This window comes from Kordia zhangzhouensis (assembly GCF_001005305.1).
GTDB lineage: Bacteria > Bacteroidota > Bacteroidia > Flavobacteriales > Flavobacteriaceae > Kordia > Kordia zhangzhouensis.
Genome location: NZ_LBMH01000003.1, coordinates 115,344 through 173,014, shown reverse-complemented (window position 1 = coordinate 173,014; position 57,671 = coordinate 115,344). Strand labels below are relative to the sequence as shown.

Genomic DNA, 57,671 nt, shown 5'->3' with positions numbered 1-57,671 from the left:
AAAAGCATTGGAAATACTTTGCACGCCTTTACCACTAATATAAGTTCCCGATCCTGATTCGCAAGAACTTAATGTGATGAGTTCTGCAGGAAAATTCAAGTTATACAGTGATTTAGCTTTTAAAATATACTCGGAAGGAGAGTTGTCTTTATTGGCATAAAAATAAATAGCACTTTCCAAAGGAGCATTTTTATTGACAACTGAATGAGTTGCTAAATGGATGACATCATAATCTTTAGCAGTTGCTACAAATACCCGTTTTTCTGCTTGAATGTCAGTTTTTATATCAGCATCAGTGATTTGTTGAATTGTGCCAGCCTCCTCCAAACTGTTAGGTAGCCAAAGGGAATGTAGCGAATTTTTTTGGGTAAAAGGAGCATATACAGTTGTACGACTTTTGGATGTATGTGGATTATCAATAGCTTGTCGCAAACTCGTCAATCGAATAAAAGGTTGTGAGTACGTTGTAAATTCACGAAATACATCAAAAGGAATAGCATTCAAAACATCATCCAATATTAAAACTGTAGGTTTTTCCATGTCTAAATAAGGCTCAACTAATTTTTCAAAAATCAAGCGTGCATTTTCTTTATAGGTGTTGTCTTGAAAATTTTGCAAAGCCGCACTAAAATTTTGTAATTGTTTTTGAAGAGTTTCAGAAAAAACTATTTTGTCAAATTTGTATGTAGTATGATTTTGATTGAAAATGAAAATATGTTGATTGGTAACTGAAAACGAAAGTATATTGTAAGCAGAAAACTCTTGAGAAATTAGCTTTTGTAAGGAACTATCTTTATCGTATTTTAAAGCAAAGTAATTAGGGAATTCAGTTCGAATCTTATCTTTTAGCGTTTTGAATTCTTGCTCAATTTGTTTTTTTCTTGTAGTTGATATTGTGTTTTGATAAGCAAATGAATCTAACGTTTGTTGTAAGTAAGCTTCTTTATCACGTATTTCTTGAGGGATATTAGTAAATATTTTTTTAGTAGAAGATTTTTTTAATTCATTTAAAACCAATACATTTTTACTCTCATCACCGATAGAAAGTGCTTCAAAAAAAGTGTTTTTTTCATTACCATGCAACCATTTTTCATGATATAGCAAAAACAAATCATTGTAAAACTGGTCAAATTGTTCAGCAGTAATAAACGCATCTTCATCACTGCGAGCACCTAAACTTTTCATCAACTGATGTGCTTCTTTAAAAATATGTAAGGCAACTTCCAAATACAACTCATTTTGGGTTCCTTTATACATTTCAAAACAGCTTTTGGCTTTAAAAAAAACACGTGTAATAAGAAAATCTTTAAAACGAGCATTTTCTAGAGAAATCTTTTTGAAAAAATCTGTCGTTTGTTGAGATTCAGGAAGGTGCAAATTGATTGCTTTTTGTATATTTTCTTGCCATTTTTGGTAGTTTTTTAGACCGAAATATGCTTTTGCCAATTTCTGATAATCTGCGGATCGATATCCAATAGACGCTTTTTCATAATTGGCATCAATCTGTAAGTTTTCAATATAAGAAATTACTTTGTCGTGATTTTTCTGTGCTTGAAATACATCACCTTTTAACTGAGTTAAAAACCATTGTGAAAAATGCTGCGTATATCCAGAATCGTCAATAATGCGTTGTAGCTCTTCTATAGAAATCAAGGCTTTCTCAAATTGTTCTTTATTCATGAATAGCATGATTTTCGCACGATAAAAATCGAAGGCATCAAATATATTTTTTTCGTCTACTAAAGTTTCTTCTTCTATGTGTTTTAGAACAGTTTCCGCTTTTTCTAATTCATTTGCGTACACATATGTAGTTAATAGCTCCATTTCAGCCGAAAAAATATTATAATTGTTCGCGCGAGAATATGCAATCAATTTTTTATTTTCTTCTGTAGCTTTATCATAATTATAGAGTTCTTGTTCATTTAAAATTACAGATCGTAACGCTGAAAAATACGCACTGTGGAATGCTTCCGTCTGTTTGCTTTTGTCCGACATTTTTTCAAGTCGCGCTAACGATTTTTCACTGTAAAATTTAGCATCTAAATAATTACCAGAATTGAAATGAATTAGATGTAATGTATTGTAATAGTCGCATACTTCTATCATATCATTAGGTAAGGTGTCAAGAACGGGAATATATTTGTGTAAAATAGGTAAGATGCTGTCATTATCTACATATAATGCTTGTAAAGCGACTGAAGTATTTATATAGCACTTCAACTGCTTTTCATAATTGGGTTGGAGTTCATACAAACTATCAGCTTTCAAAAAAGTAGTTGCAGATTTTTTAAATTCTCTTTTATAATATAGCTGTCTCCCTGCTTCAAATAACGAATCTGCTATTTTCTTATCCATTTCAGAAGCAACAACAGTTTGCTTTGTTTTCGTTTCCTTTGAAGTGTTTTCACAAGAAAGCAACAACCAACCAATTATGACAATTGTAGCAAAATGTTTTAAGTGAATGGAATTCATAAAAAAAGAGCTCTTTTTTCAAATATATAAGATTTTGTAGTAGAATTCACGTTTTGTGTGGGAATAATATAAAAGATACTACAGTTCATAAAATTATAAATGTTTAGCTATTTTGTATATTTGTTAAACAAAATAGCGATAATGAGAAAAGCGCAACTACCTACAAAAATCTGTAAAGTATGTGAACGAACTTTTACATGGCGTAAAAAGTGGGAACGTGTATGGGACAAAGTACACTATTGTAGTGAGCGCTGTCGCAGAAATAAAAACAAAAAAAATGGTTAAAACAGGGCTAGTATGGTTTCGAAATGATTTGCGAATACACGATCAGATTTCTTTGATGAAAGCTGTCAAAAACAATGAATCTGTAATCGCTCTTTATTGTTTTGATCCACGCCACTTTCAAAATGATTGTTTTGGATTTAAAAAGACAGGGAAATATCGTGCGCAATTTTTAAGAGAAACTGTAAACAACCTTCAAGAGGAACTTCGTAAACTTCATATAACATTATTCGTTCATTTTGAAAAGCCTGAGTTAATTATTCCTAAATATACAGAGTTGTATAAAGTAACAACAATCTATTTACAAAAAGAATGGACTTCAGAAGAAATGACTGTTTTCGAAAATGTAAAACAATCAGTGGCAAGTGAAATTTGTTTTGAAGAAAGTTTTGATCAGTTCTTATATCATCCTGATGATATACCAATGTCTTTTGATGCGATTCCGCATGTATATACAGTATTTAGAAAAAAGTGTGAAAAATATGTGAGTGTTCGCAGTATGTCAACGAGTTCTCAAATGCCTAAAAAAAATTACGTTTCCAACACAACCAAAGTTCCTACACTACAAGAATTAGGATTTAACGAGTTTACACTAGATACACGAACAGCATTTCCTTTTAAAGGAGGAGAAACTCATGGTTTGGAGCGTATACAAACCTATTTCTGGGACACAAAAAAATTGTCGTATTATAAAAAAACTCGCAATGGATTGATAGGAAAAGAGTATAGTTCTAAATTATCGGCGTGGCTTGCAAATGGAAGCTTATCACCACGAAAAATTTACCATGAAGTACAAAAATACGAATCCAAAATTGCAAAAAATGAATCCACATACTGGTTGATTTTTGAATTGATTTGGCGCGACTTCTTTAAATATATATCGCTCAAACATGGAAACGATATTTTTAAGTTAGAAGGAATATTACACAAAAACTATAATTGGGAACAAAACACTAAAAAAATAAATCAATGGATTCATGGAGAAACCTCAGAACCTTTTGTAAATGCGAACATGCTCGAATTAAAACACACCGGTTGGATGAGCAATAGAGGACGTCAAAATGTAGCATCTTATTTTGCAAAAAATATGGAACTCGATTGGCGCATTGGAGCAGCCTATTTTGAATCACTTTTAATGGATTATGATGTGCACAGTAATTATGGAAATTGGATGTATATTTCAGGCGTTGGTAATGACCCTAGAAACCGAAAGTTCAATATAAAATTACAAGCTGAACGCTATGATACAAATCACAAATTTCAAAACCTTTGGTTGCAAACCAGCTTATTCTAAAAGTTATGAAAACATTACGACTTATTTTAGGAGATCAACTAAATTATAAGCACTCTTGGTATAATCAAAAAGATGTCAACGTAATTTATTTTATGGCTGAAATGCGCCAAGAAACAGATTATGTTAAGCATCATATTCAGAAAATAGTTGCTTTTTTTAAGAGTATGCGTTCGTTTTGTGATTGGTTGAAAAATGAAGGGCATACAGTTGTCTATTATACATTAGATACTGAAAACAATCAGCAGAATCTGATAAAAAATATTCAACAACTCATTGAAGAACATAATATTGAAAAATTTGAATATCAATTGCCAGATGAGTATCGTTTGGACGAGCAATTAAAAACGTTTTGCGAGAAAATTTCTATTGATACTCAAGTGTATGATACCGAACATTTTTTGACTTCAAGGGCAGATTTTGCAGAATTTTTTAAAGGAAAAAAACAAATGGTCATGGAGTATTTTTATCGTGATATGCGAAAAAAATATACAATCATGATGGTAAATGATACAGACCCTGAAGGAGGAAAATGGAATTTCGATCAAAGTAATCGTAAAAAATGGAAAGGAAGCCCTCAAATTCCTAGAGAAAAACGCGTTAAGAATTCAGTGAAGGAAATTCATAAAATGATTGTAGCTGCTGAAATAAAAACAATTGGAACAATTGATGTAGAAAACTTTCATTGGCCAACCAATCGCAGAGATTGTTTAAAAGTTTTAGATTATTTCTGTGAAAAACTACTAATCAATTTTGGAGATTATCAAGATGCGATGCATACTGATGAAAAATTTTTATTCCACAGTCGCTTATCATTTGCTATGAACTCCAAAATGTTGCACCCGAAAGAGGTCATTGAAAAAGTGATTTCGCATTGGCGTACACATAAAGATGATATTGATATTTCGCAAGTTGAAGGTTTTGTTCGACAAATTTTAGGGTGGCGTGAATATATGCGTGGAATGTATTGGAAAGAAATGCCAAATTATAGAACTTTGAACACGTTGAAAAATTCAAATTCATTGCCTACGTTCTTTTGGACTGGCAAAACAAAGATGAATTGTTTGAAGCATGCTATTACACAAAGTTTGAATGAAGCATATGCACATCATATTCAACGATTAATGATTATAGGGAATTTTGCATTGCTCACGCAAATGGATCCTGACGAAGTTGATGAATGGTACTTGGGAATTTATATTGATGCTATAGAATGGGTTGAGCTTACAAATACGCGGGGAATGAGTCAGTTTGCCGATGGTGGATTGGTAGCAACCAAACCATATGTTTCTAGCGGAAGCTATATCAACAAAATGAGTAATTACTGTAGCAATTGTGTCTACAAAATCTCTAAAAAAGAAACCGAAGATGCTTGTCCGTTCAATTCATTATATTGGAATTTCTTAGACGAGAAACGCGAACATTTTAAAGACAATCAGCGAATGAATATGATGATGAGTTTGTTAGATAAAATGGAGAAGTCAAAATTAGAAGCATTGAAAGACCGAGCACAAAAAATTATCGCTAATTTAGAGGATTATTAAAAGATAAAAATGAAGCAAGAGGAAGAAAACGAAAGACCCGATAATGTAGTATACGACGAAGAAACCAATAGTTACAATCCTGGGTTAAAACCGTATGCGACTAATGTAGGAGCACCACGAATAGAAACACCTGATACGGTGACGTGGAAAAATGTAAATATTGATAAAGTAAATAAACAAGTCAAGGCAAAATATGATGAACTTAAAGCAGAATATGATGCGTTGATGGAAAAGTTTGAATACAACAATTTAATCTACAATGCAAAGTTTAACTTTGAACCAATTGTTGGAGAAATTTATCATTTATATCGAGACAAAAACCAAGAGCCATTTTTGTCAATTATTGCACCAACACAGTGTAATTTTGATTTCGTAGAAACGTTTCGCTTAAATGCTGATAAAATGTGGGAAGTAGTAGAAGAGTAATAGTATATACTCTTTACAGTATATCAATCATCTGAGTTTGCAAATTGTTGATATGTAAAATGATACATTAAAGAAGCTCTTCTATATATTTTTTTAACTCACTTTTTTGATCTACATACAACGCAATCTTGGTAAACCTTTTATTAGTGCCAAATAAACCTCTCAGAATTTGTTCCGAATGCGTTTCAATAATCATATTATGACTTTCCAATTCACCTAACAAAGCTAGGCGAGCTATATTTTCGTCTTTTTCAATGTCTTTACTAGATAAGGTAATATTTTTGATTTCTTTAAGTGGGATTTCAGCTTCTTGCATGATTCCGTAACGTAACAACAACACATTGTTTTCTACAATAATGGGACGTTTTGCTAACGATCTAGCATAACCGAAAACTTGAAATCCGGAGTAAATACTTAAAAAAGTAAGAACCCACGCAGCAATTTCACTCCATTTTGCTAATAAAATATGAATTGGTGTAATTTCTACAGCAACCAATAATAACAAGCCGTAAAACAACGCAACAGAACCACTTTCTTTATGGTAACTAAATTCGTTTTCGGCTAATTTTCTTTTTTTCCAATCAATAAATCCATAATAAAAAACGGCTACTTCAGTCGTAAAAGGAACAACAACTGGTTTTGGAAATATTTCGGAGCACGTTTTCTGTAAAGCAGTAAAAAAATCTGTAGAGTTATGATTTTGAGATTTATGAAAAAGAACCGCTTTTCGAACTTTGTAAATTACAAAAGTAATTACAGAAAGTTCTATTATAGGCAAAAACCATGTTTTAAATAGCTGCAAATAGTATTGGTTTTCCTCAGGAAGCACATAAAACCCAACGAGAAGACCAAGCAGCATTAGTGGAACCACAGTTGTTTTTGGAATGCTAGTTTTTCGGATAAGTAAAAAATAAATAACAGGAATTGTTGTCAGTAAATCTGCAGAAATAGCAAAACTGAGCGTGTGTGTATTTTCAAGAAAATAAGGAGACTTCGTGAAAAAATAAATGATTGCTATTAATGAAATTGGGATGATAAATTTTGAAAAGCGTTGATGGAAAAGATATAGTGTTTGCATATCATTTAATTTTAAATTGGCTCTGCCAATAGGTCTATTTCTGTGAGGAAATGTTACAAGAAGTCATAAAAAAAGCACATGAATAGAAAATTCATGTGCTTTTCTTAATGTTTTTATCATCTCTAAAGGCCGAAGCCTGCTAAAACAGGATCGTCAACGTCATAATCATATGCTCTCCAGAAAAATGAACCGTTGCCACCATTGTAACGCCATACCAATTCTTTAGTAGGAGTTACTTCCCAAAAACCGAAATCTCCTTCACAGATTAAAGTATTTCCATTAGTCAAACGTTCAGCTCCAGAAATTTTACCAGAAAAGATAGCAGGGTTTTTATAAAACCATACAACATTAGGTTCATTATCAGTATCAGGCGTCAACGAAAAAGTAGTTGGCATTTCTAGTTCGTATACAGTAGAAACTCCTTCAGCAAAACCATTTACATACAAAAGAATATTTCCTTCACCTTGAACTCCATCTTCCAATAAGTTAGGGTAATGATTGCGATCACCGCGTACTTCTCCCATCATGTTATCATATGCGCGAGGGTTTCCGAATCGATACACTAAATCACCTCCTTTTCCATAATTTCCACCACTGCCAGTTGCAGCTTCAGAAGTCGTAGTGCTGTGATCAATAACCCAAACTTCACTAAAAAAGTTAATGCTTAAATAAATAACGTCTTTATTTGCATCATAATCAATACCATTTCCATGCATAATATCTCCATTGGCAATTGGGTTGTAATTAATGTTGATTTTATGTGGATGTTGACTTACGTTCCCAAAATTGGGTAGGGAAGGATTGTCGTCTTGAATAATATGGTCATAACTTCTCCATTCCCACACAATAGTATCAGTATTCGGATCGATTTCGATTAATTTTTCTGGATAAATATCTCCTGGATTTGTAGATCCTTGCGAAGAAGCAATTGCTTCCGGAATACGTTCCCATACAAGAAGCAAAACATTTCCATTAGGCAGCATTTCTACATCATGATGAATCACAAAGTCAGCGTTGCTTAAAGTGTATTCCCATTCAACGGTTCCATTAATATTCATAATTTTGACAATACCACCATACCCACCAAACTGAATTTGTGCATTAGGGTCTTTAAAAACACCTAAAATTTTTCCATTAGGTAGGATTTCTAGGTCATTTCCTAGTGGCTCATCAAAAGTAAATTCTTTTACTTTTTGCCCTGTTTTATTTAATAAAAATGCAGAGTTGTCGCCAGCATTTACAGCAAGCGTTAAATTATTATGAATTTTGTCAGCATTGTATATTTCTACTTCTGGAGCTAGATTTACTGGGTCGGGATTGGGGTTTTCGCCTTCGGGCGTAATTATATTTGAGTCGTCATTAGCACAGCTTGCAATAGCAAATAAGGCAGCTAATGCAAGATTTTTTAAGAGTAGATTATTTTTCATCATTGCAAATTTATAATGCTTAAAAATATGTAATTATTGAATAATTTTAAGTTAAAACCCATAGTTTTTTAGATTTTTCATACAAAACTGAACGAATAAATCAATTTCTTTTCTTTTTATCTAAACTAAAGTTTATAGTGAGTTGAATCGCTCCATGATTCATTGAATCAAATTCTTTAGTAGTCAAAATTACATGAGGATTGATAGTAATTTTAGCTTTTGCGTTGCCAATTCCAAAAATTGGTATGTATCGAAGCGAACTTTTCTTAAAATCTGTATACCATGCAAGTTCAGAGCCGATTACAATGAATTGATAATAAATAAAACCATTTACTTTGGGAGCTATGGTAAAGTTTTTGGTGTTGAGAGCAATATCAGTGCCCATTCCGTAGCTATATCCGCCGCCATGCCTACCTCCATAGGTGGTTTTATTAAGCCCAATGGATAGTAAATGAAAATTTTTGTTATTGAGTTTGCCAAAATTATAACTGTAACCAGTTTCTATATTTGTATTAGTATAAAAGTCATACTCATACTTTTCCTGACCGTAAAAACAAGCGGTGGCGCATAAGAAGACAAGTAAAGTAAATTTTTGATACATGCTTTGATTCATTTTTTAGAATAACGTTTTATTATTTTACTCTAGTATGACTTAGAAAAAGTTTCTTTTTTTTAGTTGATTGACATTATTTTTTATAGATAAGATTATTTATTTTAGTCAGCTCAATTGCATGAGCCTATTTATTATTTGTATTGCCATTACGCATATTTTTTGAAATTATTATTTTGCCAACTAACTTGCTAAAAGGATATTTATATAGAAAAACAAACATTTATCGTTTTGTTTTATTTCCAAATACATTTACGGAAGAGCAAAGACTTATTGTAACCAATGAGGTTTCTTTTTATCATAAGTTGTCATCTAATGAGCAACGGTTGTTCGAGCATCGGGTGTTGCGCTTTATCCAATACCATACATTTGTTGGACGCGAAGAATTAATTATCACGGAGCGAATGAAACTTTTGATAGCCTCTACAGCTATTATGATTACTTTTGGTTTAAATCGTTATTTATTATCACGATTTGAAACGATTTTGGTATATCCAAGCCATTACTTGTCTAATGTAACAAAGCAATTCCACAAAGGAGAAGCCAATCCAAAATATAAGACCTTGGTATTTTCTTGGAAAGATTTTCAAGAAGGAATAAAGATTGAAGATGACAATCTCAATTTAGGGATACATGAATTGACACATGCGTTGCATTTTAGCTTTTTGACCGAGAAAAGTTACTGTGCAAAGCAATTCTTGAAAAACTATCAAATTTTATTATTTTCATTAACAGATAAAGTGGCGCAAAAACGTTTAATACAGATGAATTATTTGCGAGAATACGCCTTTGAAAATCAATATGAGTTTTTGTCGGTCTTGATAGAACATTTTTTTGAAACACCCGAAGAATTTAGAGAAAAACTTCCTGAGATCTATGATAGAGTAAAGCGTATGCTTAACATGTATATTGCCGATTTTTAAATTTGAATAAGCGGAATTTTCAAACAACTTTGTGTACCCAAAATCAATCCTTCATGGTTTTTCATTGTTTCTACACGTAAAAGTTTTTGATCTGATGTTTCACCATTAATAATTTGTAATCGTTCGTTAATGTTTTCAAGAGAGATTCCAGAAGCTGTGTGTTGATTGCTTTTTGAGGTACTAATTCCTTCCCCGTTATCAAGTACACAAACATGTAGTGTACTTTCATCACTTGTAATAATAATTTGTAATTCTCCTTTCCCGTTTTTCTTCATGCTTTTTAATCCGTGTATAATTGCATTTTCAATCAAAGGTTGAAAAATTAATGGAGGAACTTTCGTGAAAGAGACGTCTTCTTTGAGAGTTTCATCAATAGTGATGCGATATGAAAACCCTTTTTCAAAAAGATCTTGCTGAAGCTCTACATACAATGTAGAAATTTCAAGTTCTTCTTCAAGTGTGATTAATTTTTCTTTCGTTGATTTTTGTACAAGTCTGTACAAACATGAAAGCCTATTCAGCCAATTGATTGACTGTTGAATGTTTCCTTTAGTAATGGAATTACAGATGCTTTGAATTGCATTATTGATAAAATGAGGATTCATTTGTGAATTCAAAAGATCGTATTTTAACGACATTTCAGGTGAGGACATTTACAATACTTTTTTTAATTAACATTTGTGTGAATAGGTTTTAGGGATGACTGTTAAATCGGTATACGTAAATGTAGGATTGTTACACAAAAATTGCAACGACTTGCAGTTCAATTTCAAGAAATTGCATTCTATTTTCCGTGAATGTAGAATATAAAAATCTGGTTTAAAGTGTTGATTGTAAGCTTTTTAGTGTGGTTTTAATAAAAAAACGAAAAAGGGTGGTCAATTCCGTGAATTGACATTAAAAAGGCTGTTTTTTGTCCGTAAAAAGTCTTTTCGAAATGTATATTTTTCTGAAAAAAACGTGGAAATTTTAAATTAAAGAGGATTTTTTTGACGCGATTTGCACTCGATAGGTCACAAAAAAAGCCATCTTAAAGATGACTTTTTTCGCTAAAAATATATTTGTAAATCAATCTTAAGAAATGATTGTCTTTAAATTTTGAATGGTTTGCGTTGGGTTCTCCGAACGAAATACAAAACTTCCAGCAACTAATACATCTGCACCAGCGTCTACTAAGGCTTTGGCATTTTTATCATTAACACCTCCATCAATTTCGATTTCTGTAGCAGCTCCTTTTTCAGTAATTAAAGCTTTTAATTTTTTTACTTTTTGATATGTGTTTTCAATAAACGATTGTCCGCCAAAACCAGGGTTTACACTCATTAAACAGACCAGGTCAATATCTTGAATGACATCTTCTAAAAGATTGATATTAGTGTGTGGATTTAATGCTACGCCGGCTTTCATTCCAGCAGCTTTAATGGCTTGTAATGTTCGGTGCAAGTGTGTGCAAGCTTCATAATGAACTGTTAATATATCAGAACCAAGATCTGCAAAAGTTTGAATATAACGATCAGGGTCAACAATCATTAAATGTACATCAATGGTTTTTTGTGCATGCTTGCTAATCGCTTTTAATACAGGCATTCCAAAAGAAATATTTGGGACAAAAACACCATCCATGATATCAATATGAAACCAGTCGGCTTCGCTTTGGTTAACCATTTCGATATCTCTTTGTAAGTTGGCAAAATCTGCTGCTAAGACTGAAGGAGCAATACGTTTTGTAGACATAATTTTAAATTTGTTGTGTTGTTGTTTTCGTTTGCGAATGTACTATAAAATAAACGCTCTCGCAATGCGAGAGCGTCATTCATCAATCAAAAAACGAACAGTTATGTTATAAAAACTAAACTGCTGTACGGTTTTTAGGAATTTATCCTAAATATGTTTTTAATATTTTACTACGTGACGTGTGTTTTAGGCGACGAATCGCTTTTTCTTTAATTTGTCGTACACGCTCACGAGTTAAGTCAAATGTTTCTCCTATTTCTTCCAAGGTCATAGGATGTTGATTTCCTAACCCAAAATATAAACGAATTACATCTGCTTCTCTTGGTGTCAATGTTTCTAATGCACGTTCAATCTCTGTTTTTAAAGATTCGTGCAATAATTCTTTATCTGGATTCGGTGATTCACCCGAATTCAATACGTCATATAAGTTGGAATCTTCTCCTTCTACAAGCGGCGCATCCATTGATACGTGTCTTCCAGAATTCTTCATTGATTCCTTAACATCATTCACAGTCATGTCTAATTCTTTTGCAATTTCTTCTGCAGAAGGAACACGTTCATGACTTTGCTCAAGATACGCAAATGTTTTGTTAATCTTGTTAATAGAACCAATTTTATTTAAAGGTAAACGAACAATACGTGATTGTTCCGCCAATGCTTGTAAGATTGATTGTCTAATCCACCATACAGCGTATGAAATAAATTTAAAACCACGTGTTTCATCAAAACGTTGAGCGGCTTTAATTAGACCCAAATTTCCTTCATTAATCAAATCAGGAAGTGTTAATCCTTGATTTTGATACTGCTTTGCAACCGAAACTACGAAACGAAGGTTAGCCTTTGTTAATTTTTCTAGAGCCACTTGGTCTCCAGCCTTGATTCTTTGTGCTAATTCTACTTCCTCGTCTGCTGTAATAAGGTCAACTTTACCGATTTCTTGAAGATATTTGTCTAAGGATGCGGTTTCCCTGTTGGTAACCTGCTTGGTAATTTTAAGTTGTCTCATGTAATCTACTTGGGATTTTAATCATTGTGCTTACGCATATAGTTATACGGATGAAATGAAAAAAATGTTACAAGAACATAGGAATTATTTAAAAGAAAATTGTTTTTCCTGTGAAGTATTTGTCTTTCAGTTATTTACACGCCTCTTTTGTCGCCGTATATGTGCACATGTAAGCGATCTGTATAGTTAAACTGGTGTTTTTTGCAGATTTCTATTAGCCATTGTTGCTTTTTTTGTAGCATTTCAGGATTGGTTCCTTCGGGCATTAAATACACTTTTTTATTAGAAATTTTGTAGTCTTTACAAATGGTTAATACTTCCGTTAGATCTTTTTCTGATGAGATTACAAATTTAAAAACAGCTTTCGGATTATCTGTAAAATAGCGATAGACTTCTGGCTTTTCACGCAATTTTTTTGAATTGTTGGAGTTGGCTAATTTTGGAGAAACATTGTATTGATGGATTAAAGCTTCAAATTTTTCGTTAGGCATGATTGTTCCATTGGTTTCAATTTCAAAAAAGTAATCTTCAGCTTTGGTGTTGAAAAATTCGATTAAGGAAGTTAATTCGCCCAATTGCATCATTGGTTCGCCACCAGTTAAGACAATATTTTTACAACCAGTTTTCGCAACTTCATCATAAATTTCTTCTAGCGAAAGCGAAATAATCATTTCGTCCATTTTGTATTTTGTATACGACGGCTCTGTATCTTTTACATGTGCAAATCGTGTTTTTTCCCAGTTCCATGTATAATCGGTATCACACCAAATACAATGCAAATTGCATAGCGAAGTTCTAATGAATACGCTTGGTTGTCCAATATTTTTTCCTTCTCCTTGTATAGAGTGAAAAATTTCAGGTTTTCCGTCTAAGCTTGCAATTTTGAGTTTTGTCATACATCATAAAATAGATAGCAAAATTATAGTATTAAAATAAGAGCGACAATACTTTTGTAGTTTTGTGTAGATTGAAACAAAAAAATGCCTCGAATTTCGAGGCATTTTTTTAATATAAAGAGTTTTGAAAAAATTAATCTTCTTTCTTGTCTTCTCTAGGTTTGCGTTGATCACGTCCGCGATTATCTTTACTTCTGTTATCTCTTCCTCCAGAACGTTTGTCGTCTCTTGGAGGTCTTGCAGCGAATCCTTCTGGTTTTGGTAAAATTGCTTTGCGCGATACTTTTTCTTTTCGTGTTTTTGGATCAACTCCAAAGTATTTCACGTCTAAAATATCTCCCATTTTTACAATATCACTTACATTATCAGTGCGTTCCCAAGCTAGTTCAGAAATATGCAATAATACTTCATTTCCAGGAGCTTCTGTATATTCAACAACTGCACCAAAATCAAGCATTTTTACTACTTTTACTTCGTAAATGCTTCCTTTTTCAGGCTTAAACGTAATCGCATTGATTTTTGCCAATACAGCATCAATTCCTTCTTGGTCAGTTCCTAGAATTTCAACAATTCCTTCTTCTGTTACAGGATCTTCATTGATTACGATTGTGGTTTTAGTTTCTTTTTGTAACTCTTGAATTACTTTTCCACCAGGACCAATTAGCGCACCAATATATTCTCCAGGAATTGTTGTTGTAACCATTTTTGGAGCATGTGGTTTAACGTTTTCGTTAGGCTGTGCTATGGTATCAGTTAGTTTGCTCAAAATATGTAAACGTCCATCACGTGCTTGTTTTAATGCTTTTACTAAAACTTCATATGACAATCCTTTAATTTTGATATCCATTTGGCAAGCTGTAATTCCATCAGCAGTACCTGTAACTTTAAAGTCCATGTCTCCTAAGTGATCTTCGTCTCCTAGAATATCAGACAAAACAGCATACTTACCTGTGTCAGCATCAGAAATAAGTCCCATAGCAATCCCTGAAACTGGTTTTTTCATTTGAACACCAGCATCCATTAATGCCATGGTGCCTGAGCAAACAGTAGCCATTGATGAAGATCCGTTTGATTCTAATACTTCAGAAACAACACGAACTGTATATGGGCAATCTTCAGGAATCATTCCTTTTAACGCGCGTTGAGCTAAGTTTCCGTGTCCAACTTCACGACGAGAAGTTCCACGTATAGGACGTGCTTCACCTGTTGAAAAAGGAGGGAAGTTGTAGTGTAAGTAGAAACGTTCTTCACCTTCAAAAGAAGGCATGTCAATCATATTCGCTTCTTTAGAAGTTCCTAAAGTGACAGTAGCTAATGCTTGCGTTTCTCCACGTGTAAAGATTGCTGAACCATGAGTAGAAGGTAGGTAGTCTACTTCACACCATATTGGTCTAATCTCATCTGTTTTACGACCGTCCAAGCGTAAGCCTTCATCTAACGTCAAGTTTCGAATAGCAGCTTTTTGTGCTTTGGCTACGTATTTGTGAATAAGTTTTCCTAATTCTTCTTGTTCTTCTTCAGAAAAAGAAGCAATCACTTCGTCTTTAATGTCACTCAATGCTTGACTTCGTTCATGTTTTGACGAACCAGCTTTGGCTATAGCATATGTTTTGTCATATACCATGTCGTGAATTTTTTGTGCCAATTCTTCATCTTCGATTTCTGGCTCGTATTCACGTGTTTCTTTTTTACCAAAAGCTTCCGCTAATTTAATCTGCGCTTCACATTGAACTTTAATAGCTTCGTGTGCAGCTTTGATTGCTTCTGTCATTTCCTCTTCAGAGATTTCTTTCATCTCTCCTTCAACCATCATTACAGAATCCGCAGAAGCTCCAATCATCATGTCAATGTCAGATTCTTTTAATTGCTCTAATGTTGGATTGATAACAAACTCACCATTTATACGTCCTACGCGTACTTCAGAAATAGGTGTTTCAAAAGGAATGTCAGATAACTGAATCGCTGCAGAAGCTGCTAAACCTGCCATTGCATCTGGCATTACATTTTCATCATGCGACATCAACTGAATCATTACTTGAGTTTCAGCGTGATAATCTTTTGGAAATAGCGGACGCAAAACGCGATCGACCAAACGCATTGTTAAAACTTCTCCATCGCTAGGTCTAGCTTCACGTTTGAAAAATCCACCAGGATAACGACCCGCAGCAGCAAATTTTTCACGATAGTCTACTGTAAGTGGTAAAAAATCAACATCTGCCTGATTATAATTGGAAACAACAGTACATAATAACATACATTTTCCAGATTGTACCACAACGCTACCATGCGCTTGTTTTGCTAATTTTCCAGTTTCAATAGAGATTTCTCTACCGTCACCGAGGTCAATAACCTCTTTAAAAACTTTTGGAATCATAAATTTTTTTAATTCTAATTAAACATAGGTCGTTGTGTTGTTGTGTGTTGTAGTTGTTGTGATGACCCAATGAAAAACCAGTAATTACAGCTTTTTATAATTTCTTACGGCATGTAAGAAATAGTTTTTATAATTAAAAAAAGAGGCGCGTAGCCTCTTTCTTCTTATTTTCTTAATCCTAATTCTTTTACGATTGCACGATATCTGTTGATATCTTTTTTCTTTAGATAATCAAGTAAACTTCTTCTTTTACCTACTAATTTCACAAGAGAACGCTCAGTATTATAATCTTTACGATTTTTCTTTAAGTGCTCTGTTAAGTGATTGATTCTGTGTGTGAACAATGCAATTTGTCCTTCTGATGAACCTGTGTCAGTAGTAGATTTTCCGTGCTTTGCGAAAATTTCCGCTTTAATTTCTTTAGTTAAATACATGCCAATATTATTTTAATAATTTTTATGCAATGATACATTTATCGTATCAAGCCGCAAATATACTACTATTTTTTAGATTCCAAATTATTAATTTAACCTTTTTGAGAAATGTTGTTTATTATGTTATACATGCTGAAAAATGTTAGTTGTAAAATCTTATTTACTTAAATAAGTAAGAATAGGGTAGAAGTTTGAAGCAATAAAAAAGCTTCCAATTTGGAAGCCTTTGTTGTGTATTGTTGTTTTGATAAAATTAAGCTCGGATTGGCTCATTTTGAATCAAATCAATGTATAAGTTGATTTTATTTTTTAGGTCTTTTCTATGAGAGATAAAATCTAAGAATCCATGTTCTAGTAAGAATTCTGAAGTCTGAAATCCTTCTGGTAAATCTTTTCCTGTTGTATCACGAACTACACGCGGACCTGCAAATCCAATTAAAGCACCAGGTTCTGCAATATTGATATCGCCTAGCATAGCAAAAGAAGCTGTTGTTCCTCCTGTTGTTGGATCTGTACATAATGAAATGTACGGAATTCCGGCATCTGCTAATTGTGCTAATTTTGCAGAAGTTTTTGCCAATTGCATCAGTGAAAGTGCGGCTTCCATCATTCGTGCTCCTCCAGATTTGGAAATAATCATGAAAGGAACTTTATTTTTTAAGGCATAATCAGCAGCACGGGCAATTTTTTCTCCCACAACACTTCCCATTGAACCTCCAATAAATTTGAAATCCATACAGGCAATTACTAAATCTTTTCCTTTCGATTTTCCAACAGCAGTACGAACCGCATCTTTTAAGCCTGTTTTTTCTTTGGCAGCTTTGAGTCGATCTGTATATTTTTTACTGTCCTCAAATTTTAATGGATCTTTGGAAGTTAGGTTTTTATCCAATTCTTTGAATTTGCCGTCATCAAATAAGATATCGAAGTATTCTTTACTTCCAATTTTTACGTGATAGCCATCTTCAGGACTTACGTAAAAGTTTTCGGCCAATTCTTCTGAATCAACAATTTTCCCTGTTGGAGTTTTGTACCAAAGTCCTTTGGGTGTATCTCTTTTTTCCTCCGTTGAGGTTTGAATTCCTTTTTCTTTTCTTTTAAACCAAGCCATAATACTGTCTTTAGTTACTAGTTTTCTTCGGTTTGTGCGTTAGGGATTAAGGTTTTGTTGGAGCTCCTGCAGAGATGCTAAACCAAATTTAGCAGAACCAAGCAGAGCGACTACCGAAAGCCCGACTCCCGTTAAGGGAGAAACGCAAAGATATACATATTAATATATTATAATGTATTTACATTGTTCAAATCTTCAAAAGCTTGCTTTAAACGTGCCTTAAATGTAAGCTCGCCTTCACGCAACCATTTACGAGGATCGTATGTTTTTTTGTTTGGAATATCATCTCCGTCTGGGTTTCCGATTTGTGTCATCAAATAATCTTTGTGATCTAGCATGTAGTCGCGAATTCCAGACATGAAGGCAAACTGAAGGTCGGTATCAATGTTCATTTTAATGACTCCATAACCAATAGCTTCTCTAATTTCTTCAAGTGTAGAGCCTGACCCGCCGTGGAAAACGAAATCGATATGGTTATGTCCTACATTGTACTTTTTAGAAACGTATTCTTGTGAGTTTTTTAGAATTTTTGGAGTCAATTTTACATTTCCAGGTTTGTATACTCCATGTACATTTCCAAAAGCAGCAGCCACGGTAAATTTAGGACTTACTTTCATTAATTCTTCATATGCATACGCAACTTCTTCTGGTTGTGTGTATAATTTCGAATCGTCTACATCGCTATTATCTACACCATCTTCTTCTCCTCCAGTAATACCTAATTCGATTTCAAGGGTCATGCCCATTTTGCTCATGCGTTGTAAATATTCTTTACAGATTTCAATATTTTCTTCGATTGGTTCTTCAGAAAGATCAATCATGTGTGAGCTGTATAATGGCTTTCCAGTTTCTTCAAAATGTTTTTCACTAGCATCTAACAAACCATCAATCCAAGGTAACAGATTTTTTGCGCAGTGATCTGTATGAAGAATCACAGGAACACCATACGCTTCTGCCATTTGATGTACGTGTTTAGCACCTGCAATTGCCCCTGCAATCGCAGCTTTTTGATTTTCGTTACTCAATCCTTTTCCAGCATTGAATTGTGCACCTCCGTTTGAAAATTGTATAATAACAGGAGCGTTGAGCTCTGCAGCAGTTTCTAATACTCCATTGATAGAGTTGGAACCTACTACATTGACTGCTGGTAATGCGAAGCCTTTTTCTTTGGCTAGTTTAAATATTTCTTGTACTTCGTCTCCCGTAGCAACGCCTGCTTTGATATTGTGACTCATCGTCTTTGGTTTTTAGTTTGGATTACAAAAGTAATAAAAATGTAAAGAGTTTTTACGCAGGTCTTAATTTTAGAAGTAGTAAAAAGTTTGCTTTTTGCGAATATGATAATTTAGTTGCTTTTGGTACTTGTTTTACTAAAATATTGTTTGCGTTTTTGAAGAAATATTGATTTGTTGTTGAATGTTTTTTAATAGAAATATTCAAATATTTTGTAAGTGGTTGATTGCGAAAACGTTTTAGTGGTAAAAGTTTGATGAGCATGCATGCGTGGCTGATTACTTTTTTGTTTTAAATGATAAAAAAATCAAGTAAAGTTTTAAAAAGGGTAATTAATTCCAATATTGTAAACAGCATTTCCAAAGTTATAATCGTTGAACCAGCGATTGCCTATTGGATAGGCTGGGTCATAAGTTTTAAAACCAATGTCAAAACGAAGTACAAAAAAACTGAAATCATAACGAATACCGAACCCAGTTCCAAGTGCAATGTCACGTAAAGATTTTAGTCCGTTAAATTTACGGTCTTCATCTTCAATGTCGTCAAATATATTCCAAATGTTTCCGGCATCTGCAAATAGAGCTCCTTTAAAGCTTCCAACTAAATCAAACCGATATTCTAAGTTAGTAGTAATCTTAAAGTTTGCTTCATTAAAATCTAACACGCTAGCAGAACTTCCAGGACCTAGCTGATAAGCACTCCATGCTCTGTTATCATTTGATCCACCTCCAAAGTAACTTCGAGCAAACGGAATATTGTCTGAGTTTCCATAGGGAATGGCAATTCCAATGAAGCTTCGAAAAGCCAAAACATCTTGCTTTCCAGAGAGTTCCCAGTGTTTAATGTAATCAAACTCTGTTTTAACATATTGAGAGAAAGGCACGCCAAATAATTTGTACTTACCTCGAGAGTCTTTTTCTAAATTTGCAGTACTTGCCAACGCAGATAATAGGTTTCCTGCTAGTTCTACTTCAGTGCGGAATTGAAAAAAGGTGTTATCTGAAATATTTTCTTTGCTGTTATGAAGAAAATTAATTTTTGAAGCCGCAATTAAGTTGTCTTGTGTCAATCGAAATTGTCGTTGCGCTACACTCAGAACGGTTGAAAGTTCACTTGCAGAAACTGAAAAGTTATTCGAAACAACATCGTTAATGAACTGTTCTGTTTCTCCTGATTGTATATTTAAGGATTCATCATCAGCAATATAATTAGAGCTTCTTGCAACGGCATTCAGTCGATCGTATGAGCTTGTATAAACGTTAAAATAGTTACTAGTATTAAGGTTTCTAATGAATTGTAAATTAAATAGTTCAAGATTGAATGTATTTTTTTTACTAGGTGTCCAATTATAACGAATTAATCCTGTGAAGGTTTGGCGATCTAAACCGATATTTTGCTGTAGACTTGTTCCTAACGATACTACTGTAGAAGGGAGCATGTATTTTGGGATAATTTTTTCTGTGTTAAAAGGGAAGAAAAAACGTGGGAAGTTTAAGCGTATATCGGCGCCGATTTCAGAAATATTAAAAAACTGATCTTCAGAATCGGCTACATCTTTGGAAGCTCCTAATGTTCCTCTAGCTGCAATTTCTAAAGTTTCTGCACCACGGAATACATTTCTGCTCAGTAACGACGTACTGAATGAAAAACCATAATCTTGAATATTAGAATGGGTAATGTCAATATCAAATCCGAGAGAGAATTTTTTTCGAGGTGTTAAATAAATATTCGTTACCAAATCTGTTAAACTGTCGTTTGCATACTGGTATTGAATGGTTGGGTATTTAAACGTTCGTAAGTTGCTAATATGCTTATAGGTAAGTGACCGATCATTGTCACGATAAATATCTCCTTTTTGAATAAAAATAGCGTCTGTGATTGCTTTAGGGCGAAACCTCAGTTTGTCATTTGAATAGATTGTAAAATCATCATACGTAACAGAATCTACATATTGTGACTGTGAATTGGCATACGTGTAATCTGTATAAATATTTACTTTTTTAATGCGATGTACTTTGTATTCGGTTTCAACAATTGAGTCATTCTTTCGTTCGCGTAAATTGTTGATTTTTAACAGTACTGGAAGTTTGTAATCGCTACCAGTTGAATCAATTCCTACTGTAGGTTTGATGGAGTTCAATTGGAAGTTGTAAATTCCCGAATTTCTAAATAGTACGGTCAATCGTTCACGCTCGTTATAAAAATCAGCAGTGTTGTACTGCATCCCTTGCTTTAAAAGCGATTTTTCTTTGTGTAAATTGTAAATAGAATCTAAGTCAGGTGAATTGATAACAACTTGTATACTGTCTAAAAAGTACGGATTGCCAGTTTCTACAGCATAATCAATACTAGCTCTTCGCTCTTTTTCAGATGGGATGATTTCATACGAAGCTTTTGCATTAAAATACCCTTTGTTTTGATAGTAAACCTTGAGTCGATTGGTTGTTTTTTTTGTCTTTCTAGTGTCAATAATAACAGGTGCTTCTCCTGTTTTTTTCAACCAATTATTAAAACCTACCTTATAGTTTTTCATCTCTTGCACTTGTTTTTTAGAATATACATTGTACAAGCGTTTTTTTCGATTGGGCTTTCTTTCAAGCCAAGCATTAAATGTTGAGTCTGGGTTTTCTCCAGCTAAATTATAAATGTGTAAACGAATCGGAAGATTTAAGAAACGAGTGTTGGGTTTTTGATACATTTGACTCAATGCGTCAGCATCGTTTGATTTTTCTCCGTTGACGGTCAAATTATTTTTAATTAGCAATAATTCATTCTCTTTAACTCGTTTTATTGAATTACAAGAACTGATCAATAGCCCAATTACGATAAATAATGATATTTTTGCTAAATGAGATCTCAATAAAGTGATTTTTTTCAACTTCAAAAATAAACTATTTGCATGGTTAGCAAAAGACAAATAAAAATAATAACGAGTCTACAGCAAAAAAAGTACCGAAAATCAACAGGATTGTTTGTTGCAGAAGGAAAAAAAGTAATAGATGAGTTTTTAGCTTCTTCTTTTGAGTTAGATTCCTTGTTTTCTGTAGATGAAAATTTATTTTCAGAAGAAAAGAGTGTTACTATTATTTCTGAAGTTGAGTTAAAAAAAATGAGCTTTTTAAAAAATCCTAATAAATGCCTGGCACTTTTTAAAATAGTTGAAAATACTGCAATTGACCCTATGAAATTGATTGTAGCTTTAGATGATGTGCGCGATCCAGGGAATTTAGGAACCATCATTCGTTTGTGTGATTGGTTTGGGATTAAAGATTTACTTTGTTCAGAAGAAACGGTTGATTGTTATAATCCGAAGGTTGTACAAGCGACCATGGGATCGTTGACACGTGTTAATGTAGTATATGGCAATTTAGAAAATTATCTTTCTCAAACTAATTTGCCTGTTTTTGGGGCTTTTATGGACGGGAAAAACGTATATCAAGCGTCATTGTCCAATAAAGGAATTCTTGTAATGGGGAACGAAGCAAACGGAGTTTCTGAAACTATTTCAAAGTTAATTACAGAAAAAATTGCAATTCCACGTTTTGGAAAATTACAGCAAACCGAAAGCTTGAATGTTGCTATGGCAACTGGAATTTTGTTGAATGAGTTTAAGCGCAAAGAGTTTGATTAAAAAAATATCAAACGCAATAAGTTTTAAAAGTACTATTGAAATGTAAAGTTGATAAAAATTCCACGTGATTGCATTTTTTGAATGTTGCTCGTCCACGGACTATTTGGGTCAGTATCACGAACCAATTCATCATTCAAAGCAAAAACTCCACGAATAGAAGGTGTAAATTTAAAGTAGTATAAATAAAAATCAATTCCGAATCCGAGTTCGTAGTAATAAGTGGAGCGTTTCATACGAAACTGATTATTGCTATTATCATCCGGATTTTTTTCATTACTTGATAAATTCAGTGAAGTTGAAAACCCACCAACAATAAATGGCTTAAAGTTGTTGATGCGTTTGGTGCTTATTTTTAATAATAATGGAATATGTACATAACTTGATTTGATTTCGCGCAATTGATCTACTCGATCTGTCAAGCCATAACTTTCTGGGTATTCTAGATTGCGATTGGTAAAATAAATCCCTGGTTCTAATCGCAAGTTCATAAAATTATTCAGTTTTACATCGCCCACCAAACCCACATTAAAACCTGTGGAGGGTTTTAATTGAATGGCATCAGCGTTGGTATTGTATGTGAATTTGAAATCGTAGCTGTTAAAACCCAAAAAATAACCCCAAGTGAGAATATTATTATCTATTTGACCTTTTCCACCACTAGCGTCATTTAATACTTTTTTTCTGCTAAATAATTGAGAATATGCAGGTTGTAACATAAAAATACAACAGATGATAAGCAAAATCTTCTTCATAAAATCTATTTTGTTGCGGTGTAGATACTTGCTACGCCAAACGTTTGTGGTTTATCTTTCACATCTATAAACCCAATTTTTCGTAAAATATTGTTGAAGTTTTCTCCATAAGGGAAAGCTGCTGCTGATTCAGATAAATATCCATATGCAGCATTGTCTTTTGAAAAAAGTTTTCCAATTACAGGTAAAATAGAACCTGTGTAAAATTTATAAAATTGCTTGTATGGCGTTTTTATAGGAACTGAAGTTTCTAACACTACAAAAATTCCCTTAGGTTTTAATACGCGATAAATTTCTTCTAGTCCTTGTTCCAGATTCTCAAAATTACGCACGCCAAAAGCGACTGTAATTGCGTCGAATGAATTATCATCAAAAGGTAATTTCTCGCCATCACCTAACACCATTTCAATTGTATTGTCTAACTTTTTCTTTTGGATTTTATATTTTCCTACTTCTAGCATACCTGCTGAAATATCTAAGCCTACAATACGTTTAGCGCCTGTTTCAACCAAATTAATAGCTAAGTCGGCAGTACCAGTAGCGATATCTAGTATAGAGTTTGGTTGCTGTTCTTTCACAATCTGAACCACTTTTTTTCGCCATTTGATATCAATTCCGAAAGAAATCACACGATTCAATCCGTCGTAATTCCCTGAAATTGTATCGAACATTTCCGTAACTTGCTCTTTCTTGCCTTTCGTAGACTCTTTATAAGGTGTTACATTTTTCGCCATTATGGAATTTTTTGCAAATATAACTAATCCGCAAAGGAAAGTCATCTTACAAAGCTTATAATTTGAGTAGGATGTATAATTCTGATGTTCAACTGCAAAAGTTTTAGTAATTGAAGTGTTTTTGACTTATATTTGTATACTTTTTCAATAAGAAAATTCGATGAAAATTATTATTGCAGGTGCTGGTGAGGTAGGTTATCATTTGGCAAAACTTCTTTCTTACGAATCTCAAGATATTACATTAATAGATTGCAATCGAGCAAATTTAGAGTATGCTGATACTCACTTAGATATTCGTGTGGTAAAAGGAGATGCAACATCTATTAGCATTTTAAAAGAAGCTAGAGTTGCTACAGCAGATTTGGTTATAACAGTAACCTCTTCTGAAACAACTAATATTACAATTTGTGTACTTGCAAAACAGTTAGGCTGTCGTCGAACGATTGCGCGAATTTCTAATACAGAGTTCATTCATCACCAAGAAGAATTGCAGTTTAGTGACCTTGGTATAGATGAGTTAATTTCTCCTGAGAAGTTAGCTGCTGCCGAAATCAAATTATTATTAGATCAATCTGCTTTTAATGATAGTTATGAATTTGAAGGAGGAGCATTGACTATGGTGGGAACTACATTGCAACGTACAGCTCCATTTGTGGGAAAAAGTGTGAAGGAAGCAGCAAGTATTTTTCCTGAATTGCATTTCGTGCCTATTGCTATTCAGCGATTTGGCACACAATATACCTTGATTCCTCGTGGAGATACTCTATTTAAAGAAGGTGATCAAGTATATTTTATTACTTCCAAAGAAGGTGTTGAGGAGTTGTATAAGTTGATTGGAAAGCGAAAAGAAGATATTAAGAATGTGATGATTCTTGGCGGAAGTAATATTGGAATGAAAACCGCGAGAGATTTGTGTAAGAATAGATTCAATGTTAAGTTGATTGAAAAAGATAAGGATAAAGCGTTTGATCTTGCAGATGAATTGCCGAATGCTCTTGTGATTCAGGGAGATGGACGCAATGTCGAATTGCTTGAAGAAGAAGGTGTGTATGACATGGATGCTTTTATTGCTGTAACTGGAAATTCAGAAACTAATATTATGTCTTGTCTAGTAGCCAAATCAAAAAACATTCGAAAAACAATTGCTTTGGTAGAAAATATGGATTATTTCCAATTATCTCAGTCAATAGGAATCGATACCTTAATCAATAAAAAACTACTAGCTGCCAACAATATCTTTAGACATATTCGAAAAGGAGATGTCGTTGATATGACAAGGCTCAATAATATGAATGCCGAACTGTTAGAATTTATTGTAAAGCCTACTTCTCGTGTATGTGATCAACGAATCAAAGACTTAGATTTTCCACGCTCGGCTATTATTGGTGGTGTAATTCGTGAAGGAGAAGGAATTATTGCTTTGGGTGATTTTCGTATTCAATCAGGCGATAGAGTAGTAGTGTGTAGTTTGCCTCGATCAATCAATAAAGTAGAACGTATGTTTCTCTAATTCTTTTCCATGAAAGTCAATTATAAAATTATTTTTCACTTAATGGGACTACTGTTGCTTTGCAATGGTGGATTTATGCTGCTGGCAACATTGGTAAGTTATATATATCAAGACGGTATAACTTTTAAGCTCTTTTTGGCTGGTTTGGTAACAATGATTGCAGGATCACTCTTTATGTTAACAACAAGAGATCATAAAAAAGAGATTAAAAAAAGAGAAGGATATATTGTAGTTACTTTTGGGTGGATTTTTATGTCCCTATCAGGAACATTTCCGTATGTATTTACCGAGGTTATACCCAACTTTACCAATGCCTTTTTTGAGACAATGTCTGGTTACACTACTACAGGAGCTACCATTCTTGAAAAAATAGAAGGGTTGCCTGAAGGAATTCTTTTTTGGAGAAGTCTTACACACTGGATTGGAGGAATGGGTATCATTGTATTGGCTATAGCAATACTTCCTTTACTGGGAATAGGAGGAATGCAGTTATTTGCTGCCGAAGCGCCAGGACCTAGTGCAGATAAATTACATCCTAGAATTACGGATACGGCAAAGCGGTTATGGCTTATTTATGTAGGGTATACCGTTGCTGAAACTATATTACTGCAAATTGCAGGGATGTCTTTTTTTGATGCGATTAACCATGCGCTTTGTACATTGTCAACAGGAGGTTTTTCTACCAAAGATGCTAGTATTGCTTATTGGAATGGAGATCCAATTATTCAGTACATTATTATCTTTTTTATGTTTTTGGCAGGAACTAATTTTGTGTTGAGTTATTTTGCTTTTAAAGGAAAAATTCAAAAAGTATTACGAGACGAAGAGTTTCGTTTTTATACAATCTTTATCATAACCTTTACAATAATTGCTACAGCTATTATTTATACACAAGCCAATGTGGAGCCTTCAGCATACCACCCAATGGTTTGGGGCGAACTAGAAAGTGATTTTAGGCACTCTTTGTTTCAGGTAATTGCTGTGATTACAACTACTGGTTTTGTTACTGCAGATTTTACGTCATGGACTTCATTTTTGACGATTTTCTTCTTCGGATTGATGTTTTTAGGGGGTTCTGCGGGATCAACTGCAGGTGGTGTAAAAGTAGTTCGCCATTTATTGATGATCAAAAATGGATTGTTAGAATTTAAACGAACCTTACACCCAAGAGCAATCATTCCTGTTCGTTATAATAATAAATCTGTTTCAGAGCATATTGTCTATAACATTTTAGGCTTTTTCATTTTATATATGCTGTTGTTTATTATTGGTGCGTTGGTACTTGGTTTTGTTGGGTTAGATTTCGAATCAGCTGTTGGAGGAGCAGCTTCATCTTTAGGGAATGTAGGTCCTGCGTTGGGAGATCTCAACCCTTTGGCTAATTATAACAGTTTGCCAGCTTTTGGGAAATGGTGGTGCGCATTTTTAATGTTATTAGGACGTTTAGAATTATTTACAGTATTGATTCTAATTACGCCTTTTTTCTGGAGAAATCGCTAGTTTATAGTGAATTACAAGTGCAATCTTTTTAATTTTTTTTATCGAGAATGTAACAAAATTTCTGTTGATACGTCATACTATTGTAAATCAATCAAAAAACAATATCATGAAATCAACACATCAATTACCATCCGTTTCGATTCCCATAGAATCATCTGCTTTTTTTAATAGAGGACTTTTAACTTCTCGTTACAAAGAAGAAATTCGAGAGAACTTTCAAAACATATCATCTACTTCTTTATTTGGTTTAAAGCAACGTGTTAAAATAAATCAACATCGCTTTGCTCCAGTAGTAGGAACTATTTTAAAAATCTCTGTGTTTGTACTAGCATATATTATTGCATTTGTATAATTTCTGTAAGAATTCTAGTCAATACGTTTCTTTAAAAAGGGGAAAAATCCCCCGAAAAAGGGTTTTTTAACTTCGTTTGTTCTTTGGATATTTACAACAGTAAATCAATGCAACAATACAAATGCTTAAAAAGTTCAATTTTTTAGAATTCTGTTGGCTAGCAACTATTATTTTGCTTACTAGTACGTTGGTTATAATTTTTATGAATACAGAACTTACTGCTCAGCAATCTGGAGTTCCTTCCGAGCGAACTTTTTTTGGGATAGATGTAAATTATTGCGTTGTTATTTTTTACGCTTTCAATACCTTTTTATTCTTTGGAATCAAAGAATTTTTTTGGAGGTATCAACGTAAATTTCCGAACACGATTATTATGTTCAGTGGCGCTATACTGACCGTTTCGCTTTTGATACTTAATATTATATAGTTAATCTCATGTGAGCCAAAAGATAAATTGTATATCTTTTGGCTTCATTATTAAAAGAAAAAGCTGTTTCATCTTTTTTGAAACAGCTTTTTCTTTTATGATTTTATATAACACTATTGTAATGCTTCCTTAATCTGTTTTAAAGCATTGCGTAATTCTTGTTCTGAAGCGGCGTAAGAAATACGAATACAATTTGGATTTCCAAATGCTTCGCCCGTTACAGTAGCTACTAAGGCTTCTTCTAATAAATAGGTGGAAAAATCAGTAGCATTATTTATTGTTTTTCCGCGAAGTGTTTTTCCAAAAAAGGAAGAAATATCAGGAAATACGTAAAAAGCTCCTTCAGGAACATTAACATTAAATCCGTCAATTTCATTCAATAATTCCAATACGATATCTCTGCGTTTTAAAAACTCATCAATCATATATTGAATTTTATCTTTTGGTGCTTGTAAAGCAGCTATTGTAGCGCGTTGTGCAATACAATTAGCTCCACTAGTTATTTGTCCTTGAATCTTGTTGCAGGCTCTGGCAATTTCTACTGGAGCACCAATATAACCAATTCGCCAGCCTGTCATTGCAAAAGCCTTAGAAACACCATTAACTGTTATAGTACGATCATACATAGAAGGAATTCTAGCAATGCTAAAATGTTCACTAGTGAAGTTGATATGCTCGTAAATCTCATCAGAAACTACATAAATATTCGGGTGTTTTTCTAGCACATTAGCAAGCGCTTTTAATTCTGCTTCACTGTAAACCGAACCGCTAGGATTGCATGGAGAACTGAACCAAATCATTTTAGTTTTTGGAGTAATGGCAGCTTCTAATTGTTTAGGAGTCATTTTGAAATCAGTTTCAATTGAAGTGGCTACTTGAACAGGAATACCTTCGGCCAATTTGACAATATCACTATAACTTACCCAAAACGGAGCAGGAAGAATAACTTCGTCGCCCTTGTCAAGCAATACCATAGCCACATTTGCCAACGATTGCTTTGCCCCTGTTGAAACTACAATTTGATTTGGAGTGTATGTTAATTGATTGTCACGTTTAAACTTTTCAATTATCGCTTCTTTTAAATCGGCATATCCATCTACAGGAGTATAACTGTTATAATTGTCATTAATAGCTTGGATGGCTGCTTCTTTTATAAAATCTGGAGTGTTAAAATCAGGTTCTCCAAGACTTAACCCAATAATATTTTTACCTTCATTTCGTAATTCTCTCGCTTTTGCTGCCATTGCTAAGGTAGCAGAAGTAGACATATTTAAAACTCTTTGCGATAGTTGTGACATGTGATGTGTTGATTAATAAGTTTGACAACTGAATTGTGCGAAATTAGTTATTTTTGGTTAAGGAAGAAAAATAGTTATCAATAATCACAAAAGTATTTTAGAATGGGAAATAATCGTCAAGAAGAGGTTTCAAAAGCATTTTTTTTAGAAAACTTGATTAGTAGAGTGATGAATGTAAAAAAACGATTGGATTATCTCATTTTTATACTTTTAATGATTACTTGTTTTGGTTTATATTTTATGAAGCAAGTACCTAAGGATTTTATTTTTTTCAAATTAGATTCAATCAATGCTTCGGTTTATCATGGCGTTATGGCGGGAGTACTTTTGATTATTTTTGGAATTATTGGCTCTCATTTAATTGAATATATCATAAAGAGGAAGCTTATTGATAAAGAATTACAAGAAGAGTCATTTTTTAAAGGGAAGCGTTGGCGAGAAGAGCAAAAGAAAATGGATGTGAAAGAAGGAGATGAAAAATATATGATTATCTCTTCAATGATAGCACCTAGTTCTTTTTATGAGTTTTTCTATACATTAGATTTGACAAGGAAAAACTTACGTGCAATTGCTCCAATAGTTTTAGGACTTTCCTTTTTTCTTTCTCAGGCAGTAGCATATTTTCATGTAATTCAAGTCGAAGCACCAAGAGTTATTTCTGAAGGATTTGGAATTTTATTGTTTATAGGATATTTGCTTTTATACTGTCAATTTTTAAGTTCTTTACGCGACAATAAAAAAAGGCTCTACGATTCTATCATAAAGCCTTTAGGGTGTTTTTTTATATTGTATATTCTTAGTATAATAGTAATAAGAGTAGTATTATAGCTGCTTAACTAGCTATTCGCATTTTTTCTAATTGGTAATATTCTCTAAAAGTGATCATGCGTTGTTGTTCTTCATCCCATAATTTATGAAACATCATCTTAAGTCCGTCCTTAAATGAAAGTGTAGTTACATATTTTGATAGAACGGTGTTTTCTGAAAAACATTTTTTAAGGTTATAATTAGGGATTCTACTATTTAGATGATGAATATGATGAATGCCAATATGTCCTGTAAACCATTCCATAATGCGTGGCAATTTTAAATAGGTACTTCCTTTGATGGCAGAAAGTACAAAGTCCCAATCTTTTTTCCATTTTTTATAAGAAAACTCGTGTTGATGTTGAATGTAGAAAAACCAGAACGCAATAATTCCAAAGAAAAATAGGATGATAAATTGCACTGCAAAGAATTTAGCCCAGCCTGTTAAATATCCAATAACTAAATAAGGAACAATAATTACAAGGTTGTCTTTTAAAAGAGTGAAAGTGGTTTTTTTCCAATTATTAAATTTTAAAAATGGATACTTAGTTGTGACAATCAAATAGTATACAGGTGCAATTACAAAAATAACGATAGGACTTCTAAAAACTTTGTATTTGAATCGTCCCCACCAGTTTTTTGCACGAAATTCTTCTACGGTAAGAGTTGGCATATCGCCAATTTGTCTTGTTTCTAATTGTCCATTATGACCGTGATGAAATGTGTGTGTTTCTGCCCAATATTTAAAAGGTAAAAAACTAAATACACTACAAGCATACCCTATAATGTCACTTGCTTTTTTTGATTTTATAAACGAATTGTGTCCGCAATCATGCTGAATAATAAAAATTCGAACCAAAAAGAAAGCATTTAAAATCCCTAATAAAAGAGTTAACGTAATTGAAAAGTCAAGGGTAAAATACATTAATACCCAAACGGCAATAAAAGGTAAAAAGGAAGAGGCCATTTGACCGATTGCTTTTTTAGTACTTTTCTTTTTGTATTTGGCGATGATAGACTTCCAATTTTTCAATGCTTCTTTAATCTCTTGATCAATATTTTGGTGCGTCATGGAGGAAATAAATTTAATCTTGTTGGATTGCTACTAAAAATTGGTACAATATATTGTAAAAATTGTAATTTGAAAATAATAAATTTAGATAATCGTAAATAAAGAGTAGTTTTGCGGAAGATATGGAATATATACTTAAATATTTTACGAATTTAACAGCTACTCAGATTGAACAGTTTGGTCAATTGGAAGCTTTGTATAAAGATTGGAATGCGAAAATTAACGTAATTTCTAGAAAGGATATTGACGAATTGTACGTGCGGCATGTGTTACATGCATTGGCAATTGCAAAAGTGCAACCTTTCAAGTCTGGATCAAAAATTTTAGATGTCGGAACGGGCGGAGGTTTTCCTGGAATTCCTTTAGCGATTTTATTCCCCGATGTCAAATTTACATTAGTTGATGCTATCGGTAAAAAGATTAATGTTGTTGAAAATGTGGTAAGTAGTATAGGGTTAACAAATGTTTCGGCATTTCATTTACGTGCAGAGAAGGTAAAAGGGGAATTTGATTTTGTAGTGAGTAGAGCTGTGACAAATATGCCAGATTTTGTAAAATGGATTCGGAAGAAAGTTGCCAAAAAGCAGCGACATGAATTAAAAAATGGAATCTTATATTTAAAAGGAGGTGATTTGACAGAGGAATTGAAAGATTTTCCAAAAGCAACTTTATATGCAATTCCTGATTTTTTTGAAGAAGATTTTTTTGAAACCAAAAAAGTGGTACATCTGCCCATAAAATATAAACCTTAAATAAATCAAAAAATCCCTTGAAATAATTTGCAAGGGATTTTTTTTGATGTAGTTGGTTGGTTTGGTTATAATGGGTTTTCTTTTTAAAAAGCAGTAGATAAGTTAATGGTCAATCCTGTACTTTGCGGAACAAAACGACAAACACCTCCAACACAAACAAGTCCGCCTCTTTGTCTACCATAATTTAAAGCAATTCGGGTAGCTCCTTTGGTGAAGCTTCCTCCAAAGTTATAATAGTGAATTTGCTCGTCTGTGTTATCGTTTCCGTAATTATATATATCAGTCGCATAGAAAGAAAGACGCGGTGTTACATTAAATTCTAACGTTCCACCAGCCCAATTTTTGTCATCATCTGGAGTCCATAAGTGTTGTAATTCTGCACGAATTGATTTTTTAGAATTAATTTTATAAGTAGCTTCTGCTACAGCAATATTTGAATTAACGACACCGCGTTCGTCAATGATAAAACGTTGATTGTAATATTGATTTACGTAATAAAATATACTTCTCCATTTTGGACTCCATTTTTTTCGTACCTCCATACTAAATTCAGAAAAGTATTTTTGACCAAAACCAAAGTATTCTATTTCGGCATCTCTATCTGTAAAATTGAAATCGCCTTTTAATCCAGCCCAGTATGAAGCGTTGAAAGCTACTTTAGTTCCGTATTTACCACCCAGAGAAGTTCCTTTCTCAAAGTTGTAAAAAATATCAATTTGCCCACCAATTTCACCAAACTTTAGTAAAGACGGGTCTGGAACAGAGATGGCTGGTTGGGCTTGATATACGTAAATATTGGTAAGTGCATAATCGTGTTGCTTCGTTAATCCTGGAAGATAGTTTAAGATATTCTCATTAAAAACATTTCCTGAAGCTTCTCTTTCTGAGAAAAAATTCATGTTTTCAAGTCTTCGAAAAGTGGCATCAATACCAAGACCTTTTTGTGAATAGCCAAAATTTACTAAAAGAGCATTCCCTTTTTCAACAAAGTTTTCAATGTATCGTTGTGAGTTTACAATGATATCTTTTCCTTTAGTGATGTATTCAATTCCTGAATAAAAAGTACTTCCAGAAAAATCAAGTCTAGCAGAAAAAGAGTTTGTTAACTCATCAAATCCCATATTTTGAAAATCTTCTGGGATATCTTGTTTTCGTCCAACATAGCTTATGCCAGCAGAAAGAGTAGAAGTCTCTAATTTTAAAGCATTCGTCAAATCTATTTCGGAGTTGAATCCAAAAATATCTCCTTCGGAAACTTTAAATCCGTCACGTTGTCTAGCATATAAAGCTGTAAACTCTAAAGCGTTGGAAGGTTGGTATTTTATACGACCTCCGCGAAAGGCATTATTAATTCCTAGAGGTCTATTTTCCCAACCTCGCAAAATTAAACCGCTTCCAAATTGCTCATAAAAGTAACCTGCTGTAACTTCAAGTTTGCGAGTTTTATACTTTGCATAATATAATGCAATTCCTGTGTCATCAAGTTTTGGAGAATAATTCAGTAATGGCATTGGTGCATAAGATTCAACTTGAATACCAGCAAACCAATTTCCGTAATTATAGTCTAATTTTAAATAGTTATTAGATCTAAAATGTTCTTCTTCGGCAAATTTCCCAAGTTTTGTATCATCATTATACCATTGTATATTTGATTCAAATCCACCTGTTAAAGTTCCCCAATCTTTCTTTTTATCATCGTCATCTTGGGCAAACCCTACAGAAGCAACCAATGCGAAAGATAGGTATAGTAATTTTTTCATGAAATAATAAAATGTGAGTTAGTGTAGTAGTGTTTGGTTAGTTTGGTAAGTGGTTATTCAGCATTTTTCTTAACCACTTCATATAATTGGTTTTCGGCACCAGGGAAGTATCCTGTATGACGAAATACAATTTCACCATCTTTAATAACGATTACATGTGGAATGGTGGTAATGTTTAAAGCACGTTGAAGGTCTTGATTTTCATCTAAGAGAATTTTATATTCCCAACCTTTCCCATTGATGAGTGGTTTAATTCTTTTTTTGGTTCTGGCGTCATCTGTTGCAATGGCTATAAGTTCTACATTTGTTTCATCTTGCCAATCTTCATACACTTCATTAATAGCATCTAGTTCGTTGATACATGGAACACACCAAGTGGCCCAAAAACTTAAAATTTTAACGCCTTTTTCTTTTGTGATTTGGTTCATGTTTAAAGAAGTTCCATCTAATTCTTTTACAGAAATATTCGGAATTTCTTTTTGCGCATGTGCTTGCAAAGTAAGCAATAAGCATACTGCAGCAATACTCATAATTGACTTCATAGTATTTAGTTTAATAGTGAGAATTTTGTAAATATATAAAAGCTAATGTTAAAAAAGCAAGAAAAATAAAATAAAACATTTTTACTGTTTTTTCTATATTCTCTATATAAATAATAGGCTATTTTGTTGATTTACTGTTTGTTAGTATTTTCTTTTTTTTAACAAAAAATTAATATAAATTAGTGCGCAAATTATACCATTACCAAACTTTTTAAACAAAAAAATTCTTATGAAAACAACAAACATCTTAAAGTATTTAGTAGTTGTTGCTGCATTGTTTATCTACTCTTGTAGTGACGATTCGGACGGAGATGGAGGAACGCCTACACCTGGCAGTGGCGGATCTGGCATTACTTCAATTACAGTAACTGCTAGTGAAAATTCTATCGAATTGGGAGGTTCTGTAACATTTACCGTAACCGCAAATGATGGGTCAAATGTTACATCTAGCTCAACTATTTTAGTAAATAATAGTTCTATTCAAGGAACTTCGTTTACACCAACAGCAACAGGAACGTACCAGATTAATGCTAAGTTTGAAGCATTAACAAGTAGTGCCATTAATATTGAGGTACTTCCGCCAGTTTTAACTTCTTTACGAGTAGAAAGTGCTGTATCAAGTATTAAGGTTGGAGACACTGCAGAGTTTATTGTTATTGGAACTGATGCTGGAGGTAATGATTACACCATTACTGAAGACGCTACAATTTCAGTAAACGGGAATCAAATCGTAGGGAATAGATTTATGGCTACTACAATGACAGATGTTCAGGCAACTGCAACGAAAGATAATCTTACTTCACCAGTATTCAATTTGCCGGTAACAGACGATAATGCGCCTGGTACTTTTGCAAGAAATGCTGTGATTGAAGATTTTACAGGAACATGGTGTGGATGGTGTCCAAGAGTTTCCTATGCCATTGAACAAGTTGAAGCACAAACAGATAGAGTATTTGCAATTGCGGCACATAGTGGGGATGCTATGGAAAATTCATACAGCGCTGCTTTAGATAACGTTTATGTAACTTCTGGATATCCAACAGCAGTAATTAATAGAGATGCTGAGTGGACGTATCCTGAACCAAGTAATGTGGCGCAAGCGACAAACTTAGCTACTGGGACTACAACATCTGGATTGTCAATTAATTCAATGATTGTTGGAAATCAATTGCAAGTGTATGTAAGTGCAGCTTTTGCTCAGACTACATCTGGTGCTAAATTAGTTGTATTAGTTTTAGAGGATGGGATTACTGCTTCTCAAAGAAACTATACAAGTTATTATGGTGGCGAAGATCCAATTCCTCAATTTGAGCACAATCATACACTAAGACATGCTATTACAGATGTATTTGGAGATGCAATCCCATCAGCGAATACTATGGCAAATACTAAATATACTGAAGTGTTTGATATTCCTATTCCTTCATTAGTAAATGACAGCAGTAAAATGTCTATCGTAGCTATGATTGTAGGTTCAGATAACAAAGTGATTAACGCTACTGGTGCTCATGTAGGAGTTGATAAAGACTATCAAGCAAACTAAAGAATTAATTATAATTAGCTAGAATTCTTAAATTCTTTGAAAAAGCAGCTCTAAAAGGAGCTGCTTTTTTTATGCTTACTTGATGATAATCTTTTTTACTTCTGAATTTTCTTGGTGTTGTATTTCCAATATGTAGACTCCTGTTTGTAAGGTTATTGGAATATTGAGTTCGGAAGAGATATTTGTAAAGGATTGATTGTAAACTTTTCTTCCAGAAATATCAATAAGTGCTAAATTTAATTCATTGATTGGAGTAGAAACAGCTAGTTTAAGAGTGTTTTTTACAGGATTTTCTAAAAGCTGAATCATTGAGGTGTTGGAAAAAACTTGGGATGTCAATGTGTTAGAAACAATTTCATTCCAAGCAAACTGAACGTTTGGATCTGTTAAAGTTACATGACCTTCATTGGTTGTAGGTATATACCAAGCATCAAAAGGAGTATGGTTCATATTGTTCTCTGTAATAGGATTGGGAATAGCATACCAATTATTTTGATTTTTTAAAGCCATGCTGCTAATTGTTGGGATAAAATTGAAGTAGTCTGTTTGTAATCCAGCAAAGAAAGCATCAATGGTAGGATCGCCGCCAGCAAAACTTCCTGATAAGGCGCCTAAGTCAAATAATCCACCCATGGCGGCATCAATTCCATCGGAATAACTAAAAGAACGAGAGTTGGCATTTGCGTTAATGTCGCAAAAGCATAAAAAAGGAGCGTCAATCCAAATATTACTGACCTCATTCGTTGTGTTGGCAGGATGCGTATACCATACTTTTAAATGTGCATCTGTTAATAGAGCAACTCCTTCTATGGTTACATCTAAAACTTGTCGCCCAGGCAAAACATCGTTGCCATTTTTGTCAGGATAAGGAGAGCCATTTCCGCTTCCGTTGATGATAGATACTTTGCGTAAATTTTCGGGAAACCCTGATGTGGTTAAGTTATTCATTCGATTAAAGAACAAATCTTTAAAAGGATGAGGAGTTGGTAGAACAATAGTATTGTCAAATTCAGCAATTTCACCTGATTGTAAATGTGCTTCCATGTGATCTGTTAGCATTTGTCTAGCTGCGGGCGATTTAAGCATGCCATCAACAATTGGGCGCAACGATTCTACGCTAAAGTTTCCAACCCATGTATCCAAACCATATGCTAGATAATTAAATAAATGTTGAAAACCTATGGGTACATTTGCTCCTAAGTGTGGAGAATCAAAAGAAATCCACAAACGAGTATCATGATTTAGGTTTTGATTTTCCATGTAACTAAGAGCATATCTAGAAATCAATCCACCCATACTTGGTCCAATAATTACATTTCCTTCATTGCCAGCTTTTTGACTGTTAATTGTGTTAATTAATTCTACTAAAATCATGGCATTGCGTTCTATGTAATCAGCGCCACCATCTACCAAAACACTTCCTGCTGGATAATCATTTTCATCAATAATTAAGTCGTTGTTAGTATCTGTAACATCGCTAACCAAGAGTAGAGAATTATCTGTTAAGCGAAGATATTGAGGTAAATTTAATATGATTACATCAAAGTTTTCTTCTGCTCGAATACGATCGGCTAAATTCTGTGTCATTCCTCCACCGTCAGTATACGTTAGTAATTGGTATACAGCGCTGATGTCTCTTGTGTCACTTGGATCAAAACCATCAATAACGATAATAGGTTTGTCTAACACATTATCTGCTCCGAGAAAAATTTGATATTCTCCCATGCCGGCAAAATTGGTTGCGCCACTATAGGTAGAAAGATCAGGACTAATACTAGCTGTGATAGATTGTGAGTTTTCTTGATTTTCAGTTGAATTTGTTCCATGGACAATCAGCTGAGCCGACGATATTTTTTCTTCCCCAGAAGACAAGCGAATTTTAAAATTCAATTGTTTCTTTCCTGCGTTTGCGTATTGTATGGAAATAGGAGTGTCAAAATTTACTGTTGTATATCCATTTCCATTATCAAAATCGATAGAAAATTGAGTAATATGCTTGTGTGTTTCTGTATAAAACAGATTGCTATCAATATAAAAGCTAGTTTGTAAGCCGTGTTTATGTATGCTTAAAGGTGCTGCTATAAACTCTTTTTTTTGTATTAATGCATGTGCAACAGCAGATGATTTTACTTTGTAGGTTTCGTTTTGGAGAATAATATCATTATTGGCAATAATTTCAGGATTTACAATTTCATATTCAACATACATTCCTGCAATTTTGATGGTTTCATTATACGAAGTTATTCGCATAGTATTTGCAATTATTTCAGAAGGCACCTGTTTTCCTGCATGTTTTAGTTCTTTGGCAGCTTGCACTAAGCTGTACATGCTATTGTAGTCAGAGTGTTGTTTTAAAACAGAAAATGGAGCTGTGTTGCGTACTAAAGTTTCTGTTTGCTTGGGTATTGAATTTAGCGAAATAAAAGAATCATTATTTACTTGTGCAAAAAAACACAAAGGAGCTAAAAAAAATAGTAATCTTAACTTCATTTAGGAATGTTTTAGGGTTGTAAAAATCGCAGGAAATTAAGATAATTATTGAGAAAAATAAATTTTAAAAGTTTAAATGTTGTAAATAATCCACAAAAGAGAGTTTTGTGAATAAAAAAAGCTGAGGTATAACCTCAGCTTAAATTTTAGTTTTTATAATATGCTTATCCTAAAAAAGGATATCTGTAGTTGGTAGGAGAAACAAAAGTTTCTTTAATTAATCTAGGAGAAACCCAACGCAATAAATTTTGTGCAGAACCAGCTTTGTCATTAGTTCCAGAAGCTCTTGCACCACCAAATGGTTGTTGTCCTACAACAGCACCTGTTGGTTTGTCATTGATATAGAAGTTTCCTGCGCAGTTTTCTAAAGCCTTAGTCGCTTCATCAATGGCGTAACGATCGCGAGAGAAAATTGCTCCAGTTAATGCATACTCGGAAGTTTCGTCTACAAGAGTAAGTGTGTCTGACCAATCAGCATCCTCATAAACATACACAGTTACTACCGGCCCGAATAACTCAGTTTCCATCGTTGTGTATTTTGGATTAGTTGTTAAGATTACTGTTGGTTCTATAAAATACCCTTTAGATTTGTCGTAATTTCCTCCTGCTACGACTTCTGCATCAGCATCTGCTTTTGCTTGATCAATATATGAAGCCAATTTGTCAAATGAACCTTCATGAATCACAGCGGTGATAAAATTATGCAAGTCACCAGGAGATCCCATTTTGAAAGAAGCAATATCTTCTTTTACTAGTTCAAGAACTTCATTGGCAATTGATTTTGGTAAATATACACGAGAAGCCGCACTACATTTTTGTCCTTGAAACTCAAAAGCACCACGAGTAATTCCAGTAGCTACTTGCTTTGGGTTTGCACTTGGATGTGCTACAATAAAATCTTTTCCTCCAGTTTCTCCTACAATTTTAGGATACGTTTTATAAGTATGGATATTGTTTCCAATTTTTTTCCAAAGTTCTTTGAATACATATGTAGAGCCTGTAAAGTGAACTCCTGCAAAATCTGGGCTTTCCAAAATAGTATCTGTAATCATTACTGGGTCGCCATATACAACATTAATAACACCATCTGGGACACCAGCTTCTTTAAATACATCAACAATTACTTTTGCTGAGAAAATTTGACTATCGCTAGGTTTCCATACAACGGTATTCCCCATCATGGCAGCACTAGCAGGCAAATTTGCGGCGATGGCCGTAAAGTTAAAAGGTGTAATAGCATATACAAATCCTTCTAATGGTCTGTACTCTACACGATTCCATATGCCTTCTGCAGAATCTGGTTGCTCTTCATAAATTTGCGACATGAATTCTACGTTAAAGCGTAAAAAGTCAATCAATTCACATGCGGCATCAATTTCTGCTTGGTGTACTGTTTTAGATTGGGCAATCATCGTTGCAGCATTAATCTTAGCTCTGTATGGTCCAGCAATTAATTCAGCAGCTTTTAGGAAAATAGCAGCGCGTTGCTCCCAAGTTAATTGAGCCCATTTTTTTCTAGCATCTAACGCAGCATTAATAGCTTGAGTCACATGTTTTTTTTCGGCTAAATGATAGGTTCCAACAATATTTTGATGATCATGAGGAGGCGCCATCGTATTTGTGTTTCCTGTACGAATTTCTTCGTGACCGATATACATTGGAATGTCTACATTTCCATTAAAATATGATTCATATTGTGCAGTAACAGCGGCTCTTTCTGGAGTTCCTGGTGCATACGATTTTACAGGTTCGTTTATCGCAGTTGGAACTTGAAAAAATCCTTTTCCCATAGGTTATATTTTTATAAGTGTTTGTATTAGAATTTAAAGTTGCAAAGATACAAAAAAAATGCACCTTAGTCGAACGTCATTTTGTATGTATTTTCTGTACTTTATGAAAAATTAGCAATACGGATAATTGTCAATTATGCATTTGGGAATTTTATATGCTTTCTAATGAAAATTTTGTAAGTTGTTTGCGGAACGGCAGACAAAGGGAATATGTGTACAGTTAGTTTTTTTTATAAAGGAAATAATGATTTTGTATTAACTTCTAATAGGGATGAATCTCCCAAAAGGGAAACTTTAAGTCCTGCTGAATATACAGTTTTGGAATCAAAAATGATTTTTCCTAAAGATGTGGTAGGTGGTGGTACTTGGATTGGAGTGAGCGATCAAAAACGTTTGATTTGTTTGCTAAATGGAGGTTTTGAGAAACACATACGTCTGCCTAATTACAGACACAGTAGAGGTGTTGTTGTAAAAGATCTTTTAGGATGTTCTCAAATTGAAGAAGCTGTTCATGCATATAATTTAGCTCGAATAGAACCTTTTACAATTATAATTGTTGATTGGAATGCTACTTTGGTATTATATGAGCTTGTTTGGGATGGAGTCAAAAAGTACTTTCAAAAACTGCCGCTTCATAAAGCGCATATTTGGTCATCTTCAACTTTGTATTCTGAAGAGATGAAACAATTACGTCGCAATTGGTTTGAAGATTTTCAACAAAAAGAATTACTTCAAGCAGATTCTTTATTGTATTTTCATACTACAGCAGGAATTGGAAATCCAAATATAGATGTTATTATGGATAGAAAAATAGTTCGAACAGTTAGTGTGACACAAGTTGAAAAAAAGGAAGAAATTGTGACTATGGATTATCACGACCTGTTGAGGGAAAGGAAAAGTACGATTTCGTTTAATCCAATCGAAGAACTGCATGAGTAATACGGGAATTATTTTAACATTAGCATATCCGGAAACTATTGTTAAAACCTCGCAAGAATGGTATTCGCCATACTTACGCTTTATAGGTATTGGAAAAAAAAATTACGTTCGAGCTGGACATGCAGCATTAGTGCTTATTGATAAAAAAACAGGAACTTTAGATTATTATGATTTTGGGCGCTATGTGACTCAATTGACATACGGACGTGTGCGTTCCAAACAATTTGATAGAGAGTTGGATTTTCCGCTAAAAGCAATTATAAAAAATCATGAAATCGTTAACTTGAATGAACTGTTACACTTTTTGGCTAATCACCCAGAATTGACTCATGGAGAAGGAAAAATGATAGCATCTGTTTGCAATGAAATTGATTACAAAGCTGCACGCAATTATATAAATTATTATGCAAGACAAGGATTTGTAAAATATGCTGCTTTTAAAAAGGGAGGATCAAATTGTGCTCGTTTCGTAACAGATGTGTTGATTTCTTCAACAACGAATAATCGGCTTAAGAAAAAACTTAAAAAATCCACATGGTTTACCCCAAGTACTATTGGAAATGTGACAATTTCAGGTAAAAACGGAGAAGTATATGAAGTGGTTAATAATACAATATGTCTATTTAATTCTACATCAAGAAAAATAACGTTGACCTGTTTTTTGGATCGATTGAAAAATCATCAGCCAAATCAAAAAGGTACTTTGTTGCCAAAGTATGTCTCAAATGTTTCTGAAAATGCACAATGGCTTTCGGGTATTGGTTCAGGAGCTTGGTTTGATATTGAGCAACTTCCTACGCAGGCATATTGTTATCGTATACGTAGAGTTTCTCCTAATGGTCATGTAGATGTTGACGGAATATTTAAAGTGCATAATCCGTTGTTTGACTTACAACAACCGTATCAATTTATTCATAATTCAAATTGTGCATTTGTCACAATATTGCAAAATGAGCAAGTGTTTTACTTTAGTTTTCAGGAAGATTATAACGTAGCCTTGAGTTAAAACTATACTTTGTGTAAAGTGCAATTGTTAGGAATTTTAAAAAATAGTTTTTTGTATTTTTGTGAAAATCACAAATAAATGCAAGCCCATTTTCTTTCAAAAATCAAAGAAGTTCTTCCAGAAAATATTTCATTAATTGATTCTGTTGCAGCCGTGTTGGATATTAGTTACGATGCAGCACATCGGCGCACAAGTTTAAAAAGTAAGTTGTCTTTAGAAGAAGCGATTGCGTTGGCAAGGCATTTTAACTTATCCATTGATCAGCTTTTTGAGATTGGATTGCAAGATGTAGTTGCGGTTCAAAAAACACAAGTTATTCGTTCCCAGATAGATTTGGAAGCTTATTTTGAGGCTTCATATCAAAATTTGAAACAAATTTTGTCAATGAAAGACTCTGAAATTGTATATTCTGCCAAAGACCTTCCTATTTTTTACACAGCATCCAACAATATGTTGTCGCGTTTTAAAATGTATGTTTGGTTGCAATTATTGGGAGAAGAACAAAAAGTGGTAGCTTTTGAGAACTTTGCGCCATCAGTATCATTAGTATCTGCTGCTTCTCGTTTGGGTGAGTTGTATGCAAATTTACAGGTTACTGAAATTTGGGATGTAACTACGATTAATAGCACGCTGAAGCAAATCCATTTTTATTACAAATCCATGCTTCTTTCGGGAATGGTAGCCAAACAACTTTGTGAGGATCTTAAAAAACTTATCCAAGCTATTGAAGATAAAGTAGGGCAAGATATGCAGTATAAACTTTATTACAATGAATTATTGCTCATGAATAACACAGTTTTAGTAAAGACGCCTTCAATTAAAACTTTGTTCGTTCCTTATACTATTTTGTCTTATTATAAAACGAGCGATACAGAAACTCTTGACCAAGTAGATGCGCACCTACAAAGGCAAATGCGTAATTCAAAATTATTATCGACAGCAGGAAAAAAAGAACAGCGTATCTTTTTTACTAAAATGTATAAAAAAATTGAAGCATTAGTGTATTTGATTGCAGCAGAAAACGTATTGGATTTTGAGTAAATTCAATAGAAATCTATTAGCTTAAAATATGATGCGAATACAATTTGTTAATTGAGTGCAAAAGGAGCGCTTAATTTGAATGTAGGAATAAAAACTCTAAACTTCTTTGTCGTGGTAAAATTAACCATGTTATAATGTCCGCGCATAGCTCCAATAGGAGAAGCTAGTAAGCAACCAGATTGATAGGTATGTGATTCGCCAGGTTTTAATACTGGTTTTTTGCCAATTACACCTTCGCCATCGACAATTTCAATATTATTTAGAGCGTCAAAAATCTGCCAATGTCTCGATGTAAGTTGTACGGAGTCTTTGCTTTGGTTTTCAATAGTAATTTGATAACCAAACGCAAAATGCATCTTGTAGTTTTTGAAGAAAGTACCTTCAAAACTAGTCTTTACGGAAATTTTTATGCCTCTAGTTACCTGTTGGATCATTTGCAATTTTTATATAAATAGTTGTAAATGTTTCACGTTGTTTAACTTGCATTTACATCAGCAATACAATCAAAAATACGAATTTTATATTTACTTCAGTAAAAGTGGTGAAAATTTAACGAATTTTCAAGAGAAAGTTGTCTAATTCTTTATTACAGTGGAGTTTGTGGTGCCAATTCCAATAATACTATCATAAACTTCTCCAAATTTTCTAAAATAAACAATAATTAAATAATCATTTTCTGTTTCAAAGTTAGCGCCGCTAATTTTGGAAGTATCTAACTCGTTTTTATCGTTAACTACCACATACTTATAGTTATAAAACCCTTGTTTTAACAAAATTTGGGCTTCGTATAAATCTGTGTCTGGGTTGTAAAATAACTGGTTTTCTTCTGTTAATGCATAATTATTAAAACGACCGTATACATATACTTTGCTTCCTTCTAAATCCATGTAATTTTCCAAAGAAAAATGAATCATTGCATAATCTGCTTCAATAGATGGGTTGGTGCCTTGTATTGTATTGATTAAAAAATCACCATTAATATCTGGATTAAATGTGTAAGGTTGTAAAGCGCGAGTTGGATTTGTGTGTAAATAGTTGTGATAAATGTCTTTGAGTTCAATTCGGGCAATGCTTACATTTCCACCTCTGATTTCTTTATTGTCAAAGTTGAAAAATTCATTGCCTCCTGAAAAGCTAGTTTCTGTATTGTAGCGATAAATTAATCTAGACCCAATAGTGTATTGAGGTTTAATGTTGGTAATGGCTCTTTTCCATTGGTAATTTTGCAAAATGGCAACTTTAACCTCACGCATTGGGTTTCGTAAAAGTAAATTGGGTGAGTTGATTTCAAATTGAATCAGTTGGTTTTGTTGAATAGTACTTAAATCTCTCGTTCTGTGAACAGTTGCGCCAACTCCTACAACATCTTCGTAAACAATAAATCTTCTTGAAAACATCAATTCATCATCATCATTATAAATAGAAACCATGTAGTTTCCGGAAATTAATAATGTAGTAAAATTGTTAGGAATCGTCAATTGATAATTTGAGTACAGTTGTAATGTATTGAATGAATTCTCATAATTTATAATCCGTTGGTTGTCTAGACCTCGCATATATTGGGCTTTTGCCAAATTAGAAGGAGTCCAGTCGTAGTTGCAATGTGCAATCTTATAGTAGTAGTCGGCTTCATCTCCATTAATATCATCAAAAGTAAGTTGAAAAGGTTCTCCTAATCTCAAAATAGGGAACTGATCGCCTTCATTAGGTCCAGAAAATTCGATACTCTTAATAAAACTAGGAGGATCTACTTCTAGCAAAGGTTCTACTTGTGCAAATATGAGGTGTGTGTAAAAAAGGAATATCAAGCAAAAAATACGATACATATCAGATATAATTTTTTGTAAAGATACGCAAAATGTGTGCCTGAGATATACTTAGCAAAATGTAAGTAAAAAATGAAGGTTTAAAAAGTTAATTTAGAATCAGTATAAATAAATTTTATAGTTAAGTATTGGCTTTTAGTTGAGTGTATAAATGCTTAAATTTGCACGTTTTTTAGTAAAAAATCCATAACTATGTCAAAAGACATTCGCATAAAAAAAGGCTTAGATATTAAGCTTGTTGGCGAAGCAGAAAAAACTACAATTGCGGCAAAACCGAGTAGTTATTATGCGATAAAGCCCGAAGATTTTCACGGTATCATTCCTAAAATGTTAGTGAAAGTTGGTCACAAAGTCAAAGCTGGTCAGGCATTATTTCACTCCAAACTAGACGAAGCATTATTATTTCCATCTCCTGTAAGTGGCGAGATTTCTGAAATTATCCGCGGAGCAAAGCGTAAAATTCTAGAAATTAGAATCCAAGCAGATGCAACACAGGAATACCAAGATTTTGGTAAAAAAGATGCTGCAAAAATGTCTGGAGACGAATTAAAAGCACATTTACTGACAACAGGTTGTTGGCCATTTATAAAACAACGTCCATATGACGTAATTGCAAACACTGAAAAAACTCCAAAAGCAATTTTCATTTCAGGTTATAACTCTGCGCCATTAGCAGCTGATTTTGATTATACGCTTTCTGGTAAAGAAGCTGAGTTGAGTGCTGCACTTACGGCATTGACAAAGCTTACCGAAGGAAGTGTGCATGTAGTTACCAAAAAAGGAGGAAACTCTCCTTTAGCTACTGTAACTGATGTAACTTCTCATAAGGTTTCAGGACCGCATCCAGCAGGAAATGTTGGGACACACATCAATAAAATTGACCCTGTAAACAAAGGAGAAGTTGTTTGGACAATTAATGCTCATGACTTGGTGATTATTGGTGAGTTGTTGCTTACTGGTAAATTTAACGCAAGTAGAACCCTAGCAGTTACAGGTTCTCAAATTGAGAAACCACAATATGTAACCGCACTTATTGGAGCAAATATTAAAGATATTACGGCTAATAACATCAATTTGGATAATACCCGAATCATTAGTGGAAACGTGTTGACGGGTAAAAAAGAAACTCCAGAAGGATCTTTAGGGTATTATCACAATCAAATTACAGCAATCCCTGAAGGAGATGATTATGAATTCTTTGGATGGAATAAACCTGTTTTTGATAAAGTAAGTACTTCGAGAGCGTTGACATTCTCATGGATGCAGCCAAATAAAAAATATGATCTTACCACAAATACAAATGGTGAGCATCGTGCATTTGTAGTAACAGGAAGCTATGAAGAAGTATTTCCTTTGGATATGTATCCGTTACAGATGTTAAAATCTTGTATGTATTCAGATTTAGACGAAATGGAAGCTTTAGGAATGTATGAAGTAGCGCCTGAAGATTTTGCTTTAACAGAATTCATTTGCGTGTCTAAGCAGCCACATCAAAAGATTATTAGAGAAGGTTTAGACTTAATGCTTAAAGAAATAGGATAAGACGATGAGCTTAAAAAGTAAATTACACAATTTAAAAGAAAAGTATAAAGGTACCAAGATGGCGCCTGCGTTCAATGCGTTGCATACGTTCTTATACTTACCTAACGAAACTACACACGGAGGAACGCACATCAAAGCGGCTGACGATTTGAAGCGTACCATGAACACAGTGATTATGGCATTGGTTCCATGTTTGATTTTTGGAATGTTCAATGCTGGATATCAACACTACTTAGCGTTAGGGCAAATTGAGGCTGCTAATGGATTTTTAGGAGCTTCGTTTTGGACATTAGATAACCTATTGGTAGGAGCAATGACTGTGTTGCCACTTGTAATTGTATCTTACGGAGTTGGACTAGCAGTAGAATTTTTATTTGCTGTAATTAAAGGACACGAGGTAGAAGAAGGGTATTTGGTAACAGGAATGTTAGTACCATTAATTGTTCCGGTTGATATCCCACTATGGATGTTAGCAGTGGCCGTAATTTTCGGTGTAGTTATCGGAAAAGAAGTTTTTGGTGGAACAGGGATGAACATCTTAAACCCAGCATTGACAATCAGAGCCTTTTTATTCTTTGCGTATCCAACTTGGATGTCTGGAGATAAAGTTTGGGTTCATGGAGCAAAAGAAATGGCTGGAACACCAGATGCTATTTCAGGTGAAACTATATTAGGATACTATGCAAAAGCAGGGCAAGAATTAACAATTGCAGGAACCAATGGAGGTTCTGATATTGTAACTACATATGGTGATAGAGCTGCAGAATTGTATTCTTATTCAGATATGTTTTGGGGATTAATTCCTGGTTCAGTAGGAGAAACTTCAAAATTTTTAATCATTATTGGAGCATTGTTCTTAATTTTTACAAAAATAGGAAGTTGGAGAATCATGCTAAGTACTGTTATTGGAGCACTCGTAATGGGATTAATATTTAATGGTGTAGTCGATGCAGGTTGGATTACTGAATCTAGCAAATTCTATGGATTAATGGATGTGCCATTCTGGCAACACTTAATTATAGGAAGTGTTCTATTTGGAGCTGTATACATGGCAACTGATCCTGTAACAGCTGCACAAACAAACAAAGGAAAATGGATTTATGGTTTCTTAATTGGTTTTATATCAATTATGATTCGTGTATTCAACCCAGCATATCCTGAAGGTGTATTCTTAGCAATCTTGTTGATGAACGTATTTGCACCTACCATTGATCACTATGTGGTTCAAGCCAATGTAAAGAAACGAATGAAACGTCTAAAAGTAAAAACAGCTTAACGATGGAAAAGAGAACAGATAAAAATTCATATACCGTACTATTCGCTGTGGGAATGGTATTAATAGTGGGTGCATTATTGGCGTATCTAGCATCAGCATTAAAACCATTGATTTCCGAAAATGAGCGTTTAGAAAAGCAACAAAACATTTTGTATGCAATGGGAATCAATAATAACGATGAAGGAAGTGCCACATTCGTTTCTACAGATGAAGCTCCAAAACTGTTTGCTAAGTATATTAAAAAGCAATTGGTTATCGAAAATGGAGAAGTAAAAGAAAATGCTGAAGCATACTTAATCGACGTTAAAAAAGAACAAGCAAGAGCAAAAGAAGGAAAAGCTAGAAGACTTCCTTTATTTGTAGGTGAAAAAGACGGAAAAAAATACTACATAGCTCCAATTAGAGGAAAAGGACTTTGGGATGCAATTTGGGGATATGTTGCTATGGATGAAAATATGGTTGTTCAAGGTGTATACTTTGACCATAAAGGAGAAACGCCAGGTTTGGGAGCAAACATCAAGCAGCGTTATTTTATGGACGATTTTTACGGAGAGCATTTGTTAACAGAAGCGGGTGTTTTTAAAGGAATTACAATTTCTAAAACAAACTCTGACCCAACAAACGAAGACAAAAACGATTTTGAAATCGATGCAATTGCAGGTGCAACTATTACAGGAGATGGAGTTACAGCAATGATTAAAAAAGATCTACGTCTGTATGTGCCATATTTTCAAAACTTAAAAAAACAAGGATAAATCATGGGAAAAGATAGTAAGTTAATTTTAGACCCATTAGCAGACAATAACCCAATTACTATTCAGGTATTAGGAATCTGTTCTGCGCTAGCTATTACGGCTGAGTTAGAAGCTTCAATCGTAATGTCTATCTCGGTATTATTCGTATTAGGTGTAGGAAATGTGGTAATTTCATTAATGCGTAATATCATTCCGTCAAAAATTAGAATTATTGTACAGCTAATTGTAGTTGCAACACTAGTAATTATTGTTGATTTGGTGCTGAAAGCCTTTGCGTATGAATTGAGTAAAACACTTTCGGTATTCGTTGGATTAATTATTACAAACTGTATCATCATGGGGCGTTTTGAAGCGTTTGCGTTGGGTAACGGACCATGGAGATCATTTTTGGATGGAATTGGAAATGCGCTTGGATATGCAATCATCTTAATTATTGTAGGATTCTTTAGAGAATTGCTAGGTTCAGGAACACTTTTAGGAATGAAAGTTCTAGGAGATCCAATTGAAAAAACTGGGCTATATGCTATCGGATATGAAGACAACGGATTCATGTTATTATCTCCAATGGCATTAATCGTAGTTGGAATCATTATTTGGGTACAACGTTCAAGAAATAAATCTTTAATAGAAGACTAAATGAAGTAATGAGCTATTATAGAAATGAGATGTCTCAATGCTAAATTGCTCAAAACTCAATACTAAAAAATATGGAACACGTAGAATTATTTTTCAAATCAATATTCATAGACAACATGGTATTTGCAACCTTCTTAGGGATGTGTTCGTACCTTGCAGTATCTAAAAAAGTATCTACTGCTGTTGGACTAGGAGCAGCCGTGATTTTCGTACTAACCATTACAGTGCCGTTAAACTGGTTATTAGATCAATACATATTACAACCAGGTGCTTTATCATGGTTAGGAGAAGAATACGCTTCGTATGACTTAAGTTTCTTGTCGTTTATCATGTTTATTGCAACTATTGCAACTATGGTACAATTAGTAGAAATTGTTGTCGAAAAGTTTTCACCTTCGCTATACAACTCATTAGGAATCTTTTTACCATTAATTGCGGTAAACTGTGCAATCTTAGGAGGTTCGTTATTCATGCAATCTAGAGAAATTGCTACATTAGGTTTGGCAACTACTTATGGTATCGGTTCTGGTATCGGATGGTTTTTAGCAATCTTGGCTATTGCTGCTATTCGTGAAAAAATCAGATACTCTAGTGTGCCAGCTCCATTAAGAGGGTTAGGAATTACATTTATCATCACTGGATTAATGGCAATTGGTTTTATGAGTTTTGGAGGAATGTTAACAGGAGGCGATGAGCCAACTGAAGCAAATGACAAAGCAGCTCAAATTGAAACGGTACAAGATAACAGTGCGACAAAAGAAATCGCTAACAATACAAAAGTAATCGATTAATAATATGATATTAGCAGCAAGTACAACAGGAACGATTATAGCAACAGTAAGTGCCTTTTTACTAATCACCTTAGTATTAGTCTCTTTATTGTTGTTTGTAAAACAAAAACTATCTCCATCTGGTCCTGTAAAGATCACAATTAATGGTGAAAGAGAAATCGAAGTAGCATCAGGAGGTACGCTTTTATCTACATTAGGAAATGAAAAAATATTCTTACCATCTGCTTGTGGAGGTGGAGGAACATGTATTCAATGTGAATGCCACGTACTAGAAGGTGGTGGAGAAGCATTGCCAACAGAAACTCCTCACTTTACTAGAAAAGAACTACAACATGGAGCTCGTCTAGCTTGTCAAGTAAAAGTAAAGCAAGACATGAACATCACTATTCCAGAAGAAGTATTTGGAATTAAAAAGTGGGAAGCTGTCGTGGTTCGTAACTACAATGTTGCTTCTTTTATCAAAGAATTTGTTGTGGAAATTCCTGAAGATATGGACTACAAAGCAGGTGGGTATATTCAAATTGAAATTCCACCATGTGAAGTAAAATATGAGGAGATTGACATCACGGCACACCCTGAAGAGCATGAAAGACCAGACAAGTTCCAAGCAGAATGGGATAAGTTCGGATTATGGCCTTTGGTAATGAAAAATACAGAAACAGTAGAGCGTGCCTATTCAATGGCGTCGTATCCAGCAGAAGGACGTGAGATTATGTTGAACGTTCGTATTGCAACTCCGCCTTGGGATAGAGCCAAAAATCAATGGATGAATGTAAATCCAGGAGTTGCTTCCTCGTACATCTTTGCACGCAAACCTGGTGACAAAGTAGTAATTTCTGGACCTTACGGTGAGTTCTTTATCAATGAGTCTAATGCAGAAATGCTATACGTTGGTGGAGGAGCAGGAATGGCACCTATGCGTTCGCACTTATACCACTTGTTCAAAACGATAAAAACTGGTAGAAAAGTTACTTATTGGTATGGAGGACGTTCAAAACGAGAGTTATTCTACATTGAACACTTTAGAGAATTAGAGAGAGACTTTCCAAACTTTAAATTTTACATGGCACTTTCTGAGCCATTAGAAGAGGATAACTGGAAAGTGAAAAAAGATATTCACGATGAAGAAGGTGATGGTTTTGTTGGATTTATACACAATTGTGTAATTGACAATTATCTAAATCTTCATGAGGCACCAGAAGATATTGAACTATATTTCTGTGGACCACCATTAATGAACCAAGCTGTTCAAAAAATGGGAGAAGATTTCGGTATTCCAGATGAAAACATTCGATTTGATGATTTCGGAGGATAAACCCAATCATTTCAAAAACATAAAAGACCGTCATTTATTGACGGTCTTTTTTTATGCGGTTCTAATTCGTAGTAATTATCTTCATAAAAAAGAATAATCTCCTTATATTTAAACCTTAATTTTCATCACAATCATGGGACGCAATATATTATCCTTACTCTTTATTTTTGTCTTTGGAATTCTACAAGCCCAAAAAAAGATAATAACGCATGCTGATTATGATTTGTGGAAACAATTACAAGAAACAAAAGTTTCCAAAACAGGAAAACTGATTCTTTCTACAGTAGTAACAGCAACTGATAGAGGAGATGGATATTTGCAAATATATAATACTAGGACAGGACAAAAGGCAAACTATTTTAATGGTAAGAATGGGGAAATTACAGATGATGAAAAATTTGTCATTTTTACGAAAGCACCTTCATATCAAAGCATGCGATTAGAAAAAAAGAATAAGGTTAAGAGTGAGGATCAAAAAAAAGAAGTGCTATATATTTATGATGTGGCAAATCATCAAATATATGACTCTATTGAACGGGTAAAATCATATAAAATAGGAGAAAAAAGCAACGACTACTTTGTTATAGAGAAATTCAAAAACAAAAAAAATACTTCACATAAAGATAGCTTACCAGCATGGAAATATAACTATGCAATTGTATATCACTTAGCGTCAAAAAAACAAGATACTCTATTCAATTTCAAAGAATATATTGTTCCTGAAAAGGGCACTGTTTTTTATTACACAACATTAGATGAAAAAAATAAAAAGAAGGCAAATGCTGTATGTGCGTATGATGCTAAAACTCATACGAGAAAACAACTAGACAGTTCTTTGTTTGACTATAAAAATCTTGCTGTAAATAAAGAAGGAACACAAGTGAGCTATATTGCTGAATATGACTCAGTAAAAGCAAATTCTGCGCGATACAAGCTTTTTCTTTATAAGAATAAAAAGTTACATGATTTAGTAGCGAAAGAATTGCAGTATTTTCAAGAAAAAGAAGAAATAAGTGGCAATCAACCACTCACTTTTTCCGAAGATGGAAAGCGATTGTATTTTTATACAAAACTCAAAAGCGAACATAAAAAAGATACCACATTACTAGATGATGAAATTCCTGAAGTAGATGTTTGGAGTTGGAATGATGAAAAAACTCAGCCACGCCAAAAAGTTTTGAGTAAAGAGCTTGATGAAGATACACGCTTGTATAGCTATGATATCCAAAATGAAAAAATAGTCAAACTGCAAGATGGTATCATTGACGAAATTGTATTGTCTGATAAATACGCTTCAAAATATGTACTGGGAATTGATTATTCTCCTTATGCAATAGAAACTTGGAAATCGCCCTGGGAAAAAGATTACTATGTAATCAATCGTGAAACAGGCGTTAAGCGGTTACTCTTTAAACAAACAATCACACAAGTAGAAATTTCCAAATCTGGAGACTATGGAATCTATTTTAATTATACTACTAATGATTGGTATTCGGTCAACCTAGAAACGTTTGAAAAACACAATCTTACGGAAGGTATAGAAGTTTCATTTGAAGATGAGGACAATGATGTTCCGGCAAAAGCCAATTTCTATGGATTAGGCGGCTATGATAAAAAAGGAAATATTCTCTTATATGATAAATATGATATTTGGAGTGTCCCTGTTGATGGTGCTAAAAAAGCAAAAAATATTACAAAAAATGGAAGGGAAAACAAAATTACCTACCGAACTCAACGAGATAAAGATGATGAATGGATGGCTCAATACATAGATGGTAAACTATTTATTGTTGCTTTTGATGAAACTTTAAAAGCAGATGCTATTTACTTATTAGATGGTAAAAGGTTAAGAGAATGTATAGCACCTAGCAACAAACAAATTTCTTCATTCGTAAAAGCCAAGGAAGCAAATGTTATGGCGTATCGAGTTGGAAATTTTAACGAAGCATATGACCAATACATAACGCTCAACAACTTTAAATCACATCAAAAAATCACAAATATCAATCCCCAACAAAAAGACTTCAAATGGGGAACTTCAGAATTGGTTTCTTGGAATGCCTATGATGGAACAAAACTAGAAGGTATTGTATATAAACCTGAAGATTTTGATCCTCAAAAAAAATACCCGATGATTGTTTACTTTTATGAAAGAAGCTCTCATAAACTAAATAATTACGTCGTTCCAAAACCAAGCGCTTCTACAGTAAACCCAACATATTTAGCAAGTAATGGGTATATTTTGTTTGTGCCTGATATTGTATACAAAGCAGGGCAACCAGGAGATGACGCATACAATTGTGTAATCTCGGGAGTAGAAATGATGGAAAAGAAAGGGTATATTGACAGTAGTCGTATGGCGTTACAAGGACAAAGTTGGGGAGGCTATCAAGTGGCGTACCTGATTACGAAGACTAATAAGTTTAAAGCAGCTATGGCGGGAGCGCCAGTAAGCAATATGACTTCTGCATATGGAGGCATACGTTGGAAAACTGGATATAGCCGAATGTTTCAGTATGAAAATACACAAAGTAGAATCGGGAAAAATCTATGGGAAGGCTTTGACTTATACATCAAAAATTCTCCATTATTCCATTTGCCAAATGTAGAAACTCCTTTGCTTATCATGCATAACGATAATGACGGAGCAGTTCCTTATTATCAAGGAATAGAACTTTTTATGGGAATGCGACGATTAAAAAAGCCTGCTTGGTTATTAGTTTACAATAACGAAGCGCATAACTTACGTAAAATGAAAAATCGTCAAGACCTTTCCATTCGAATGATGCAGTTTTTTGATCACTACCTAAAAGACAAACCAGCACCCGTATGGATGACGCAAGGAGTTCCAAGAGCAGAAAAAGGAATTAACTTTGGGTACGAATTGGATAAAAGCTAAGAAGAAAACAAAGAAAGGTTAAATTTTGTCAATTGAGTTTGCGTTTCTCTTTATCATTATAAAAAATCATCGCAAATCAACTCTCAATCAATCTCAAAATGAGGGTTGTAGAAATGTTTTTACGATTTTTCTTTTTTAAAATCAAAAAAGAAGTTTCAGCCGTTATTATACGATTGAATAGCAGTATCTTTGTATGTAAATACATTTCATAGATGAAAATTGAATTTCATCGATATTTATTAGAAAAAGAAAAAACACTTTACAAATTATCAACGAATCAATACTTTAGCAAGTATAGTAACTACAATGCGCGAATGGAGAAGTTAACAAAGCAAGAACTGCATAATCTTGCTATGAATATTGTGGGTAAGGAATTAGAAGCAAAAGGTTATGAATTTCTAGCCGTCAACAGTACACTTAATAAGCATCCTCAATTTGTTTGCATTGACAAAAACAATAAAAAGAAATTTATATTAGTAAAGGCAGTATCCTATCCTGATGACCCGAAAGAGTATGATGTGTTGTGGATGGAAACATTCAAGCAACATGTAGAGAAATTTGAAGCCGAACTTTATTTTGCGGGAGTTGGATTAGGTAACGCTGAAAATCCTTTAGAAGAAGTAATGAAAGATCAGCCATACATACTAGATTATGATGGTTTAATTCAAATTAAATAAACATGAAAGCAATTACATTTCCCCTATACATATGTATAGCTTTTTTAATGACCTCCTGTGTCAACAAACCTAAAGACGTAATTATGCGTGCTAATACTGGCTTTGCTTTAGGAACTACGTATACAATTCAATACGAAATAGAAAATGAAAAACAAGATTTTCAAGAAGATATAGAAAATGTTTTTCATATTGTAAACAAATCAATGTCCGCTTACATTCCTACTTCAGACATTTCTAGAATCAATAGAGGAGAAGAAGGAGTTGTGGTAGATGATTATTTTAAAGAAGTGTATGAATTCTCCAGAGAAGTGTATCAAAAAACAGATGGCTACTTTGATCCAAGTGTGGGTGCTTTGGTAAACGCTTGGGGATTTGGTCCAGAAAAACCTATCAACAATCTTACAGGAAAACAAGTTGATAGTATTATGGAGTTTACCGGATTTGATAAGGTAAGTCTTTCTCCTGATAGGAAAATCTCTAAAGCACATCCGTCTGTAACTTTTGACTTTAATGCATTAGGAAAAGGATATGCGATTGATCTTATTGGGAAAATGTTTGATGAAAAAGGAATTAACAACTACATTATCGAGGTAGGAGGAGAAATTCTAACAAAAGGTAAAAATACCAAAAGGGTACAACCATGGACAGTAGCAATTGATAGTCCTGTGCAAGATGATGACGCAGAGCGTCAATACATGGAATACATTTTTCTAGAAAATAAAGCAATGGCAACATCTGGAAACTATCGTAAATTCAGAATTGACCCTGAAACAGGAGATCACTATGTACACATACTAAATGCAAAAACAGGCTATCCGATGAAGAATAATGTGTTGAGTGTTTCTGTAATTGCAGATAATTGTATGAAAGCAGATGCATATGCAACTGCATTCATGGTAATGCCATACGAAAAAACCAAAAAGTTATTAAGTGAATTGGAAGACGTTGATGCGTATGTGGTAAGTCGCGATCAATTTGGTAATATTCAAAAATATGTAACCAAGGGCTTTCAAGATTTAATCATTAAATAAGCGTAGTAAAACCAATGTAAAATGTTAATTAAGGTTTTAAAATACTTATCGTGAGGTTTTTATAGATAGGTTGTGGTTAAAATAGAAGTATTTTTAACACAAACTATCTAAAAATCATATCATGAAAAAAAAGAATTTAAAACACAGAGGACTTAGTTTGAACAAAAACATTGTTTCAAAATTATCTACTGACAATCTAAAAGGAGGAATCCGTATAGCAACTTTTTCTTGTTTTGCTGACGCAGACACCAATTGTGGAGCGGTTACAGGAACATGCCAAACAGCATTAGGATGCCCGTATACAGTTGATTGCGAACCAACAGAGTTGTGTATTCCTTCCATTTCATGTGAGCCTAACGGAATTTGCTAGCGATTTCTAAAATTGTTAACTACGGTTTTAGTGTATACTTTGTGAGGTTGTAATTCGTGTAAAGTGTTTATAATCATGTATATTAGGAATTAACCACAAAACTTAAACAATATCATGAAAAAAAGAAATTTAAAACACAACGGATTAAAATTGACCAAAAACATGGTATCTCACCTAAATTCAGCAGCAATTACTGGTGGACTTAGAACAGAATCATGTTTAGCAGACGCAGATACCAATTGTGCCACAGATGTATGTGGAACTAATATAGGTTGTCCAAGCGCAGGATGCCCAACGAATGGCTGTCCTCCAACAGGAAACTGTCAACCAAGTATTTCATGTGAACCTGTAGGGATTTGCTAATAAAATCGTATTCTTAAAAAAAGAAGGTCTGTAATTTTTATTACAGATCTTTTTTTATGTTTTTTACGTATCCTTTTTAGCAACTGAAATAGTACTTTCAAAAAGTAACACATAGCCTCTACATTATATATTGTAATTTTGAAAGTTAAAATGTGAAGTAACTTGATAAAAAAAATACACTGCTTATTTATTCTTCTGCTTTTCTATACTGCATATGGTCAGCATCCTATCTATACCCAATTCACAGAAAAAGATGGATTGCCAGATATAGAATTCTATAACGTGGTAGAAGATAGTAAAGGATTTATATGGTTAGCAGCCGACAAAGGATTTTATCGGTATGATGGAAACGAGTTCAAGATTTATACAAATAAGGAAAAACGTGGACTATCTGTTTTTGAACCACGTGAAGACCATAAAGGAAGAGTGTGGTGCTGTAATGTTTCAGGGCAATTTTTCTACGTAGAAAATGACAAGTTGGTTACCTTTATCGATCTAGGTCAAGAAATTAACTGGCGTTTGGGAAGTTTTCTCATTACCAAAACCCATTTGTTGGTATTTGCTTCGCGAGTAATCTATAAAATATCATTAGAAACCAAAAAAATTGAAGCTCGTGTAAAAGTTTCAGATGATTTAATTGGGTATCCTTACAAATATAAAGACGAAATATATATTACGACAGGAGAGAGTATCATTACACTAGATTTAGAATTAAATATTACTAAACGCATTACTTCAGAAGCAATCTATAATGACCTTCATCATCGAATACTTGGTAAGTCAATGATTATTGGCTACAAAAAAAAGACATATTTACGGTTTGTAGACAAAGAAAATAAATCAAGTCTATACATATTTGATGTGAATACCGGGCAGTATCAAGAGATTGAACTTATGGAGGAACTCAAGAATAGTTACATTGTTGCCGTTAGTTTCCATGATGATCAAATGCTTTTATCTTCATCAAGTGGTTTGTGGGTTTATGCCTTAGAAGAGAATCAAGTAGTGTATAAAAATAGATATTTTAAAAATCTATATGTTTCACAGTTAATCGTTGATAAAAACGAAAATTATTGGTTGACAACATTGCGTAATGGAGTTGTAGTAATTCCCAATATCAATAATTATTACTATGATTTTCCGGAAGAAATAAAAGATTTTAACTGTATTGAAAAAATCAATGAACACACATTCTTTTATGGGACAACCAATGGAAAAACAGGTTTTTATAATGTGAAAACACATACGTATCAAGAGACAGATTTACCAACCAATGCAAAAATAAATGCAGCACTGTATGATAAAAATCAAGAGCTACTTTATATAAGTTCAAAATCTAAGTCGTACATCTACGATTTAAAAACCAAAAGTTACCAATCGAATGATTTATTTAACAATGCCCT

Annotated in this window: 50 protein-coding genes (2 of these 50 cut by a window edge); 27 read left to right on the top strand and 23 right to left on the bottom strand. The window is 33.7% G+C overall.

What is annotated here, in order from left to right; genetic code table 11:
- Positions 1-2,472, bottom strand: partial view of a CHAT domain-containing protein gene (locus AA088_RS04115; RefSeq protein ID WP_046743688.1) — the 5' portion only. Its footprint begins 324 nt before the window's first position; 2,472 of the gene's 2,796 nt are visible here — the first part of the coding sequence; it begins with the start codon at positions 2,470-2,472; its stop codon lies beyond the left edge, outside the window.
- A gap of 141 nt (positions 2,473-2,613) precedes the next feature.
- On the opposite strand from AA088_RS04115, the gene AA088_RS17925 reads away from it, so the two are divergent.
- From AA088_RS17925 to AA088_RS04100, 4 genes are read left to right on the top strand one after another with little or no spacing between them, the layout of a single operon-like run.
- Positions 2,614-2,757: a DUF2256 domain-containing protein gene (locus AA088_RS17925; RefSeq protein WP_082106556.1), complete on the top strand. Its 144-nt coding sequence runs from the start codon at positions 2,614-2,616 to the stop codon at positions 2,755-2,757.
- Positions 2,750-4,048, top strand: a complete 1,299-nt coding sequence (locus AA088_RS04110; protein ID WP_046744138.1) for a DASH family cryptochrome — start codon at positions 2,750-2,752, stop codon at positions 4,046-4,048. The genes AA088_RS17925 and AA088_RS04110 overlap by 8 nt, the downstream gene beginning before the upstream one ends.
- A 5-nt stretch (positions 4,049-4,053) precedes the next feature.
- Positions 4,054-5,589 carry a cryptochrome/photolyase family protein gene (locus AA088_RS04105; protein WP_046743687.1) on the top strand — a complete coding sequence of 512 codons (1,536 nt, stop codon included), beginning with the start codon at positions 4,054-4,056 and terminating at the stop codon, positions 5,587-5,589.
- A gap of 9 nt (positions 5,590-5,598) precedes the next feature.
- Positions 5,599-6,015: a DUF2452 domain-containing protein gene (locus tag AA088_RS04100; RefSeq protein ID WP_046743686.1), complete on the top strand. Its 417-nt coding sequence runs from the start codon at positions 5,599-5,601 to the stop codon at positions 6,013-6,015.
- A 67-nt stretch (positions 6,016-6,082) separates the two neighbouring features.
- Here the strand turns inward: AA088_RS04100 and AA088_RS04095 are convergent, their stop codons facing one another.
- The 3 genes from AA088_RS04095 to AA088_RS04085 form a co-directional block, all read right to left on the bottom strand.
- Entirely contained in the window at positions 6,083-7,093 is a 1,011-nt protein-coding gene (locus AA088_RS04095; RefSeq protein WP_046743685.1) for a hypothetical protein, read from the bottom strand.
- Positions 7,094-7,215: 122 nt separating this feature from the next.
- Positions 7,216-8,523 (bottom strand): aryl-sulfate sulfotransferase, encoded by a 1,308-nt coding sequence (locus AA088_RS04090; RefSeq protein WP_046743684.1) that lies wholly within the window; start codon positions 8,521-8,523, stop codon positions 7,216-7,218.
- Positions 8,524-8,620: 97 nt separating this feature from the next.
- Positions 8,621-9,133: a hypothetical protein gene (locus tag AA088_RS04085; protein WP_174442397.1), complete on the bottom strand. Its 513-nt coding sequence runs from the start codon at positions 9,131-9,133 to the stop codon at positions 8,621-8,623.
- 173 nt (positions 9,134-9,306) lie between these two features.
- Between AA088_RS04085 and AA088_RS04080 the strand changes: the two genes are divergently transcribed.
- On the top strand, positions 9,307-10,053 hold the full coding sequence (locus tag AA088_RS04080; RefSeq protein WP_162199671.1) for a zinc-dependent peptidase: 747 nt from the start codon (positions 9,307-9,309) through the stop codon (positions 10,051-10,053).
- On the opposite strand, the gene AA088_RS04075 is transcribed toward AA088_RS04080, so the two are convergent.
- From AA088_RS04075 to tamL, 9 genes are all read right to left on the bottom strand, one after another.
- A complete protein-coding gene (locus tag AA088_RS04075) occupies positions 10,050-10,706 on the bottom strand; it encodes a sensor histidine kinase (RefSeq protein WP_046743682.1) in 657 nt (218 codons plus the stop codon). The genes AA088_RS04080 and AA088_RS04075 overlap by 4 nt on opposite strands.
- 421 nt (positions 10,707-11,127) lie before the next feature.
- Positions 11,128-11,787, bottom strand: coding sequence for a ribulose-phosphate 3-epimerase (gene rpe, locus AA088_RS04070; RefSeq protein ID WP_046743681.1), 660 nt, complete (start codon positions 11,785-11,787; stop codon positions 11,128-11,130).
- Between the two features lie 142 nt (positions 11,788-11,929).
- Positions 11,930-12,793 carry a sigma-70 family RNA polymerase sigma factor gene (locus AA088_RS04065; RefSeq protein ID WP_046743680.1) on the bottom strand — a complete coding sequence of 288 codons (864 nt, stop codon included), beginning with the start codon at positions 12,791-12,793 and terminating at the stop codon, positions 11,930-11,932.
- Between the two features lie 134 nt (positions 12,794-12,927).
- Positions 12,928-13,689 (bottom strand): 7-carboxy-7-deazaguanine synthase QueE, encoded by a 762-nt coding sequence (locus AA088_RS04060; protein WP_046743679.1) that lies wholly within the window; start codon positions 13,687-13,689, stop codon positions 12,928-12,930.
- A gap of 133 nt (positions 13,690-13,822) precedes the next feature.
- Positions 13,823-16,063, bottom strand: a complete 2,241-nt coding sequence (locus tag AA088_RS04055) for a polyribonucleotide nucleotidyltransferase (protein WP_046743678.1) — start codon at positions 16,061-16,063, stop codon at positions 13,823-13,825.
- Positions 16,064-16,227: 164 nt separating this feature from the next.
- Positions 16,228-16,497, bottom strand: a complete 270-nt coding sequence (gene rpsO, locus AA088_RS04050) for a 30S ribosomal protein S15 (protein WP_046743677.1) — start codon at positions 16,495-16,497, stop codon at positions 16,228-16,230.
- Between the two features lie 253 nt (positions 16,498-16,750).
- The gene (accD, locus tag AA088_RS04045) at positions 16,751-17,608 is read right to left on the bottom strand and encodes an acetyl-CoA carboxylase, carboxyltransferase subunit beta (protein WP_046743676.1); all 858 of its coding nucleotides are present in this window, start codon (positions 17,606-17,608) and stop codon (positions 16,751-16,753) included.
- A gap of 167 nt (positions 17,609-17,775) precedes the next feature.
- Positions 17,776-18,843, bottom strand: a complete 1,068-nt coding sequence (gene fbaA, locus AA088_RS04040; RefSeq protein ID WP_046743675.1) for a class II fructose-bisphosphate aldolase — start codon at positions 18,841-18,843, stop codon at positions 17,776-17,778.
- A gap of 317 nt (positions 18,844-19,160) precedes the next feature.
- Positions 19,161-21,701 carry a translocation and assembly module lipoprotein TamL gene (tamL, locus tag AA088_RS04030; protein WP_046744136.1) on the bottom strand — a complete coding sequence of 847 codons (2,541 nt, stop codon included), beginning with the start codon at positions 21,699-21,701 and terminating at the stop codon, positions 19,161-19,163.
- A gap of 39 nt (positions 21,702-21,740) precedes the next feature.
- Between tamL and AA088_RS04025 the strand changes: the two genes are divergently transcribed.
- Positions 21,741-22,472 (top strand): TrmH family RNA methyltransferase, encoded by a 732-nt coding sequence (locus AA088_RS04025; protein WP_046743673.1) that lies wholly within the window; start codon positions 21,741-21,743, stop codon positions 22,470-22,472.
- A gap of 32 nt (positions 22,473-22,504) precedes the next feature.
- Here AA088_RS04025 and porT read toward each other — a convergent pair whose 3' ends face one another.
- Together porT and ubiE are read right to left on the bottom strand one after the other, a co-directional pair.
- On the bottom strand, positions 22,505-23,224 hold the full coding sequence (gene porT, locus AA088_RS04020; RefSeq protein ID WP_046743672.1) for a type IX secretion/gliding motility protein PorT/SprT: 720 nt from the start codon (positions 23,222-23,224) through the stop codon (positions 22,505-22,507).
- Between the two features lie 5 nt (positions 23,225-23,229).
- Positions 23,230-23,958, bottom strand: a complete 729-nt coding sequence (ubiE, locus tag AA088_RS04015) for a bifunctional demethylmenaquinone methyltransferase/2-methoxy-6-polyprenyl-1,4-benzoquinol methylase UbiE (RefSeq protein WP_046743671.1) — start codon at positions 23,956-23,958, stop codon at positions 23,230-23,232.
- A gap of 160 nt (positions 23,959-24,118) precedes the next feature.
- On the opposite strand from ubiE, the gene trkA reads away from it, so the two are divergent.
- The 3 genes from trkA (at position 24,119) to AA088_RS04000 (ending at position 27,320) form a co-directional block, all read left to right on the top strand.
- Positions 24,119-25,468 carry a Trk system potassium transporter TrkA gene (gene trkA / locus AA088_RS04010; RefSeq protein WP_046743670.1) on the top strand — a complete coding sequence of 450 codons (1,350 nt, stop codon included), beginning with the start codon at positions 24,119-24,121 and terminating at the stop codon, positions 25,466-25,468.
- Between the two features lie 9 nt (positions 25,469-25,477).
- On the top strand, positions 25,478-26,968 hold the full coding sequence (locus AA088_RS04005; RefSeq protein ID WP_046743669.1) for a TrkH family potassium uptake protein: 1,491 nt from the start codon (positions 25,478-25,480) through the stop codon (positions 26,966-26,968).
- A gap of 106 nt (positions 26,969-27,074) precedes the next feature.
- Positions 27,075-27,320 (top strand): hypothetical protein, encoded by a 246-nt coding sequence (locus AA088_RS04000; RefSeq protein WP_156168396.1) that lies wholly within the window; start codon positions 27,075-27,077, stop codon positions 27,318-27,320.
- Between the two features lie 540 nt (positions 27,321-27,860).
- On the opposite strand, the gene AA088_RS03990 is transcribed toward AA088_RS04000, so the two are convergent.
- Entirely contained in the window at positions 27,861-29,045 is a 1,185-nt protein-coding gene (locus tag AA088_RS03990; protein ID WP_046743666.1) for a pyridoxal phosphate-dependent aminotransferase, read from the bottom strand.
- Positions 29,046-29,147: 102 nt separating this feature from the next.
- Between AA088_RS03990 and AA088_RS03985 the strand changes: the two genes are divergently transcribed.
- A complete protein-coding gene (locus AA088_RS03985; protein ID WP_046743665.1) occupies positions 29,148-29,873 on the top strand; it encodes a hypothetical protein in 726 nt (241 codons plus the stop codon).
- A gap of 4 nt (positions 29,874-29,877) precedes the next feature.
- On the opposite strand, the gene AA088_RS03980 is transcribed toward AA088_RS03985, so the two are convergent.
- Positions 29,878-30,924 (bottom strand): fatty acid desaturase, encoded by a 1,047-nt coding sequence (locus AA088_RS03980; protein ID WP_046743664.1) that lies wholly within the window; start codon positions 30,922-30,924, stop codon positions 29,878-29,880.
- 122 nt (positions 30,925-31,046) lie between these two features.
- Here AA088_RS03980 and rsmG point away from each other — a divergent pair, with 122 nt between their 5' ends.
- Entirely contained in the window at positions 31,047-31,676 is a 630-nt protein-coding gene (rsmG, locus tag AA088_RS03975; RefSeq protein ID WP_046743663.1) for a 16S rRNA (guanine(527)-N(7))-methyltransferase RsmG, read from the top strand.
- An 83-nt stretch (positions 31,677-31,759) separates the two neighbouring features.
- Here the strand turns inward: rsmG and AA088_RS03970 are convergent, their stop codons facing one another.
- Both AA088_RS03970 and AA088_RS03965 read right to left on the bottom strand, forming a co-directional pair.
- Positions 31,760-33,436 carry a DUF6029 family protein gene (locus AA088_RS03970; protein WP_046743662.1) on the bottom strand — a complete coding sequence of 559 codons (1,677 nt, stop codon included), beginning with the start codon at positions 33,434-33,436 and terminating at the stop codon, positions 31,760-31,762.
- A gap of 53 nt (positions 33,437-33,489) precedes the next feature.
- Positions 33,490-33,978, bottom strand: coding sequence for a TlpA family protein disulfide reductase (locus AA088_RS03965; protein ID WP_241483380.1), 489 nt, complete (start codon positions 33,976-33,978; stop codon positions 33,490-33,492).
- Between the two features lie 229 nt (positions 33,979-34,207).
- On the opposite strand from AA088_RS03965, the gene AA088_RS03960 reads away from it, so the two are divergent.
- Positions 34,208-35,521 (top strand): Omp28-related outer membrane protein, encoded by a 1,314-nt coding sequence (locus AA088_RS03960; protein ID WP_046743661.1) that lies wholly within the window; start codon positions 34,208-34,210, stop codon positions 35,519-35,521.
- 75 nt (positions 35,522-35,596) lie between these two features.
- Here AA088_RS03960 and AA088_RS03955 read toward each other — a convergent pair whose 3' ends face one another.
- Together AA088_RS03955 and pruA are read right to left on the bottom strand one after the other, a co-directional pair.
- Entirely contained in the window at positions 35,597-38,011 is a 2,415-nt protein-coding gene (locus AA088_RS03955) for a T9SS type A sorting domain-containing protein (RefSeq protein WP_046743660.1), read from the bottom strand.
- A 164-nt stretch (positions 38,012-38,175) separates the two neighbouring features.
- Positions 38,176-39,801 carry an L-glutamate gamma-semialdehyde dehydrogenase gene (gene pruA / locus AA088_RS03950; protein ID WP_046743659.1) on the bottom strand — a complete coding sequence of 542 codons (1,626 nt, stop codon included), beginning with the start codon at positions 39,799-39,801 and terminating at the stop codon, positions 38,176-38,178.
- 210 nt (positions 39,802-40,011) lie between these two features.
- Between pruA and AA088_RS03945 the strand changes: the two genes are divergently transcribed.
- The 3 genes from AA088_RS03945 to AA088_RS03935 all read left to right on the top strand — a co-directional run bounded on the left by AA088_RS03945 (position 40,012) and on the right by AA088_RS03935 (position 42,787).
- Positions 40,012-40,740, top strand: a complete 729-nt coding sequence (locus AA088_RS03945) for an NRDE family protein (protein WP_046743658.1) — start codon at positions 40,012-40,014, stop codon at positions 40,738-40,740.
- On the top strand, positions 40,733-41,746 hold the full coding sequence (locus AA088_RS03940; RefSeq protein WP_046743657.1) for a DUF6695 family protein: 1,014 nt from the start codon (positions 40,733-40,735) through the stop codon (positions 41,744-41,746). Before AA088_RS03945 ends, AA088_RS03940 begins: the two co-directional genes overlap by 8 nt.
- Positions 41,747-41,824: 78 nt before the next feature.
- Positions 41,825-42,787 (top strand): hypothetical protein, encoded by a 963-nt coding sequence (locus AA088_RS03935; RefSeq protein WP_046743656.1) that lies wholly within the window; start codon positions 41,825-41,827, stop codon positions 42,785-42,787.
- A gap of 47 nt (positions 42,788-42,834) precedes the next feature.
- Here the strand turns inward: AA088_RS03935 and apaG are convergent, their stop codons facing one another.
- Both apaG and AA088_RS03925 read right to left on the bottom strand, forming a co-directional pair.
- Positions 42,835-43,221, bottom strand: coding sequence for a Co2+/Mg2+ efflux protein ApaG (gene apaG, locus AA088_RS03930; protein ID WP_046743655.1), 387 nt, complete (start codon positions 43,219-43,221; stop codon positions 42,835-42,837).
- Positions 43,222-43,362: 141 nt separating this feature from the next.
- Entirely contained in the window at positions 43,363-44,613 is a 1,251-nt protein-coding gene (locus AA088_RS03925; RefSeq protein WP_046743654.1) for a type IX secretion system plug protein, read from the bottom strand.
- A gap of 192 nt (positions 44,614-44,805) precedes the next feature.
- Between AA088_RS03925 and AA088_RS03920 the strand changes: the two genes are divergently transcribed.
- From AA088_RS03920 to AA088_RS03865, 12 genes are all read left to right on the top strand, one after another.
- Complete coding sequence (locus AA088_RS03920) at positions 44,806-46,155, top strand: Na(+)-translocating NADH-quinone reductase subunit A (protein ID WP_046743653.1); 1,350 nt, start codon at positions 44,806-44,808, stop codon at positions 46,153-46,155.
- Positions 46,156-46,159: 4 nt separating this feature from the next.
- Positions 46,160-47,431: an NADH:ubiquinone reductase (Na(+)-transporting) subunit B gene (locus tag AA088_RS03915; RefSeq protein WP_046743652.1), complete on the top strand. Its 1,272-nt coding sequence runs from the start codon at positions 46,160-46,162 to the stop codon at positions 47,429-47,431.
- Positions 47,432-47,433: 2 nt separating this feature from the next.
- Positions 47,434-48,186 carry a Na(+)-translocating NADH-quinone reductase subunit C gene (locus tag AA088_RS03910; protein ID WP_046743651.1) on the top strand — a complete coding sequence of 251 codons (753 nt, stop codon included), beginning with the start codon at positions 47,434-47,436 and terminating at the stop codon, positions 48,184-48,186.
- Positions 48,187-48,189: 3 nt separating this feature from the next.
- Positions 48,190-48,822, top strand: coding sequence for an NADH:ubiquinone reductase (Na(+)-transporting) subunit D (locus AA088_RS03905; protein WP_046743650.1), 633 nt, complete (start codon positions 48,190-48,192; stop codon positions 48,820-48,822).
- A 71-nt stretch (positions 48,823-48,893) separates the two neighbouring features.
- Complete coding sequence (gene nqrE, locus AA088_RS03900; protein ID WP_082106554.1) at positions 48,894-49,613, top strand: NADH:ubiquinone reductase (Na(+)-transporting) subunit E; 720 nt, start codon at positions 48,894-48,896, stop codon at positions 49,611-49,613.
- A gap of 4 nt (positions 49,614-49,617) precedes the next feature.
- Positions 49,618-50,928, top strand: coding sequence for an NADH:ubiquinone reductase (Na(+)-transporting) subunit F (nqrF, locus tag AA088_RS03895; protein ID WP_046743648.1), 1,311 nt, complete (start codon positions 49,618-49,620; stop codon positions 50,926-50,928).
- A gap of 133 nt (positions 50,929-51,061) precedes the next feature.
- The gene (locus tag AA088_RS03890; protein ID WP_046743647.1) at positions 51,062-53,827 is read left to right on the top strand and encodes an alpha/beta hydrolase family protein; all 2,766 of its coding nucleotides are present in this window, start codon (positions 51,062-51,064) and stop codon (positions 53,825-53,827) included.
- Positions 53,828-54,039: 212 nt separating this feature from the next.
- Positions 54,040-54,504 (top strand): Na(+)-translocating NADH-quinone reductase subunit F, encoded by a 465-nt coding sequence (locus AA088_RS03885; protein WP_316931673.1) that lies wholly within the window; start codon positions 54,040-54,042, stop codon positions 54,502-54,504.
- 2 nt (positions 54,505-54,506) lie between these two features.
- A complete protein-coding gene (locus tag AA088_RS03880) occupies positions 54,507-55,535 on the top strand; it encodes an FAD:protein FMN transferase (protein ID WP_046743646.1) in 1,029 nt (342 codons plus the stop codon).
- 121 nt (positions 55,536-55,656) lie between these two features.
- A complete protein-coding gene (locus AA088_RS03875; RefSeq protein ID WP_046743645.1) occupies positions 55,657-55,905 on the top strand; it encodes a class I lanthipeptide in 249 nt (82 codons plus the stop codon).
- A 114-nt stretch (positions 55,906-56,019) separates the two neighbouring features.
- Positions 56,020-56,268 (top strand): hypothetical protein, encoded by a 249-nt coding sequence (locus tag AA088_RS03870; RefSeq protein WP_046743644.1) that lies wholly within the window; start codon positions 56,020-56,022, stop codon positions 56,266-56,268.
- Between the two features lie 162 nt (positions 56,269-56,430).
- On the top strand, positions 56,431-57,671 hold the beginning of the coding sequence (locus tag AA088_RS03865; RefSeq protein ID WP_046743643.1) for a sensor histidine kinase. 1,684 nt of this gene lie beyond the right edge of the window; only the first 1,241 of its 2,925 coding nucleotides appear in the window; it begins with the start codon at positions 56,431-56,433; its stop codon lies beyond the right edge, outside the window.

Bases quoted from the DNA above. Each gene is read 5' to 3' on its own strand.
- AA088_RS17925 (WP_082106556.1), top strand. From the start codon at position 2,614: ATGAGAAAAGCGCAACTACCTACAAAAATCTGTAAAGTATGTGAACGA.
- AA088_RS04110 (WP_046744138.1), top strand. From the start codon at position 2,750: ATGGTTAAAACAGGGCTAGTATGGTTTCGAAATGATTTGCGAATACAC.
- AA088_RS04105 (WP_046743687.1), top strand. From the start codon at position 4,054: ATGAAAACATTACGACTTATTTTAGGAGATCAACTAAATTATAAGCAC.
- AA088_RS04100 (WP_046743686.1), top strand. From the start codon at position 5,599: ATGAAGCAAGAGGAAGAAAACGAAAGACCCGATAATGTAGTATACGAC.
- AA088_RS04095 (WP_046743685.1), bottom strand. From the start codon at position 7,093: ATGCAAACACTATATCTTTTCCATCAACGCTTTTCAAAATTTATCATC.
- AA088_RS04090 (WP_046743684.1), bottom strand. From the start codon at position 8,523: ATGATGAAAAATAATCTACTCTTAAAAAATCTTGCATTAGCTGCCTTA.
- AA088_RS04085 (WP_174442397.1), bottom strand. From the start codon at position 9,133: ATGAATCAAAGCATGTATCAAAAATTTACTTTACTTGTCTTCTTATGC.
- AA088_RS04075 (WP_046743682.1), bottom strand. From the start codon at position 10,706: ATGTCCTCACCTGAAATGTCGTTAAAATACGATCTTTTGAATTCACAA.
- rpe (WP_046743681.1), bottom strand. From the start codon at position 11,787: ATGTCTACAAAACGTATTGCTCCTTCAGTCTTAGCAGCAGATTTTGCC.
- AA088_RS04065 (WP_046743680.1), bottom strand. From the start codon at position 12,793: ATGAGACAACTTAAAATTACCAAGCAGGTTACCAACAGGGAAACCGCA.
- AA088_RS04060 (WP_046743679.1), bottom strand. From the start codon at position 13,689: ATGACAAAACTCAAAATTGCAAGCTTAGACGGAAAACCTGAAATTTTT.
- AA088_RS04055 (WP_046743678.1), bottom strand. From the start codon at position 16,063: ATGATTCCAAAAGTTTTTAAAGAGGTTATTGACCTCGGTGACGGTAGA.
- rpsO (WP_046743677.1), bottom strand. From the start codon at position 16,497: ATGTATTTAACTAAAGAAATTAAAGCGGAAATTTTCGCAAAGCACGGA.
- accD (WP_046743676.1), bottom strand. From the start codon at position 17,608: ATGGCTTGGTTTAAAAGAAAAGAAAAAGGAATTCAAACCTCAACGGAG.
- fbaA (WP_046743675.1), bottom strand. From the start codon at position 18,843: ATGAGTCACAATATCAAAGCAGGCGTTGCTACGGGAGACGAAGTACAA.
- AA088_RS04025 (WP_046743673.1), top strand. From the start codon at position 21,741: ATGGTTAGCAAAAGACAAATAAAAATAATAACGAGTCTACAGCAAAAA.
- porT (WP_046743672.1), bottom strand. From the start codon at position 23,224: ATGAAGAAGATTTTGCTTATCATCTGTTGTATTTTTATGTTACAACCT.
- ubiE (WP_046743671.1), bottom strand. From the start codon at position 23,958: ATGGCGAAAAATGTAACACCTTATAAAGAGTCTACGAAAGGCAAGAAA.
- trkA (WP_046743670.1), top strand. From the start codon at position 24,119: ATGAAAATTATTATTGCAGGTGCTGGTGAGGTAGGTTATCATTTGGCA.
- AA088_RS04005 (WP_046743669.1), top strand. From the start codon at position 25,478: ATGAAAGTCAATTATAAAATTATTTTTCACTTAATGGGACTACTGTTG.
- AA088_RS04000 (WP_156168396.1), top strand. From the start codon at position 27,075: ATGAAATCAACACATCAATTACCATCCGTTTCGATTCCCATAGAATCA.
- AA088_RS03990 (WP_046743666.1), bottom strand. From the start codon at position 29,045: ATGTCACAACTATCGCAAAGAGTTTTAAATATGTCTACTTCTGCTACC.
- AA088_RS03985 (WP_046743665.1), top strand. From the start codon at position 29,148: ATGGGAAATAATCGTCAAGAAGAGGTTTCAAAAGCATTTTTTTTAGAA.
- AA088_RS03980 (WP_046743664.1), bottom strand. From the start codon at position 30,924: ATGACGCACCAAAATATTGATCAAGAGATTAAAGAAGCATTGAAAAAT.
- rsmG (WP_046743663.1), top strand. From the start codon at position 31,047: ATGGAATATATACTTAAATATTTTACGAATTTAACAGCTACTCAGATT.
- AA088_RS03970 (WP_046743662.1), bottom strand. From the start codon at position 33,436: ATGAAAAAATTACTATACCTATCTTTCGCATTGGTTGCTTCTGTAGGG.
- AA088_RS03965 (WP_241483380.1), bottom strand. From the start codon at position 33,978: ATGAAGTCAATTATGAGTATTGCTGCAGTATGCTTATTGCTTACTTTG.
- AA088_RS03960 (WP_046743661.1), top strand. From the start codon at position 34,208: ATGAAAACAACAAACATCTTAAAGTATTTAGTAGTTGTTGCTGCATTG.
- AA088_RS03955 (WP_046743660.1), bottom strand. From the start codon at position 38,011: ATGAAGTTAAGATTACTATTTTTTTTAGCTCCTTTGTGTTTTTTTGCA.
- pruA (WP_046743659.1), bottom strand. From the start codon at position 39,801: ATGGGAAAAGGATTTTTTCAAGTTCCAACTGCGATAAACGAACCTGTA.
- AA088_RS03945 (WP_046743658.1), top strand. From the start codon at position 40,012: ATGTGTACAGTTAGTTTTTTTTATAAAGGAAATAATGATTTTGTATTA.
- AA088_RS03940 (WP_046743657.1), top strand. From the start codon at position 40,733: ATGAGTAATACGGGAATTATTTTAACATTAGCATATCCGGAAACTATT.
- AA088_RS03935 (WP_046743656.1), top strand. From the start codon at position 41,825: ATGCAAGCCCATTTTCTTTCAAAAATCAAAGAAGTTCTTCCAGAAAAT.
- apaG (WP_046743655.1), bottom strand. From the start codon at position 43,221: ATGATCCAACAGGTAACTAGAGGCATAAAAATTTCCGTAAAGACTAGT.
- AA088_RS03925 (WP_046743654.1), bottom strand. From the start codon at position 44,613: ATGTATCGTATTTTTTGCTTGATATTCCTTTTTTACACACACCTCATA.
- AA088_RS03920 (WP_046743653.1), top strand. From the start codon at position 44,806: ATGTCAAAAGACATTCGCATAAAAAAAGGCTTAGATATTAAGCTTGTT.
- AA088_RS03915 (WP_046743652.1), top strand. From the start codon at position 46,160: ATGAGCTTAAAAAGTAAATTACACAATTTAAAAGAAAAGTATAAAGGT.
- AA088_RS03910 (WP_046743651.1), top strand. From the start codon at position 47,434: ATGGAAAAGAGAACAGATAAAAATTCATATACCGTACTATTCGCTGTG.
- AA088_RS03905 (WP_046743650.1), top strand. From the start codon at position 48,190: ATGGGAAAAGATAGTAAGTTAATTTTAGACCCATTAGCAGACAATAAC.
- nqrE (WP_082106554.1), top strand. From the start codon at position 48,894: ATGGAACACGTAGAATTATTTTTCAAATCAATATTCATAGACAACATG.
- nqrF (WP_046743648.1), top strand. From the start codon at position 49,618: ATGATATTAGCAGCAAGTACAACAGGAACGATTATAGCAACAGTAAGT.
- AA088_RS03890 (WP_046743647.1), top strand. From the start codon at position 51,062: ATGGGACGCAATATATTATCCTTACTCTTTATTTTTGTCTTTGGAATT.
- AA088_RS03885 (WP_316931673.1), top strand. From the start codon at position 54,040: ATGAAAATTGAATTTCATCGATATTTATTAGAAAAAGAAAAAACACTT.
- AA088_RS03880 (WP_046743646.1), top strand. From the start codon at position 54,507: ATGAAAGCAATTACATTTCCCCTATACATATGTATAGCTTTTTTAATG.
- AA088_RS03875 (WP_046743645.1), top strand. From the start codon at position 55,657: ATGAAAAAAAAGAATTTAAAACACAGAGGACTTAGTTTGAACAAAAAC.
- AA088_RS03870 (WP_046743644.1), top strand. From the start codon at position 56,020: ATGAAAAAAAGAAATTTAAAACACAACGGATTAAAATTGACCAAAAAC.